Annotated in this window: 53 protein-coding genes and 3 pseudogenes (1 of these 56 cut by a window edge); 25 read left to right on the top strand and 31 right to left on the bottom strand. The window is 71.3% G+C overall.

What is annotated here, in order from left to right; all coding sequences use genetic code 11:
- A pseudogene (locus AB0I77_RS42930) lies at positions 1-231 on the bottom strand (GNAT family N-acetyltransferase); it reaches 525 nt to the left of the window's first position.
- 249 nt (positions 232-480) lie between these two features.
- Entirely contained in the window at positions 481-744 is a 264-nt protein-coding gene (locus tag AB0I77_RS42925; protein ID WP_363288298.1) for a GlsB/YeaQ/YmgE family stress response membrane protein, read from the bottom strand.
- A 198-nt stretch (positions 745-942) separates the two neighbouring features.
- On the opposite strand from AB0I77_RS42925, the gene AB0I77_RS42920 reads away from it, so the two are divergent.
- A complete protein-coding gene (locus AB0I77_RS42920) occupies positions 943-1686 on the top strand; it encodes a phosphotransferase (protein WP_363288297.1) in 744 nt (247 codons plus the stop codon).
- A gap of 199 nt (positions 1687-1885) precedes the next feature.
- On the opposite strand, the gene AB0I77_RS42915 is transcribed toward AB0I77_RS42920, so the two are convergent.
- Positions 1886-2326 carry an SPW repeat protein gene (locus AB0I77_RS42915; protein WP_363288296.1) on the bottom strand — a complete coding sequence of 147 codons (441 nt, stop codon included), beginning with the start codon at positions 2324-2326 and terminating at the stop codon, positions 1886-1888.
- Positions 2327-2607: 281 nt separating this feature from the next.
- Between AB0I77_RS42915 and AB0I77_RS42910 the strand changes: the two genes are divergently transcribed.
- The 6 genes and pseudogenes from AB0I77_RS42910 (at position 2608) to AB0I77_RS42885 (ending at position 6766) form a co-directional block, all read left to right on the top strand.
- Positions 2608-2775, top strand: coding sequence for a hypothetical protein (locus AB0I77_RS42910; protein ID WP_363288295.1), 168 nt, complete (start codon positions 2608-2610; stop codon positions 2773-2775).
- A 209-nt stretch (positions 2776-2984) separates the two neighbouring features.
- Entirely contained in the window at positions 2985-4340 is a 1356-nt protein-coding gene (locus AB0I77_RS42905; protein ID WP_363288343.1) for an FAD-dependent monooxygenase, read from the top strand.
- A 157-nt stretch (positions 4341-4497) separates the two neighbouring features.
- Entirely contained in the window at positions 4498-4581 is an 84-nt protein-coding gene (locus tag AB0I77_RS42900; protein ID WP_363288342.1) for a putative leader peptide, read from the top strand.
- 249 nt (positions 4582-4830) lie between these two features.
- Positions 4831-5385, top strand: coding sequence for an NADPH-dependent FMN reductase (gene ssuE / locus AB0I77_RS42895; protein WP_363288294.1), 555 nt, complete (start codon positions 4831-4833; stop codon positions 5383-5385).
- Positions 5386-5417: 32 nt separating this feature from the next.
- Positions 5418-5591, top strand: a pseudogene (locus AB0I77_RS42890) (SfnB family sulfur acquisition oxidoreductase); the annotation flags it as partial.
- 29 nt (positions 5592-5620) lie between these two features.
- Entirely contained in the window at positions 5621-6766 is a 1146-nt protein-coding gene (locus AB0I77_RS42885; RefSeq protein WP_363288293.1) for an LLM class flavin-dependent oxidoreductase, read from the top strand.
- A gap of 107 nt (positions 6767-6873) precedes the next feature.
- Here the strand turns inward: AB0I77_RS42885 and AB0I77_RS42880 are convergent.
- Positions 6874-7901 (bottom strand): annotated as a pseudogene (locus tag AB0I77_RS42880) (acyl-CoA dehydrogenase family protein).
- 137 nt (positions 7902-8038) lie between these two features.
- Between AB0I77_RS42880 and AB0I77_RS42875 the strand changes: the two are divergent.
- The 3 genes from AB0I77_RS42875 (at position 8039) to AB0I77_RS42865 (ending at position 11566) form a co-directional block, all read left to right on the top strand.
- Positions 8039-9361 (top strand): aldehyde dehydrogenase family protein, encoded by a 1323-nt coding sequence (locus tag AB0I77_RS42875; RefSeq protein WP_363288292.1) that lies wholly within the window; start codon positions 8039-8041, stop codon positions 9359-9361.
- 498 nt (positions 9362-9859) lie between these two features.
- Positions 9860-10597 (top strand): chitinase, encoded by a 738-nt coding sequence (locus AB0I77_RS42870; RefSeq protein WP_363288291.1) that lies wholly within the window; start codon positions 9860-9862, stop codon positions 10595-10597.
- 63 nt (positions 10598-10660) lie between these two features.
- The gene (locus tag AB0I77_RS42865; protein ID WP_363288290.1) at positions 10661-11566 is read left to right on the top strand and encodes an oxidoreductase; all 906 of its coding nucleotides are present in this window, start codon (positions 10661-10663) and stop codon (positions 11564-11566) included.
- Between the two features lie 15 nt (positions 11567-11581).
- On the opposite strand, the gene AB0I77_RS42860 is transcribed toward AB0I77_RS42865, so the two are convergent.
- Complete coding sequence (locus AB0I77_RS42860) at positions 11582-12043, bottom strand: pyridoxamine 5'-phosphate oxidase family protein (protein ID WP_363288289.1); 462 nt, start codon at positions 12041-12043, stop codon at positions 11582-11584.
- A 175-nt stretch (positions 12044-12218) separates the two neighbouring features.
- Between AB0I77_RS42860 and AB0I77_RS42855 the strand changes: the two genes are divergently transcribed.
- Positions 12219-12866 (top strand): 1,4-alpha-glucan branching protein, encoded by a 648-nt coding sequence (locus AB0I77_RS42855; protein ID WP_363288288.1) that lies wholly within the window; start codon positions 12219-12221, stop codon positions 12864-12866.
- 8 nt (positions 12867-12874) lie between these two features.
- Here the strand turns inward: AB0I77_RS42855 and AB0I77_RS42850 are convergent, their stop codons facing one another.
- Entirely contained in the window at positions 12875-13582 is a 708-nt protein-coding gene (locus AB0I77_RS42850) for a dienelactone hydrolase family protein (RefSeq protein WP_363288287.1), read from the bottom strand.
- A 187-nt stretch (positions 13583-13769) separates the two neighbouring features.
- Here AB0I77_RS42850 and AB0I77_RS42845 point away from each other — a divergent pair, with 187 nt between their 5' ends.
- Positions 13770-14165: a VOC family protein gene (locus AB0I77_RS42845; RefSeq protein WP_363288286.1), complete on the top strand. Its 396-nt coding sequence runs from the start codon at positions 13770-13772 to the stop codon at positions 14163-14165.
- A gap of 26 nt (positions 14166-14191) precedes the next feature.
- A complete protein-coding gene (locus AB0I77_RS42840) occupies positions 14192-15280 on the top strand; it encodes an adenosine deaminase (RefSeq protein ID WP_363288285.1) in 1089 nt (362 codons plus the stop codon).
- On the opposite strand, the gene AB0I77_RS42835 is transcribed toward AB0I77_RS42840, so the two are convergent.
- Both AB0I77_RS42835 and AB0I77_RS42830 read right to left on the bottom strand, forming a co-directional pair.
- On the bottom strand, positions 15244-15759 hold the full coding sequence (locus tag AB0I77_RS42835) for a DUF664 domain-containing protein (protein ID WP_363288284.1): 516 nt from the start codon (positions 15757-15759) through the stop codon (positions 15244-15246). The two genes, AB0I77_RS42840 and AB0I77_RS42835, sit on opposite strands and share 37 nt — an antisense overlap.
- 28 nt (positions 15760-15787) lie before the next feature.
- Positions 15788-16672 carry a LysR substrate-binding domain-containing protein gene (locus tag AB0I77_RS42830; RefSeq protein WP_363288283.1) on the bottom strand — a complete coding sequence of 295 codons (885 nt, stop codon included), beginning with the start codon at positions 16670-16672 and terminating at the stop codon, positions 15788-15790.
- Positions 16673-16798: 126 nt separating this feature from the next.
- Between AB0I77_RS42830 and mgrA the strand changes: the two genes are divergently transcribed.
- On the top strand, positions 16799-17794 hold the full coding sequence (gene mgrA, locus AB0I77_RS42825; protein ID WP_363288282.1) for an L-glyceraldehyde 3-phosphate reductase: 996 nt from the start codon (positions 16799-16801) through the stop codon (positions 17792-17794).
- Here the strand turns inward: mgrA and AB0I77_RS42820 are convergent.
- Positions 17784-18071 (bottom strand): DUF1905 domain-containing protein, encoded by a 288-nt coding sequence (locus tag AB0I77_RS42820; protein ID WP_363288281.1) that lies wholly within the window; start codon positions 18069-18071, stop codon positions 17784-17786. The two genes, mgrA and AB0I77_RS42820, sit on opposite strands and share 11 nt — an antisense overlap.
- A 314-nt stretch (positions 18072-18385) precedes the next feature.
- Between AB0I77_RS42820 and AB0I77_RS42815 the strand changes: the two genes are divergently transcribed.
- The gene (locus AB0I77_RS42815) at positions 18386-18796 is read left to right on the top strand and encodes a hypothetical protein (RefSeq protein ID WP_363288280.1); all 411 of its coding nucleotides are present in this window, start codon (positions 18386-18388) and stop codon (positions 18794-18796) included.
- A gap of 11 nt (positions 18797-18807) precedes the next feature.
- Here the strand turns inward: AB0I77_RS42815 and AB0I77_RS42810 are convergent, their stop codons facing one another.
- The 3 genes from AB0I77_RS42810 to AB0I77_RS42800 all read right to left on the bottom strand — a co-directional run bounded on the left by AB0I77_RS42810 (position 18808) and on the right by AB0I77_RS42800 (position 22185).
- Complete coding sequence (locus AB0I77_RS42810) at positions 18808-19221, bottom strand: nuclear transport factor 2 family protein (protein WP_363288279.1); 414 nt, start codon at positions 19219-19221, stop codon at positions 18808-18810.
- Positions 19222-19273: 52 nt separating this feature from the next.
- Positions 19274-20560: a streptophobe family protein gene (locus AB0I77_RS42805; RefSeq protein ID WP_363288278.1), complete on the bottom strand. Its 1287-nt coding sequence runs from the start codon at positions 20558-20560 to the stop codon at positions 19274-19276.
- Positions 20561-20829: 269 nt separating this feature from the next.
- Entirely contained in the window at positions 20830-22185 is a 1356-nt protein-coding gene (locus tag AB0I77_RS42800) for a lysine N(6)-hydroxylase/L-ornithine N(5)-oxygenase family protein (RefSeq protein WP_363288277.1), read from the bottom strand.
- Positions 22186-22434: 249 nt separating this feature from the next.
- Here AB0I77_RS42800 and AB0I77_RS42795 point away from each other — a divergent pair, with 249 nt between their 5' ends.
- Positions 22435-23382: a methionyl-tRNA formyltransferase gene (locus AB0I77_RS42795; protein WP_363288276.1), complete on the top strand. Its 948-nt coding sequence runs from the start codon at positions 22435-22437 to the stop codon at positions 23380-23382.
- Between the two features lie 22 nt (positions 23383-23404).
- Here AB0I77_RS42795 and AB0I77_RS42790 read toward each other — a convergent pair whose 3' ends face one another.
- Genes AB0I77_RS42790 through AB0I77_RS42780 form a run of 3 tightly spaced genes read right to left on the bottom strand, consistent with a single transcriptional unit; the run spans position 23405 to position 26087 of the window.
- Positions 23405-24235 carry a methyltransferase domain-containing protein gene (locus AB0I77_RS42790; protein ID WP_363288275.1) on the bottom strand — a complete coding sequence of 277 codons (831 nt, stop codon included), beginning with the start codon at positions 24233-24235 and terminating at the stop codon, positions 23405-23407.
- Positions 24236-24288: 53 nt separating this feature from the next.
- Positions 24289-24978, bottom strand: coding sequence for a response regulator transcription factor (locus tag AB0I77_RS42785; protein WP_363288274.1), 690 nt, complete (start codon positions 24976-24978; stop codon positions 24289-24291).
- The gene (locus AB0I77_RS42780; RefSeq protein WP_363288273.1) at positions 24975-26087 is read right to left on the bottom strand and encodes a sensor histidine kinase; all 1113 of its coding nucleotides are present in this window, start codon (positions 26085-26087) and stop codon (positions 24975-24977) included. Before AB0I77_RS42780 ends, AB0I77_RS42785 begins: the two co-directional genes overlap by 4 nt.
- A gap of 166 nt (positions 26088-26253) precedes the next feature.
- Here AB0I77_RS42780 and AB0I77_RS42775 point away from each other — a divergent pair, with 166 nt between their 5' ends.
- From AB0I77_RS42775 to AB0I77_RS42765, 3 genes are all read left to right on the top strand, one after another.
- The gene (locus AB0I77_RS42775) at positions 26254-27258 is read left to right on the top strand and encodes a carboxymuconolactone decarboxylase family protein (protein WP_363288272.1); all 1005 of its coding nucleotides are present in this window, start codon (positions 26254-26256) and stop codon (positions 27256-27258) included.
- A complete protein-coding gene (locus tag AB0I77_RS42770) occupies positions 27255-28094 on the top strand; it encodes a class I SAM-dependent methyltransferase (RefSeq protein WP_363288271.1) in 840 nt (279 codons plus the stop codon). The genes AB0I77_RS42775 and AB0I77_RS42770 overlap by 4 nt, the downstream gene beginning before the upstream one ends.
- A gap of 111 nt (positions 28095-28205) precedes the next feature.
- On the top strand, positions 28206-28880 hold the full coding sequence (locus tag AB0I77_RS42765; RefSeq protein ID WP_363288270.1) for a hypothetical protein: 675 nt from the start codon (positions 28206-28208) through the stop codon (positions 28878-28880).
- A 39-nt stretch (positions 28881-28919) separates the two neighbouring features.
- Here AB0I77_RS42765 and AB0I77_RS42760 read toward each other — a convergent pair whose 3' ends face one another.
- From AB0I77_RS42760 to AB0I77_RS42720, 9 genes are all read right to left on the bottom strand, one after another.
- Positions 28920-30446: an NCS1 family nucleobase:cation symporter-1 gene (locus AB0I77_RS42760; RefSeq protein WP_363288269.1), complete on the bottom strand. Its 1527-nt coding sequence runs from the start codon at positions 30444-30446 to the stop codon at positions 28920-28922.
- A 120-nt stretch (positions 30447-30566) separates the two neighbouring features.
- The gene (locus AB0I77_RS42755; RefSeq protein ID WP_363288268.1) at positions 30567-31586 is read right to left on the bottom strand and encodes a TIGR03842 family LLM class F420-dependent oxidoreductase; all 1020 of its coding nucleotides are present in this window, start codon (positions 31584-31586) and stop codon (positions 30567-30569) included.
- A gap of 11 nt (positions 31587-31597) precedes the next feature.
- Complete coding sequence (hydA, locus tag AB0I77_RS42750) at positions 31598-33001, bottom strand: dihydropyrimidinase (RefSeq protein WP_363288267.1); 1404 nt, start codon at positions 32999-33001, stop codon at positions 31598-31600.
- Positions 33002-33098: 97 nt separating this feature from the next.
- Positions 33099-33941: a nitrilase-related carbon-nitrogen hydrolase gene (locus AB0I77_RS42745; protein ID WP_363288266.1), complete on the bottom strand. Its 843-nt coding sequence runs from the start codon at positions 33939-33941 to the stop codon at positions 33099-33101.
- A gap of 179 nt (positions 33942-34120) precedes the next feature.
- Positions 34121-35695 carry a PucR family transcriptional regulator gene (locus AB0I77_RS42740; RefSeq protein ID WP_363288265.1) on the bottom strand — a complete coding sequence of 525 codons (1575 nt, stop codon included), beginning with the start codon at positions 35693-35695 and terminating at the stop codon, positions 34121-34123.
- A gap of 28 nt (positions 35696-35723) precedes the next feature.
- Positions 35724-37010: an aspartate aminotransferase family protein gene (locus AB0I77_RS42735; protein ID WP_363288264.1), complete on the bottom strand. Its 1287-nt coding sequence runs from the start codon at positions 37008-37010 to the stop codon at positions 35724-35726.
- A complete protein-coding gene (locus tag AB0I77_RS42730; protein WP_363288263.1) occupies positions 37007-37849 on the bottom strand; it encodes a nitrilase-related carbon-nitrogen hydrolase in 843 nt (280 codons plus the stop codon). Before AB0I77_RS42730 ends, AB0I77_RS42735 begins: the two co-directional genes overlap by 4 nt.
- 205 nt (positions 37850-38054) lie before the next feature.
- Positions 38055-40235, bottom strand: coding sequence for a hypothetical protein (locus AB0I77_RS42725; protein WP_363288262.1), 2181 nt, complete (start codon positions 40233-40235; stop codon positions 38055-38057).
- Positions 40236-40368: 133 nt separating this feature from the next.
- Entirely contained in the window at positions 40369-40620 is a 252-nt protein-coding gene (locus AB0I77_RS42720) for a helix-turn-helix transcriptional regulator (protein WP_363288261.1), read from the bottom strand.
- Between the two features lie 32 nt (positions 40621-40652).
- Between AB0I77_RS42720 and map the strand changes: the two genes are divergently transcribed.
- Positions 40653-41420: a type I methionyl aminopeptidase gene (gene map / locus AB0I77_RS42715; protein ID WP_363288260.1), complete on the top strand. Its 768-nt coding sequence runs from the start codon at positions 40653-40655 to the stop codon at positions 41418-41420.
- 278 nt (positions 41421-41698) lie between these two features.
- Positions 41699-44242: an ATP-dependent Clp protease ATP-binding subunit gene (locus AB0I77_RS42710; protein WP_363288259.1), complete on the top strand. Its 2544-nt coding sequence runs from the start codon at positions 41699-41701 to the stop codon at positions 44240-44242.
- A 3-nt stretch (positions 44243-44245) separates the two neighbouring features.
- On the opposite strand, the gene ggt is transcribed toward AB0I77_RS42710, so the two are convergent.
- Positions 44246-46054, bottom strand: a complete 1809-nt coding sequence (ggt, locus tag AB0I77_RS42705; RefSeq protein WP_363288258.1) for a gamma-glutamyltransferase — start codon at positions 46052-46054, stop codon at positions 44246-44248.
- 189 nt (positions 46055-46243) lie between these two features.
- Between ggt and AB0I77_RS42700 the strand changes: the two genes are divergently transcribed.
- Together AB0I77_RS42700 and AB0I77_RS42695 are read left to right on the top strand one after the other, a co-directional pair.
- Complete coding sequence (locus AB0I77_RS42700) at positions 46244-47002, top strand: hypothetical protein (protein ID WP_363288257.1); 759 nt, start codon at positions 46244-46246, stop codon at positions 47000-47002.
- A 141-nt stretch (positions 47003-47143) separates the two neighbouring features.
- Positions 47144-48709, top strand: coding sequence for a CocE/NonD family hydrolase (locus tag AB0I77_RS42695; RefSeq protein ID WP_363288256.1), 1566 nt, complete (start codon positions 47144-47146; stop codon positions 48707-48709).
- A gap of 47 nt (positions 48710-48756) precedes the next feature.
- Here AB0I77_RS42695 and AB0I77_RS42690 read toward each other — a convergent pair whose 3' ends face one another.
- The gene (locus AB0I77_RS42690) at positions 48757-48885 is read right to left on the bottom strand and encodes a hypothetical protein (RefSeq protein ID WP_363288255.1); all 129 of its coding nucleotides are present in this window, start codon (positions 48883-48885) and stop codon (positions 48757-48759) included.
- Between the two features lie 163 nt (positions 48886-49048).
- Complete coding sequence (locus AB0I77_RS42685) at positions 49049-49456, bottom strand: DUF6278 family protein (protein ID WP_363288254.1); 408 nt, start codon at positions 49454-49456, stop codon at positions 49049-49051.
- Between the two features lie 192 nt (positions 49457-49648).
- Between AB0I77_RS42685 and AB0I77_RS42680 the strand changes: the two genes are divergently transcribed.
- The gene (locus AB0I77_RS42680) at positions 49649-51394 is read left to right on the top strand and encodes an SGNH/GDSL hydrolase family protein (protein WP_363288341.1); all 1746 of its coding nucleotides are present in this window, start codon (positions 49649-49651) and stop codon (positions 51392-51394) included.
- 40 nt (positions 51395-51434) lie between these two features.
- Here the strand turns inward: AB0I77_RS42680 and AB0I77_RS42675 are convergent, their stop codons facing one another.
- From AB0I77_RS42675 to AB0I77_RS42660, 4 genes are all read right to left on the bottom strand, one after another.
- Positions 51435-52214 carry an exodeoxyribonuclease III gene (locus AB0I77_RS42675; RefSeq protein ID WP_363288253.1) on the bottom strand — a complete coding sequence of 260 codons (780 nt, stop codon included), beginning with the start codon at positions 52212-52214 and terminating at the stop codon, positions 51435-51437.
- Positions 52215-52597: 383 nt separating this feature from the next.
- On the bottom strand, positions 52598-53233 hold the full coding sequence (locus AB0I77_RS42670; RefSeq protein ID WP_363288252.1) for an MBL fold metallo-hydrolase: 636 nt from the start codon (positions 53231-53233) through the stop codon (positions 52598-52600).
- A gap of 34 nt (positions 53234-53267) precedes the next feature.
- Positions 53268-54566 carry a 4-carboxymuconolactone decarboxylase gene (gene pcaC, locus AB0I77_RS42665; RefSeq protein ID WP_363288251.1) on the bottom strand — a complete coding sequence of 433 codons (1299 nt, stop codon included), beginning with the start codon at positions 54564-54566 and terminating at the stop codon, positions 53268-53270.
- A 49-nt stretch (positions 54567-54615) separates the two neighbouring features.
- Entirely contained in the window at positions 54616-54858 is a 243-nt protein-coding gene (locus AB0I77_RS42660; protein ID WP_363288250.1) for an HNH endonuclease, read from the bottom strand.
- 62 nt (positions 54859-54920) lie between these two features.
- Here AB0I77_RS42660 and AB0I77_RS42655 point away from each other — a divergent pair.
- On the top strand, positions 54921-55159 hold a 239-nt coding region (locus AB0I77_RS42655), incomplete at its 3' end, for a methylmalonyl-CoA mutase family protein (protein ID WP_363288249.1).

The following is a 55159-nucleotide window of genomic DNA, read 5'->3' as shown; positions in this document are numbered from 1 at the left end:
GCGCGCCGTGGCCACGGCGGCGTCCAGCAGCCGCGGGCCGACCCCCTGCCGCCGCTCCGCGCCGTGCACCGCGATCTCCAGTTCGGCGAGATGCTCCTGCTCCTGCCTCGTGAACAGCCGCAGGGAGGCGGACTCGAGCAGAACCCCGTCGGCTCCGGAGGCCAGCCAGGCCAGGCGGCGGCTGGCGGCACCGGCCCCAGGATCGGCGAGCGGGGTGATCTGCGGCGACAACGGGTCTCCGTCACGGCAGAGTGCCGAGTGGGGTGGGCGAGCCCGCCGAAGCTTGCCGCCGTGTCGTGCCGTGCGCAACGGAATTCGCGGACGCCGCCTCGCACATACTCAGCACAGGCCACTCCTGCCGTAAGCGCACGGCGCGCCGGGTGTCGCCGACGCGCCGTCTCCGCAGTCGTACGCCGCCTTCCTCGTGTTCGGGTACCTCCGCCGTACGGCGTCTTCCGTATGTACTGCCGTCTCACGCCGTCAGCGGCGTGCCTTCGAGCGGTCCAGTGCGGTCACGCCGAGTGCGGCGAGGCCGATCTGGATGAGCCACTCGACCCAGTCCACGCCCTCGGTGTCGGCCACGTCGAACGCGCCGGCGACCGCCGAGCCGATCAGCGCGGCCACGATGCCGACGACGATCGTCCACAGGATCCCGATGCGCTGCCGTCCCGGGACCACGAGCCGGCCCAGGACACCGATGACGATGCCGATCACGATGGCACTGATGATGCCGTCGATCTCCATCTCGCCCCTTTTCGTAAGACCACCCCCGCACCCATCCGAATGCCCCCTGGAACCGCGGACAGTCCGCTCTGCTTCAACCACTGGCCGAAGCGGGGTCAATATCTGTCAGACCGGCGGACCAGGCAGGTCGACGGCCGCGCCGGGCGACCGGATTTCCTCGCGTACTCTTTCGAGCCGCGACGGCGAGGGAGAGGCGGGATGCGCGTGGAGGAGTCGGTGCTCGGTGGGGGTGCGGTCAACGAGGTCGTGCGGGTCGGCGCGACCGTGCGGCGTACGCCGTCGCGACGGACGGGCTATGTACGGGACGTGCTGGCGCTGTTCGAACGGAGCGGGTGGCGGGGAGCCCCGCGCTTCCTGGGGACGGACGAGCGCGGTCGGGAGACCTTCGACTACATCGAGGGGCGGGCGGCCCTGACCCCGCGGGAGCGGGCCGCCGCGCGCCCCGACGCCAGCCTCGTGCGGGTGGCCCGGCTCGTGCGCGCGTTCCACGACCTGACGCACGGCACGCCGCTCGCCGGCGACCGGGATGTCGTATGCCACAACGACCTCGCCCCGAAGAACACGGTGTATGCCGTGGAGGGCGACGAGTGGCGGCCGCTGGCCTTCGTCGACTGGGACATCGCCGCTCCGGGGGAGCGCGTCCACGATGTCGCCCATGTGTGCTGGCAGTACCTGGATCTGGGGCCGGGAGTGGCCGACGTGCCTCAGGCGGCGTTCCGGATCCGTCTTGTCTGCGACGCGTACGGCCTCGACGGGCGGGATGGGCTGATCGACACGATCCTGTGGTGGCAGGACAGGTGCTGGCGCGGCATCGAGGCGGGCGCGGCCCGTGGCGAACCCGCCATGGTCGGTCTGCGCGAGGCGGGGGCCGTCGACGAGGTGCGCGACGCCTGGGAATGGGTCGCCGGCCGGCGTCGCGTGCTGGAGTCCCTGCTGCGCTGACGCCCCGGGTGCGCTCGATGTCGTTGTTCTCGTGCAGCCGGTCCAGCAGCCGTCCGCGCGATCCCGGGCATGACACCGTCACCGAGGACGACTTGGCCGACGAGGCCATGCCGGGCGACGTGTCCACCGGCCGGACCGCGGAGAGGGCCGGTCCGCGCTGCGCGGACCGGCCTGCGTGTCTGTCCTTCCTCGCGGGTCCCTACGGCTTGCGGGCGCTCCTCGCCGCCGTTGCGATGCACATCAGCCCCAGGATCACGGCGAGGGCACCGATGATGACGTTGTTCCAGATGACTCCGGCGTCCGGGCTGTCGCCGACGATCCACGGCGAGACGATCATCCACACGCCCAGCGCGCTGACGGCCCAGCTCAGGCCGTACATGCGCTCCGGAGTGTTGGTGAACCCGAGGGCCACCAGGCCGATCGCGATCCCCACGATCAGGTTGTGGGTCACGAGCGGGGGCTGGCTCGTCGTGTAGTGGAGTATCCAGGGGGATACGGCGCAGTACAGACCGAGCAGGAACACCGGTCCGTCCACTAGCGCCACATCGCGACCGCCGAGCACACGGGCATAGCGTGCCCGCATTTCCGAAGCATCAGGGTGGCTGGTGATGTCACCTCTGGTGGGCGAGACATTGGCCATGACTCGTCTCCTTTGACTTGCAGGCCTGACCGCGTCTGGTGCGGTATGCGGTAAGCGCCGCTTACATACATACTGCCCTTATTTCTCCTTTATGTGTAGAGGTCGGGGTTGTCCGACGGTGCGGCTGGGGCGGTCGGGACGGCCGGGGCGGCCGGGCGGTGGGTCGCGCGATCTTCCGCCCGAAGGGCCCGTGCATGACATGTTCTGATCGATCGCGGGCAGGCGGATGACACGAGCCCTGCCGGTTCGGATCGACGGTCGACGCTGGAGGTGTCTCCGCTATGGGGGCGAAGGTGCTGGAGAGGTTTCCCGCGGGAGCTCCGCGCGGATCATGGCCCGCGGAGGAGTACGCGGCGGCCCTTCGCGCCGCGGGCAAACGCGCGACGGTCGTCATGGACCTGAAGTCGGACGCGTTCCTCGTCGTGGTCCCGGCGCACGACGACGACTGACCGGCGGGAAGCGGTAGGCCGGAGGACGATCCGGGGCGGCTGTGTTCGGGCCGCGCAGAACGGCCGAAACACGGTCAACTGGCCCTGCGGAGCGGGATACTGGTGCCTTCTCGCGACGTGGCGACCAGGGGAGCGGATCGGTGAACTCTGTCGGAGAAACGGGCCGTTGGGGCGTGGGCGGCGGCCGGGGCGGGCGGCATGCGGTCGTCGTGGGCGGGAGCCTCGCGGGGCTGCTCGCGGCGCACGCCCTGGCCGGGCACGCCGACCGGGTGACCGTCGTCGAGCGCGACCGGTTCCCGGACGGCACGAAGCCGCGGCCCGGTGTACCGCAGGGCCGGCATCCACATGTCCTGCTGGAGGGCGGGCAGGTGGCCCTGGAGTCGCTGCTGCCGGGCTTCCTGGCGGAGCTGCGGGCGGCGGGGGCGCCGCGGGTGGGCATGCCGTCGGACCTGGTGCTGTGGCAGAGCGGGCGCTGGTTGCGGCGGCTGCCCGCGACGACGCACATCTACACCGGTTCCCGCGGGCAGCTCGAGGAGCTCATGCGGCGGTGGGTTCTCGCCAATCCGGTGATCAGCGCGGTGGAGGGGACCGAAGTCGTCGGGCTCCTCGGTGACGCTTCGCGTGTGCGGGGCGTGCTGTTGCGGGACCGCTCCGGCGACGCCCGCGGAGAGCAGCGGGCCATCGAGGCCGATCTGGTCGTCGACGCCTCCGGCAGCGGCACGAAGGCCCCGCAGTGGTTCACGGCGATCGGGGCCGACGCCCCGCACGAGGAGACCATCGACACGGGGCTCGCCTACGCCTCGCGTGTCTACCGAGGCAGGAGCGGCGTCCTCGACGGCGACACCGTCGGCTACTTCGTCTACCCCGGCCCCGAGCAGATCCACGGCGGCGGTGCGCTGCCGCTGGAGGACGGTACCCATCTGGTCATCGTCTCGGGGCTGCGCGGCGACGAACCGCCCACGGACGACGACGAGTTCGTGACGTACACCAAGAGGCTGCCGCATCCGCTCCTGCACCGGTGGCTGGAGGATGCCGAACCGCTCTCGCCGGCGTTCGGCTACCGGCGGGCCGCGAACATCCGACGCCGCTACGATCTGCCCGGCCGCAGCCCGGCCGGATTCCTCGCCACCGGCGACGCCCTGTGCACCTTCAACCCGATCTACGGGCAGGGCATGGCCGTCGCCGCGATGAGCGCGGTCGCCCTGCGCGACGCACTGGCCGATCCGCGCCGGACCCCCACGACACGGAACGTGCAGCGGGCACTCCTCGCGGCGTCCCGGCAGGCGTGGGACATCTCCGCCGGGGCGGACCGCAAGATGCCTGGCGCGGTCGGCAACGCGGTCGCCGGCGGGCCCGCGGACGGTGTCGCCGACTGGTATCTGCGGCGCGTCCAGGAGCGCTACGGCGGCGACCCCGTCGTGGCACGCGCCTTCCGCTCCGTGCTGACTCTCTCCGCGCCCGTCACCGCCCTGTTCGCCCCGCCCGTGGCCCGGGCCGTCCTCTTCCGCCCGCCCGCGCCGACGCCCACCGAGCCGCAGGAGACACCGGAGGAACCGGGGGCCTGAGCGAGGTGTTCGGTCCGCGCCGCGGCCGAATGCGGGTGATTTCACGGCCCGTTCGAGGAATTCCCTGGGGCACGGTCGTGAAATTCAATGGTCCGGGATACGAGACCGTTCGGGTATTCCTTGACGGCCGTCGCCGCCCACTGTCACCATCGACGGCATGATGATGCGACTGGACCTCACGCGGCGACGCCACGTCGACCTCGCGCGCGTCTCCAGCGCCTCCTGTTGCTCCGCGGCCTGATTCTCCCGATCCGCCGCCGCTCTTCCACGCCCGCCCCGTCCACGGACACCGGTGCGCCGCGTATCCACTTCACGGCCTGAATCCCGCGATAATGCGCGCCCATTCGATTCGGCGTCACCCAAATCCCCGAGCATTCCGCAACAGGAGCTTTGGCATGCCCGCAGCGCCGCTGAAATTCGCCTACTCCTGACCGCTCTCCCGGGTCGCCCGCCACGCGTGAGCGCCCCCGGGCTCCCCGAAAGAGGACCCATGGCCACCGTCCTGTCCGTCTCCGGCAGCCCCTCCGTCTCCTCCCGCACCGCCAGGCTGCTGCGCCACCTCGACGGCCGTCTCGCCGCCCAGGGTCACGAGGTCATCCCGCTCGACGTCCGCACCATCCCGGCCGAGGCCCTGCTCGGCGCCGACTTCCGGCACCCCGCGATCGTCGAGGCCACCGAGTTGTTCGAGCGCGCCGACGGTGTCGTCATCGGCACCCCCGTCTACAAGGCGGCCTACTCCGGCGTCCTCAAGGCGCTCCTCGATCTGCTCCCGCAGTACGCCCTGGCCGGCAAGACCGTCCTCCCGCTGGCCACGGGCGGCACGACCGCCCACGTCCTGGCCATCGACTACGCCCTGCGCCCCGTGCTGAGCTCCATGGGCGCGGCGCACATCGTGCAGGGCTGGTTCACTCTCGACAAGGACATCACCGCCCACGAGGACGGCTCCCTCACCATCGCCCCGACCGCGATCGAGGCCCTCACCCAGGTGCTCGACCAGTTCTCGACGGCCCTGGGCCGCACGCCCCTGCTGGCCGCGGCGGGCTGACCCCGTGACCGGGAGTCGAGCGGGGCCCGGGTGCCGGCGCCCGGTTCGATGTGGCCGGAACCCGCTTTCCCCTCAACTCGCCGAATCCACACCGGCATTGGCGTAGGGCCCACACCCATACCCGGCACGACCCGGCCCGCTGGAAGATCCAGCACATCGGCAGATACGTCCTCGACGGGACCGAGCCACCCCGCCACGGCCTCCTGTGGCAGACCTTCCAGAACGGAGAACCCCCGTGTCCCTCGCCTTCCACTGGTTCCTCCCCACCAACGGCGACAGCCGCCATGTCGTCGGCGGCGGCCACGGCACCCCGGCCACCGCCTCCGGACGGGACCGGCCGCCGACGGTCGCCTACCTGAGCCAGATCGCCCGCGCCGCCGAGGACCTGGGGTTCGTGGGCGCGCTCACCCCCACCGGCGCCTGGTGCGAGGACGCGTGGCTGACCACCGCGATGGTCGCCCAGCACAGCGAGCGCCTGAAGTTCCTCGTCGCCTTCCGCCCCGGCTTCGTCTCGCCGACGCTCGCCGCGCAGATGGCCTCCACCTTCCAGCGGCAGACCGGCGGACGGCTCCTGCTCAACGTCGTCACCGGCGGCGAGAGTCACGAGCAGCGCGCCTACGGCGACTTCCTCGACAAGGACGCCCGCTATCGCCGTACCGGTGAATTCCTGGAGATCGTACGGGAGTTGTGGGAGGGCAAGACCGTCGATCTGCACGGCGAACACCTCCAGGTCGAGGACGCCAAGCTGGCCCGGGTGCCCGACCCGGTCCCCGAGGTGTACTTCGGGGGCTCCTCACCCCTCGCCGGGGAGGTCGCCGCCCGGCACGCCGACGTGTACCTCACGTGGGGCGAACCGCCCGCCCAGGTCGCCGAGAAGATCGCCTGGGTCCAGGGACTCGCGGCGCGGCAGGGCCGCACGCTCCGCTTCGGCATACGGCTGCACGTCATCACCCGCGACACTTCCGAGGAGGCGTGGGCCGAGGCGGACCGACTGCTGTCGGGCTTCGACCCCGACACGGTGAAGTCCGTCCAGGCCGGCCTCGCCCGCAGCGAGTCCGAGGGACAGCAGCGGATGCTCGCCCTGCACGGAGGCGGCAGCCGGGACGGTCTGGAGATCCACCCCAACCTGTGGGCCGGGATCGGGCTGGTGCGCGGGGGCGCGGGTACGGCGCTGGTCGGCAGCCACGAGGAGGTCGCCGAGCGGATCAAGGAGTATCACGCGCTGGGGATAGAGGAGTTCATCTTCTCCGGGTATCCGCATCTGGAGGAGGCGTACTGGTTCGGGGAGGGGGTGCTGCCGCGGCTCGCGGCGGAGGGGGTTTGGCGACACCCTGACGGCAAGCAGGCCTCGCCCTCCGCGCAGGTACCGTTCGCGAGTTGAGCGGGGGTCGTTTCTGTTGTGTGGCGGCTGCGGGTTGCCCGTGGCTGGTCGCGCCCGCGCGGCGGAGCCGCATATTGATACAGCCTCGCGCCTCTGAGGGGGGGGGCTCAGCCGGCCAGCGCTTTCAAGTGGGCCTTGCGTGACTCCGCCGTCTGGCCCTGGACCAGGAGGAACAGGGCCTCGCGGGCCAGGCGTTGGGCTTTGCTGGTCAAGGTCATCGAGCGGCCGCCTCCGGCCACCACCGCCGCGGTGGTGGCCGCCCGCATCACCTCGTACGCCTGGGTGCGCAGGGTCAGCCGTTCGTCCAGGTGCTCGTGCGGTGCGGGGTGGTCGGCCAGGGCGTAGGACCGGTCGCGGAGGTCGGTGAGGCGGGTGCGGAGCGGTTCGGCCGTGTCGTGGTCCAGCAGGGCGAGTGCCGCCTCGGCGATACCGAACACCGCCGGGGAGGCGTTCACCGTTTTCGTCCGGTCCGTCGCCGCCCACTCCTCGTACGGTCGCCGCAGGACCACGTCCTCCTCGGGCAGCCACAGGCCCGACAGCTCCAGTGACACCGTGCGCGACGCGGTGAGCGCCGCGAGCCGCATCGGGGGCGACGCGCGCAGGCCCGGCTGCTCGCGTGCGTCGGCGAAGGCGAAGAGCACTTCGCCGGCTTCGGTGATGCCCGCGAGCAGCATCAGGTCGTTGAGTCCCCACCCGGTGTACCAGGGCACCGTCCCGTCGAACCGCCGGCCACCGCGTTCGCGCGTGACCCGCACCGGGGTCCGCGGGTAGGCCCGCAGGTGGGCGTACGCCACCCCGGCCAGCAGTTCGCCGCGCGCCAGTGGACCGAGCAGCCGCTCCCGTACGGGCCTTCGCTCTTGGCCAGCGTCAGCACGGGCGTGTGGTGCTGCGTCTGCACGAACCACGTCGAGCAGCATGCCCCGGCCAGGATCTCGGCCGTGTCCCGCGCGACTGCCGAGGGTGCTCCGCCGTACTCCGCGGGCGCGCTCACTGCGAGCAGCCCGGACCGTTTCACCGCGTCGATGTGGCTCGCGGGCACGCCCTCCTGGTCGACCTTTTCGGCCTGCGGGGCGAGCAGCTCGTCCGCGAGCCGCCGGGCGCGGAGGACGAGAGGGTGGGGTGCGGTGGTGGTCATGAGGGGAAATGTAGGAGGTCACGGAAACAGCTCCAAGTTGGCCGGAATTTATTGAGGCACATGAAAGGTTGGCATATACATCTGACTGTCGAGACCGCACCCGCCGGCCGAAGGCCGACACACTCCAGCGAGGCACCGTGAACCACCCCCGCCCCGAGCAGCCCGCCGACGTCGTGGCACGACTGCGCGCCACCTTCCGTACCGGCCGCACCAAGCCCGTCGCATGGCGCACGACCCAGCTGCGCCGTCTGCGCGAGCTGCTCACCGAGAACGGCCCCGACCTGGCCGCAGCCCTCCACGCCGACCTGGGCAAGAGCTCCGCCGAGGCACACCGCACCGAGATCGACTTCACGGTCCGCGAGATCGACCACACCCTCGACCACCTCACCGACTGGCTGGCGCCCGAGCCGGCCCCGGTCCCGGCGCGCCTCGGCGACGACGCCGGGGCCTGGACGCGCTACGACCCCCTCGGTGTCGTCCTCGTCATCGCCCCCTGGAACTACCCGGTCCAACTGCTGCTCGCCCCCGTGGTCGGCGCCCTGGCCGCGGGCAACGCGGTCGTCGCCAAACCGAGCGAAATGGCCCCCGCCACCTCCGCCGCCCTGGCCCGGCTCCTGCCCGCCTACCTCGACACCGACGCGGTCGCCGTCGTCGAGGGCGGCATCCCCGAAACCACGGCCCTGCTGGCCGAGCGCTTCGACCATGTCTTCTACACCGGCAACGGCACGGTCGGCCGCATCGTGATGCGCGCCGCCGCCGAGCACCTCACCCCGGTCACCCTCGAACTGGGCGGCAAATCACCGGCGTTCGTCGACCGAGACACCGACCTCGACGTCGTCGCGGACCGGCTGGCCCGCGGCAAGTTCCTCAACGCCGGCCAGACCTGCGTGGCCCCCGACTACGTCCTGACCGACCCGGACACCGCCGCCGCCCTGGAACCCGCACTCGCCCGCGCGGTCGAGGCGCTGTACGGCACCGACCCGTCGGCCTCGGGTGAGTACGGCCGCATCGTCAACGAACGGCACTTCGACCGGCTGACCGGCCTGCTGGACTCCGGCCGCGTGGTCGCGGGCGGGAGCGGCGACCGTACGACGAAGTACCTCGCGCCCACCGTCCTCGCCGACGTCGACCCCGCCTCGCCCGTCATGCGGGAGGAGATCTTCGGCCCGATCCTGCCGATCGTCACGGTGCCCGGCCTCGACGAGGCGATCGACTTCATCGCCGACCGCGACAAGCCCCTCGCGCTGTACGTCTTCACGGAGTCCGACGTGACCCGGCGACGGATCGCCGAGGAGACCTCTTCGGGCGGCCTCGGCTACGGCCTCCCGCTCGCCCATCTCACCGTCTCGGACCTGCCGTTCGGCGGAGTCGGACAGAGCGGTATGGGCAACTACCACGGCCGCTACTCGATCGAGACGTTCAGCCACCGCAAGGCGGTGCTGGAGAAGCCGCTGAGCTGAGGCCGTTGAGAAGTTGGGCCGGTCCGGCTTGCGTCAGGATCCGGCCACGGCCGGTCCGCGACCCCGGACGGCCTGTGACAGCGAAGGCCGCTGCGGCGCCGGCTCCGCCTCCCGCCGCGCCGGCTCGGCGCCGGTCCGCCTCCCGGCGCCGCAGCACCCCACGCGCGACTTGTGGCGACGCTGCCGCCGTCGACCCGGACCCGGTCGCGGCAGATACCGCGCGGGGGCCGGGCCCTGGCCCGCCAGGAACGGCCCCCACATGCTGCAGCCGACGCTCAGCCACCGCAACGCGAGTACGCGACTGCGATTCCTCTGCCCGGAGCCGAGTTGACTGGTCTACACCCTTGACTGGTACAGACCAAAGCGATTGAGTGTGCCTCCACACCCCCCACCACGGCCGCGCCCACGCCGTGTCCGGTCCACCGGCACGTGCGCACAAGGCCCGGCTTCGCCCTGCCTCTTCTGGGTGCGGCCGTGCTCCGCAAAGGAGTTGATCCCGTGTCGAGACGTCGTGTCTCAGCCGTCATCACCGCGCTCCTTCTCGCCGGCACCGTGCCGGTACTGCTGCCGGCCTCGAACGCGTCCGCCGCCGGCAGCCGCGCCGAGGCACCCGCCGCGAGCTTCGTCGTCACCGAGGCGCAGTTCAACCAGATGTTCCCGAACCGGAATTCCTTCTACACCTACAGCGGCCTCACCGCCGCGCTCGGCGCCTACCCCGGCTTCGCCAACACCGGCAGCGACACGGTGAAGAAGCAGGAGGCCGCCGCCTTCCTCGCCAACGTCAGCCACGAGACCGGCGGCCTGGTGTACGTCGTCGAGCAGAACACCGCCAACTACCCCCACTACTGCGACTGGAGCCGGCCGTACGGCTGCCCCGCCGGTCAGGCGGCCTACTACGGGCGCGGTCCGATCCAGCTCAGCTGGAACTTCAACTACAAGGCCGCGGGCGACGCACTCGGCATCGATCTCCTGAACAACCCGTGGCGCGTGCAGAACGACGCGGCCGTCGCCTGGAAGACGGGCCTGTGGTACTGGAACACCCAGACCGGCCCCGGCACGATGACCCCGCACAACGCCATGGTGAACGGCGCCGGCTTCGGCCAGACGATCCGCAGCATCAACGGCTCCCTGGAGTGCGACGGCAAGAATCCCGCACAGGTGCAGAGCCGCGTGAACGCCTATCAGCGCTTCACGCAGATCCTCGGGACGACCCCGGGGGCCAACCTGTACTGCTGAGTGCCGTACACGAGTTCGCAAAGTGCTCGCGGTGCCGTGTCGGACATGTGGCAGACTCCGCCGATGAGCTCCGAAACGATCACCGCGGACGCCGCGGGCACCTGGAAACTCGGCGACCTGTCCGTCAACCGCGTCGGCTTCGGCGCGATGCGGCTGACGGGCAGCGCAGCCTTCCACCTCGGGTCGCCGAGCGACCGGGAGCGGTCGATCGCCGTGCTGCGCAAGGCGGTCGAACTCGGCGTGAACCACATCGACACGGCCGCCTTCTACTTCTCCTCGCTGCGCTCGGCCAACGAACTCATCAACAGCGCGCTGTCGCCGTACGCCGACGACCTGGTCGTCGTCACCAAGGTCGGCCCCTTCCGCAACTACTCGGGGGATTGGGGCACTTCGGCCCGGCCCGACGACCTGCGCGGCCACGTCGAGGAGAACCTGCGCCAGCTCGGCCGCGACCACCTCGACGTCGTCAACCTCCGCCGTATGCGGCAGGACTCGATCGCCGAGCACTTCGGCGCCCTGGCCGAACTGCGGGAGGAGGGCCTGATCCGGCACCTCGGCCTCTCCGCCGTCGAGCCCCGCCACCTCGCCGAGGCGCAGGCCATCGCGCCCGTGGTGTGCGTACAGAACCGGTACGGGCTCGACTCGTACGACCCCGCCACCGACGACGTCCGGCGGCTCTGCGGCGAACAGGGCATCGCCTTCGTGCCGTTCTTCGCCGTCGCCGGCGATGGCGGCTCCCAGGGCGCCACCACCACCCACGACGACGAGCTGCTCGCCATCGCGCGGGCCCACGAGGCGAGCCCCGCCCAGGTCCGGATCGCCTGGACCCTGCAACAGGGCCCGCACGTCCTGGCCATCCCGGGCACCGGCAACCCCGACCACCTGGTCGAGAACGTGGCCGCGGGCGCGCTCCGCCTCACCGACCAGGAGCTGGACACGCTCAACGCGCTGCACCAGAAGGCCGGTTGAGAAGAACGGCCGGCCTCAGACGGCCCACACCCCATCCCGCATCAGATGCCGCCCGCCCAGTTCGTGCGTCCCGTGCCAGGCCTGCACGGCATGCGGGCGTACCCGGAAGAACGCGTACGTCGCGCTGTCCGCGCGCGGATTCCAGCCGGTCTTCGCCGTGAACGCGTCGGCCGCCGCGTCCGGCACGTTCCGCTCCTCGAACGTGCGCACGTCCCCGTCGACGAGCACGACGTCCTGGGTGCTGCCGAACGCCAGCCGGGTCCGCCCGCCGTCGCGCAGATTGCGGCCCGTGGGATTGGTGAGCCGCGTGCACACCCAGACGGCCTCCCCGTCCCAGACGAACCACAGCGCGACCAGACACGGCAGCCCGTCGGCGTCGGCCGAGGCGACCCAGACGTCCGACTCCCGCTCCAGCCGGGCCAGTACATCGCGCTTGCGCTGCTCGGCGGTGCGGACCGGCGGCTCGGTGATCTTCACGACCTGGACGCTACCCGGTCCTACCGCCCGGCGCCTCGGGCCAGGGTCCTAGGCCAGTCCTAGGACCTGTGTCCTCGATCCTTTCGGTCCGAACCACCCTGCCGAAGAGACACCGGTGAGAAAGTGTGAAGTCCCGCATCGCTCGACATCACTCGACGGAAAGAGAACCTTCGGCATGGCCGTCATCCACCGCACCACCCTCAAGCCGACCAAGCTGGAACTGCTCACCGCCTGGCTCCCCTCCCGCCCCTGGTACACCGGCGCGGGCGAACCGGAGCCGGCCAAGGCGGGCGGGTTCCGGCTGGACGATCCGCAGGGCGAGGTCGGCATGGAGTTCATGGCGATCGGCGACACCTCCGGCGCCCATCCGGTCACCTACCTGGTGCCGCTCACCTATCGGGGCGCTCCGCTCGACGGTGCGGAGCACGCCCTCGTCGGCACCATGGAGCACGGGGTGCTGGGGCGCCGCTGGGCCTACGACGGCTGCCACGACCCGGTGCTTCTCGCGCAGTTGCTCGCGCTGATCGAGGGCCGGGTCCAGGCCCAGGCCCAGAGCGTCAGCGACACCCCGGACCGGGACGTCACGCGTTCCTTCGCCGGTGCGGGCCCCGTCCCGTCCGGCGTCCTCAGCGCCACCGACGACGAAGAAGGCACCGAACTCTCACTCCCCGAGGGCGGCACACTCCGCCTCCAGCGGGTCCTGCGTCCCGCCCCGGACGGCGCGCCCCTCCTTCCGCCGGGAGCGACCGGCCACGTAGCCGGCTCCTGGGACACACCGGACGGCGCCCGCGCGAGCGGGTTGTTCGTCGTCCTGCGTTCTTAGGAGCCGGCTCACCCCAGCTGTTCGTGCAGGAAGGGCACGGTGCGCTGCCAGGCGAGGGCGGCCGACTCGGCGTGGTAGACCGGGCGCCCGTCGTTGAAGAACGCGTGGTCGGCCGGGTAGCGGCGGAAGTCCGGGGCGACCCCCGACTGCTGCCGGATGGCGTCCGCCAGATCGTCGACGGTCTGCGACGGGATGGCCTGGTCGAGTTCGCCGAAGTGCCCGAGGATCTGTGCCTTCAGGCCCGAGAAGTCGGGCAGTTCGCCCTGGACGACGCCGTAGAACGGCACCGCGGCGCTCACCCGCTGATCGGCTGCGGCCAGGTACAGCACGAAGCCGCCGCCCATGCAGAAGCCCACCGCGCCGACCGTGTCCGAGGTGACCTCGGGCAGCGCCAGCAGGTGGTCGACGGCGCCGGAGAGCAGTTCGACACCGCGCGACACTGGGAGGTCCCGCATCATCCGCAGGGCCTCCTGGCTCTCGTGCGCCACGTTGCCGCCGTAGAGGTCGGGGGCGAGGGCGACGAAACCCTCCCGTGCGAGCCGGTCGGCGACGTCCGCGATGTGGTCGGTCAGGCCCCACCACTCCTGGATGACGATGACGCCCGGCCCGCGCCCGGACGGCGGGAGCGCCAGATAGCCGTGCGCGGTGGACCCGCCACTGGGGAACGTGGCGTTCTGACGGGCGGGTGCGCCGGTCGGCTTCGGCAGTTCGGTCATGGCACTCGACTCCTGTGCGGCAGAGCGTGGCGGGGGGACGCCGGGGTCGTGATCCCGACGTGATCTCCAGCCTGTCACGCCCGGAACGGCCTCCCTCACGCACCCCCGGGTCTGACTGGCGCACACGCAGTTTTACGTATAACCTCTCGCGTCGATCACCGTTCCGACACCGCTGCGAAAGGTCCCGATGAGACGCATCGCCCTGGTCACCCTCGTCGTCGACGACTACGACGAGGCGATCCGCTTCTACACCGAGGCCCTCGGATTCCGGCTCGTCGAGGACACCCCGCGCCCCGACGGCTCCCGCTGGGTCGTCGTGCGGGCCGGCACCCGCGAGGACGGCACCGATCTGCTGCTGGCCCGCGCCAAGGACGAGGCCCAGCGCGGTCGCGTCGGGGACCAGACCGGCGGTCGCGTCGGCTTCTTCCTGCACACCGACGACTTCGGCCGCGACCACGCCCGCATGCTCGCCGCGGGCGTGACCTTCCTGGAGGAACCGCGGCAGGAGCCGTACGGCTCGGTCGCCGTCTTCCAGGACCTGTACGGAAACCGCTGGGACCTGCTCCAGCCCACCGCCGACTGAGCCAGAACGAGAAAGAGATGAGGTACATGACAGCGCCCCGCATCGACACCGCCACCCTCCGCCGGCTGCCCAAGGCCGTGCTGCACGACCACCTCGACGGCAGCCTGCGCCCCGCCACCGTGGTGGAGCTCGCGGACGCGGTCGGCCACACCCTGCCGACCACCGACCCGGACGCCCTCACCGCCTGGTACTCCGAGGCCGCCGACTCGGGTGACCTGGTCCGCTACATAGCCACTTTCGAGCACACCCTCGCCGTGATGCAGACCCGCGAGGGACTGCTGCGCACCGCCGAGGAGTACGTTCTCGACCTCGCCGGGGACGGGGTCGTCTACGGCGAGGTGCGCTACGCCCCCGAGCTGATGCTGAAGGGCGGGCTGCCGCTGCCCGAGGTGGTCGAGACCGTCCAGGAAGGGCTGGCGGCGGGTATGGCCAAGGCGGCGGCCGCCGGGACCCCGGTGCGGGTCGGCACCCTGCTGTGCGGGATGCGGATGTTCGACCGCACCCGGGAGACCGCCGACCTGGCCGTCGCCTTCCGGGACGCGGGTGTCGTCGGCTTCGACATCTCCGGCGCCGAGAACGGCTTTCCGCCCGCCGACCACCTGGCCGCCTTCGAGCACCTGCGCCGCGAGAACGTGCCGTTCACCATCCACGCCGGCGAGGCGTACGGCCTGCCCAGCATCCACCAGGCCCTCCAGGTCTGCGGAGCCCAGCGCATCGGCCACGGCGTGCGCATCACCGAGGACATCGTGGACGGCAGGCTCGGCCGTCTCGCTGCCTGGGTGCGCGACCGCCGTATCGCCTTGGAGATGTGCCCGACCTCCAACCTCCAGACGGGCGTGGCGACCTCGATCGCCGAGCACCCCATCACGGCCCTGAAGGACCTGGGTTTCCGCGTCACCCTCAACACGGACGCCCGTCTGGTCTCGGGCACGACGATGACCCGTGAGATGTCCCTGCTGGTGGAGCAGGCGGGCTGGACGCTCGAGGACCTGCGCACGGTCACGGTGAACGCCCTCAAGAGCGCGTTCCTCCCGTTCGACGAGCGCGAGGCGCTCATCGAGGACGCCGTCCTGCCGGGCTACGAAGCCGCGCTCCGCAACAGCCCTCGCACATAGGCGGCCTGTCCGACGTGCTGGAGATCGTCGGACAGGACACTGGCCAGCCGTACGCCCAGGCTGACCGGCGGATCCCAGCGCTCGTCCACGATGTGCTCGAAGTCCTTGGCGGCCAGCCCGCGCAGGAATCCGAGGGTCTGCACGTGCACGGCGTCGTAGTACCCGGTCAGCAGGTCACCGGAGTCGACCCGGACCTTGGCGACCTGCGTGGAGCTGTGCCCGTAGCCCGTGTCCCGGCGCGGCAGATCGAGCCCGAAGCGCTTCTCCCAGCCCTGGGACAGCCAGACCTGGTCGAACCCGGAGGCGTCGGCCAGGTGGTCGTCCTGGACCCGGGTGAGGTGCCAGATCAGCCAGGAGACGGAGTTGGCGTCCACGGCGGGACGGGCGTTGAGCTCGTCCGGGCCGAGGCCGTCCACGGTGGCGTGGACTTCTTCCTGGATGCGGTTGTACGCCTCGATGAGGATGTCCTTGGCATGCATACGCTCCACCATCGCGCATCTCGCGCCGTCATGCTTCCTCGGTCTCCAGAAGCGTCATCAGCGCCCGGGCCGCGGGGCTGGCGGCCTGCGGCGGCGGCAGCAGCGCCACCGTCTCGTACGTCGCCTCGCCCGTGCCCTTCAGCGGCAGGGCGGTGAGTGTCTCGCGTTTGTGCCGGAAGTGCCGCGGTACGACGGCGATGCCCAGGTTCTCGTCCACCAGGTCGAGCAGGCTGTGCACGTCGTTCACCTCCAGCGCGACCGTCCGCCGCACGCCCGCCGCGGCGAAGGCGGCGTCGGTGATCCGGCGCGGCCCCCAGTCCGGATGGAAGTCGACGAAGATCTCGTCGCCGATCTCGTCGGGAGTCACCGCCGCGCCGGCGCTCGCGAGCGGGTGGCTGGGGTGGCACAGGACGGTCATCGGCTCGCTGGTCAGCGGTACGGAGCGCAGCTGGTCGGTGTCCGCGTGGCTGCGGACCGCGAAGGCCAGGTCGAGGCGTCCGGCGGCGACCTCCTCGGCGAGCGCGCCCGCCCCCGCCTGCCGCAGCCGGATCTCCACGTCCGGGTGGAGCCGCCTGAACGCGGCCAGCAGCCTCGCCACGTGCACGCCCGCGATGCACTGCTCGGTGCCCAGCGCGAGCGTGCCGCGCAGCACGCCCTGCACGGCGGCCACGGCCTCGTGCGCGGACCGCACCTGCGCCAGGATCCGCTCGGCCTCGCCCAGCAGCGCCCGCCCGGCCTCGGTGAGGGTCACCCGGCGGGTCGTCCGCACGAACAGCGGGGTCTGGAGCTCTCGCTCCAGCGCCCGGATGGAGGCGGACAGGCCCGACTGGGACACCATCAGCCGTTCGGCCGCCCGGGTGAAGTGCTGGTCCTCGGCGACGGCGACGAAGTGCTGGAGATGGCGCAGTTCCATGATTGAGAAGCGTACGCGCTGAATTCCATCGGATTCTCCTGTTGGACCACTGCCCCCAGGTCACGACAGAGTGGACACCGGTTCTCAGGGAACCTGGTTCCGCCATGCCAACCTTCTGGAGTCGCGTTGTACACCGCACACCCCGACCGCTACGCGGACATGCCCTACCGGCGCACCGGACGCAGCGGCCTGAAGCTCCCCGCGCTGTCGCTCGGTCTGTGGCACAACTTCGGCCCCGCCGACCGGACCGTCGAGACGCAGCGCGCCATCCTGCGCCGCGCCTTCGACCTCGGCGTCACCCACTTCGACCTGGCCAACAACTACGGCCCGCCGCCCGGCGCCGCCGAGTCCGCCTTCGGCGAGGCACTCAAGGCCGACTTCGCGTCCTACCGCGACGAGCTGGTCATCTCCACCAAGGCCGGCTACCTGATGTGGTCCGGCCCCTACGGCGAATGGGGTTCGCGCAAGTACCTGCTGTCCTCGCTGGACCAGAGCCTGAAGCGGATGGGCCTGGACTACGTCGACATCTTCTACTCGCACCGCCCCGACCCGGAGACTCCCATGGAGGAGACGATGGGCGCCCTGCACTCCGCGGTCCAGCAGGGCAAGGCGCTGTACGTCGGCATCTCCAACTACTCGGCGGAGCAGACCCGCGAGGCCGCCCGCATCCTCGGCGAGCTGGGCACCCCGCTGCTGATCCACCAGCCCCGCTACTCGATGCTGGACCGCCGCCCCGAGGACGAGGGTCTCCTGGACGCGCTGGACGAGCTCCAGGTCGGCTCCATCGTCTTCTCCCCGCTGGAGCAGGGCCTGCTCACCGGCCGCTACCTCGACGGCATCCCGGAGGACTCGCGCGCCGCGAGCGACAGCCCCTTCCTCAACTCGGACGCGGTCACCGAGGACCTGGTGGGCCGGCTGCGCGCCCTCGACGACATCGCCAAGACCCGCGGCCAGACCCTGGCCCAGCTGGCGCTGGCCTGGGTGCTGCGCGGCGGCCGGGTGACCTCCGCCCTCGTCGGCGCGAGCAGCCCGCAGCAGCTGGAGGACAGCGTCGGCGCCCTGGGCAATCTGGACTTCGACGCGGCCGAGCTGGCCCGGATCGACGGGGTGATCAAGCCGTAATCCGCTCCTCCAGCCGCACGGTCACGGTGTCGCCCTCCTCCTTCCCGATCGCCCTGCGCACCTCGGCCTTCACGGGCAGTTTGTGGGTGCCGTCGCCCAGGGCCATGAAGGAGCTGCGGAAGGGGTGCCCGTCGATCGTGCCGCGCACCTTGACCAGTCCGCGGGTGCCGAAGAACGCGACGGAGTCGGGCCAGACGAGATAGGTCCAGCCGCCCTCCTGCGGGCTCTTGCGCAGCACGGCGGTGAATTCCGCGTTCAGCTGTCCGGTCGTAGCCATGATGTCCTCCGCTCCCGGTGGTGCTTCTTTTGAAGAGACCACCGGGAGCGCGAGAACTCATCGCGGACCGGACAGCCGGAGACCTGGAAAGCCCGTGAGCCGCAGCCCAGGCGAAGGCCTGTCATGTTTCGGCCAAAAAGGGACCCGAATATGCCAGGAGACTGGCCGGAAAGTTGTGGTGACAGTGTTTCAGTAGTGAACATACTCGACTGCTAGGGCCTTCACATCCAGCGAAGAACCCGTCACGCACAGCACTGAGCCGCACCGAAGGAGAGGCCCGGCCCACAGGCTAGCGAAGCAGCGGGGGAGTGATCGTGCACGATGAATTCCTGTGCCATGTCACGGGGTACGGCACCGTCGGTGGCCGGCGTATCGGCGTACCCCTGGGAACCTACCGGGCCCCTACCCTCGCCCTCGCCCTGTGGTGGATGCGCGACCGCGCCTCCTGGATCGCCGACCGATTGGACCCACAGCCGGAAGCCGGACTCTTTCCGCCCGGCGCGCTCGTCCCGGTCTCCTGGACCGTCCTCGACGTGCCGGCCGTGCTGCGCGCCTGGTGCGGCGACCTGACCCAACAGGAGCTGGTGGCCGACAAGTTGGCCGCGGGGCAGCTGGTGCGGATCGCCGCGAGCGACGACACCACCGAGTACGAACTGCTGGCGGAGTCGGTGGACGCCCTGCGTATGCAGCGGACCGCCGCGGCGCTGTTCACGCCCGTCGCCTGACCGGGAGGCGATCAGTCCTGGCCCAGTCCGTTCAGCGGCACGCGCCGCGCCAGCATCCTGCGGTGGGAGATGCGCCAGCCGTCGGCGATCCGCACCACGGTGTCCTCGTACGTCACGGAGCCGCACGAGCCGTCCGCCTTGACGCCCAGCCCCTTGGAGCGGGCACGCACCCGGTCGCCGGCCACCTCCTCGATCACCACGTTGGTGACGTGGTGCGCGACGGGATTGGCCGAGCCGAGGGCCAGGGCAGCCTCCTTGAGCGCGGCGAGTCCGGTGACCTGCCCCTGGCCGAAGTCGGAGAGGTCGTAGACGACGTCGGAAGTGAAGACCTCCGCCATGCGGTCCAGTTCACCTTCGTCGACCACGTGCCCGTGCAACGCGATCAACTCGGTGACGGCCAAGCGGTCTTCGAGAGCCAACGTCATGTGCTGCCCTTTCCTCGACTCAACGCACACTCCCATGCCTTGCGTCATCCTCTCAAGATCCTCTCCCGCCTTTCCTGATCGCGCCCCGCCGCCGTACCGGTCCCGCCAGCAGTCCGCCGAGGAAACCGGTGACCAGTCCCCAGAGCGCGGCGAGGCCGACCGCCGTCCACGGTTCGGGCCTCAGGAACAGCTCTCCCGACAGGTCGCCGCCCAGGTCGCCGATGCCGAGCAGGGACAGGCCGTAGTGCGCGGAGATCCGGCCGACGAGGCAGATCGTGAGCACCGTCAGCGCGAGGGCGGCCATCAGGTGCACGGCGTGCTGCCAGGGGCGTGTCCGGGCCGGTGAGAGTGCCGCCATGACGACGGCGGCGGCCAGCAGCAGCACCGCGTCCACGACCACGAGCCACCACACCCTGCCGTCGTGGTCGGCGATCGAGGCCAGGTTGAGCGCCGCGACGTCCCGGCCGCGCAGCACCTCGTCGAGCACATGGGGCATGGGCAGTGCGAACGGCCCTTCCACGCGGCCGTTCCAGGTGGCGCCGAGGCCGATCGTGAGCGTGAGCCAGACCAGGTTCGGCATGCCGAGCAGGATCAACGCGAACGTCTGCGCCGCCTGGCCGCGCGTCGCCGCGACGACGAGGGCGATGACGATCCCGAGGACGACGCAGGCGAGCAACAGCACGACCATCGCGTAGGCCGCCGGCCGCACCGCCTCCTGGAAGCGCGCCGGCTTGCCCGGCAGCGGGGACGCGCGCGAGACCAGCAGGGCCAGCACCAGAACGCCGGCCAGCCACAGCAGACCCAAGGCGAGGGTCAGCGGCACGTCCGTCGTGAAGCCCACCGTCGGCGACACACCGAACAGGTCCCCGATGTCACCGAGCGTGCCCTCCCCCAGGGAGACCGCGAAGGTCTGGCGGGCCGCGAGGGCCAGGCCGAGCAGCCCGAGCAGCCACAGCACGGCGATCCGGGCGGCCCAGCCGGCCAGTTCCGCGGCACCGGCGACCGCCCGGTGCCGCAGCGGACGCAGGAAGCGCGCGGCGAGCACCAGGGCCCCCACGAGGGTGACCGAAAGCGGGATCACGGTGAGCCCCGCCCGGGAGTCGGCCAGTGCTCCGGCGTTCCCCGACAGCTCGATCGTGCCGCCGACCGCCGTGACGACGGTCGCCGCGACCACCCGGGGGAACGCGTTGTCCGGAAGGTCCGCCGCACCGGCCGCCCACAGCCCCAGCGCGGCGACCACCACCATCGCGAGCAGCGCGCCCAACACCGTGGCCGCGGCCTGCACCCAGCCGTGACGGGCGACGGCCACTGCCTGGCCGGAGGGGGTTCGGACACTCACGTTGCCACGCTAGGGCCTGTCCGGCGGATCATGCCGCAGACGCGGGGTCTGGCACGCCCATCTGCCGCGTTGTCGTCACTCGCCGACTCCCCCACTCTCGGCTTCGCTCGAGCGGGGGGACCCCCATCGCGTCGACTCCCTCCTCCGCCTTGCAGCTGGACGCTCCCCCACGCTCGAACAACCTCGCGCGGGGGCACCCCCATCGCCCCCGCTCACCGGCGCTGATGAGGCGCCGCCGATTTCCTGCGACCTGCTCCGCCGGACAGCCCCTAGCGGGCGGTGCTGCCGATTCCGTCGGCGACCGGCCGGGCCTCGTCGGAAGCGGATTTGACGCCCCGGTCGAGGAGCGAGTCCAGGATCTCGCCGACCCTCATCGCGGTGTTGGACAGCAGAGCCGACGTGATGCCGTGCGTGTGCTCCGTGCCGCCCTGCATGTAGATGCCGCAACGCAGGTCGGGGTCGGTCGCGATGCGGTAGTCGCGCTCGACGCGGACGCGGCCCTCGTCATCGCGCAGGCACTGCTCCGCGACCTCGCCGAGGAGGCCGAGAGGGTCGGCGGGGCTGTAGCCGGTGGCGAAGACCACGACGTCCGCGTCCAAGGGCGTCTCCTCGCCGGTGACCAAGGACTTCACGGTGGCGCGGACCTGGGCCCGCGTCTCCTCGACGGCGGTGAGCCGGGACACGTTGAGGAAGCGCAGCCGCTCGGTGCCGAGGACCTTCTCCCGGTACATCTGCCCGTACAGGTCGTCGATCAGGTCGATGTCCACCACGGAGTAGTTGGTGTTGCCGTGGTAGTCCATCAGCCGGCGCTTGACGTCCTCGGGCGCGGCGAAGTACTCGTCGACCGCCGAGGGGTCGAAGATCCGGTTGGCGAAGCTGCTGTCGTCGGCGGGGCTGTAGCCGTAGCGGGAGAAGACCGCGCAGACCTCGGCCTCAGGGAAGCGGCGGTGCAGGTAGGCGACGTTCTCGGCGGCGCTCTGGCCGGCGCCCACGACGATGAACCGAGAGGGCGAGGCGCCCTCCAACTCGTCGACCTTCGTCAGCAGTTCGGAGTTGTGCCAGACGCGGTCGCCGCGCTCCACACCCTGAGGCATGAGGGGACGCAACCCGGTGCCGATGACGAGGTTGCGGGCCCGGTGCACCGCGAGGCCCTCCCCCGACCGGACCGTGACATCCAGGTACTCCACGGCTCCGTCACGGACGACGGGCGCGACGCCCACGACCTCGTGGCCGTAGGAGACCATGTCGTCGACCTGGGCGGCGGCCCACTCGAAGTAGTCGTGGAACTCCACCCGCAGCGGGAAGAGGTTCTTGTGGTTGATGAAGTCGATCAGCCGTCCCTTGCTCTTCAGGTAGCAGAGGAAGCTGAACTCGCTGGCCGGGTTCCGGAGCGTCACCAGGTCCTTGAGGAAGGACACCTGCATGGTCGCGTCGTCGATCAGCATGCCGCGGTGCCAGCCGAAGCGCGGCTGCTGCTCGAAGAATCGAGCGGTGATCGCCTCCTGCCCGTCGACGCGTGCGTTGTGCTCGCTTACTGCGATGGCCATGGCCACATTAGACGGTCCGAAGCCGATGCCAATGAGGTCGTGGACCGGTGTTGCGTCATCAGGAAGAACCTGCGACATGTCACTCCCATCGTGCGGGGCAGTCGCCTGCCAGGCGTGGGGAAAGCACGAAAGTGGGCACGCCGACGGAGCGACCTGCCAAGAACTTAGGTGAGCCTAAGCTAAACTAGCGAAGGTGTCGATAGGGCGGAACGGACAACCGGGCGTCCACGGCACCCGCCAACTGAGCAAGTCTGCACACCCGTTGAAACATAAGGTAAGGCTTGCTTTACTTGCCCCTGATCAATCCCTGCTCTGAGGAGGAACCCCATGCGGGTCGCCATGCTCGGTTACCAGACCTGGGGGCATCGCACCCTGCAAGCCCTCCTGGACTCCGAACACGACGTGGTACTGGTCGTGACGCACCCCAAGAGCGAGCACGCGTACGAGAAGATCTGGAGCGACTCCGTCGCCGACCTCGCCGAAGAGCACGGCGTGCCGGTGCTGATCCGCAACCGCCCCGACGACGACGAGCTGTTCGAGCGCCTCAAGGAGGCCGACCCGGACATCATCGTGGCGAACAACTGGCGGACCTGGATCCCTCCGCGCATCTTCGACCTGCCGCGCCACGGCACGCTGAACGTGCACGACTCGCTGCTGCCGAAGTACGCCGGCTTCTCCCCGCTGATCTGGGCCCTGATCAACGGCGAGCCCGAAGTGGGCGTCACCGCGCACATGATGAACGACGAGCTCGACGCCGGCGACATCGTCCGGCAGGAGGCGGTTCCGGTCGGGCCGACGGACACCGCCACCGACCTCTTCCACAAGACCGTGGACCTCATCGCCCCCGTCACCATCGGCGCACTCGACCTCATCGCCGCAGGTCAAACGGAGTTCACCAAGCAGGACCGGTCCCAGGCCAGCTTCTTCCACAAGCGGTCCATCGAGGACAGCCGCATCGACTGGACCTGGCCGGCGCAGGACCTCGAACGCCTGGTCCGCGCCCAGTCCGAGCCGTACCCCAGCACTTACACCTTCCACAAGGGCAAGCGGCTCGAGGTCCTCGCCGCCGTGGTGTCCCAGGGCCACTACGGCGGTACGCCCGGCCGGATCTTCTATCGCGAGGGCGACGGCGTGGTGATCGTCGCCGGCGCCGACGCCCGCACGGGCCGCAACAAGGGCCTGGCCATCACGCGCGTACGGACCGAGGACGGCCGGGAGTTGGCCGCGACGGAGTACTTCACCTCCATGGGCGGCTACCTGACCAGCCAGCGCTGACGCGCCGGCCCCACCGCGGCTCCTACGGAAGCCTCCTGCCCACGGTGAGCAGATGCCCGCTGGCCCCCAGCAGCGTCGGCTCGGACTCGGTGCGCCGGGTCGCCGCCAGGACGGCCTCGCGGTGTTCGGGATCGTCCAGCCAGTCCTCGACGCCGCCCATCAGCCAGGCGACGCCCTCGACGCCGTACTGGCCCTCGACGGTGAGCCCGGCGTCGGCGAGTTCCGCGGGCGGCTCGTCGGGCCTGGCGAAGTAGGCGACGGTGAACAGGCCGTCCTCGGGGTCGTAGCGGTGTCGGCCGTCCACGGCGACGGCATCGGCGCGTTCGCGGTACAGCGGGGTGAAGTAGCGCTCCTCACGCAGCAGGTCGTGCAGCTGCGCGAACCGGTTGATGGTGGCCGCCACCACCAGCCCGCCGGGCCGGACCACGCGGTGCGCCTCTGCCAACGCCCTTACCCGGTCGGGGCGTTCGGGCAGGTGGTACAGCGGTCCGAGGAGCAGGACCACGTCGTACGAAGCGTCGGCGGCGGGCAGTGCGCGGGCGTCCCCGGGGCGGGCGGTGACGCCGGGCAGCCGGGCGGCCTGCTCCAGGTGGAGCGGCACCGGGTCGACGAGGTCCACCTCGTACCCGTCCCGCGCGAGCCACTGAGCGTGCACCCCGCTGCCGCCGCCGACGTCGAGGACCCGGGCGGGGGCGTCGGGCAGGAGGCGCCGAAGGACGTCCTGGGTGCGCCAGAACTCCAGTCGTCCGGTGCCCTGCCGCAGCCGGGCGTCCTCCTTGCCCTCGGCGTAGTAGGCCAGGATCTCCGCACGGACGGCGGGCTGTTGCTCGGGGGTTTTCGTCTCGTTCGTCATCACCTCAGGTTGCTGATCGCGGCCCTCGGCTCGCAACGCAATATGTTCCGCGGTCAGCTGCCGCGTGCCGTCACCAGCCCCGACTCGTACGCGAACACCACCAACTGCGCCCTGTCCCGCGCCCCCAGCTTGGTCATCGCGCGGCTGATGTGCGTCTTGGCGGTGAACGGGCTGATGACCATGTGGCCGGCGATCTCCTCATTGCTGAGGCCGCGGGCCGCCAGCGCGGTGACCTCGCGTTCGCGGCGGGTGAGGCATTCCAGGCCGGGGGCGGTGGCCCGGTCCGGCGGCCGGGAGACGAACTCGCCGATCAGGGTGCGGGTGATCGACGGGGACAGCAGGGCCTCGCCGCCCGCCACCACCTCGATGGCCTGGAGCAGGTCGGCGGGTTCGGTGTCCTTCAGCAGGAAGCCGCTCGCGCCCGCCCGCAGTGCGTCGAACACGTACTCGTCGAGGCCGTAGTTCGTGAGGATCACGACGCGCACGCCGGACAGCGCCGGGTCGGCGGCGATGTGCCGGGTCGCCTCGATGCCCGTCATCACCGGCATCTGTACGTCGATCAGCGCGATGTCGGGCAGGCCGGCGCGCACCAGCGCCAGGCCCTGCTCCCCGTCCGCGGCCTCGCCGACCACCTCGATGCCGTCCTCGGCGTCGAGGAGGGCGCGGAAACCGGCGCGCATCAGCGCCTGGTCATCGACGAGCGCGACACGGATCACCTGCTGGTTCGCGGTCGCGTCCGTCATCCCGCCTCCCCCACCGGCAGCCGTGCTCGCACCGAGAAGCCGCCCTCCGCGCGCGGGGCGGTGTGCAGCGTGCCGCCGAGCGCCGTGACGCGTTCACGCATGCCGGTGAGGCCGATGCCGGGCAGCGGCGGGCGGGCCGGGTCGGCGTGTCCGTCGTCGTCCACGCATATCGTCAACTCCTCCTCGCCGTAGTCGAGTCGGACCTGCACCTTGGCCGGTCCCGCGTGCCGGGCGGCGTTCGTGAGGGACTCCTGGACGATGCGGTACACGGCCCGGTCGACCGTCGCGGTCAGCGCCCGCTCCTTCCCGCTCACCGTCAGCTCGACCGCGAGGCCCGCCGTCCGCGCGCGCTCCACGAGCACCGCGGGCGAGCCGGTCGCCTCGTCCGTGCGCAGCACCTCCAGCGTGGCGCGCAGTTCGCGCATCGCCTCGCCGCCCGCCTCCTGGATGGCGAGCAGCGCGGGCGGCACCTCCTCGCCGCGCTTGCGGGCCAGGTGCACCGCCACGCCCGCCTGGAGCTTGACGATCGAGATGCTGTGGGTGAGCGAGTCGTGCAACTCGCGGGCTATCCGCAGGCGTTCCTCGCCCGCCCGGCGCAGCGCCGCCTCCTCGCGGGTGCGTTCGGCCTCCAGGGCGCGCTGTTCGGTCTGGCGCAGATACGCCTGCCAGTTGCGGTCGGCGAGCCCCGTCACCAGCGCGCACAGGAACCAGCCCGCGAGCAGCGTGGCCTTCTCGACCACCTCCTGGGTCGTCGCTCCCGTCACCAGGTACGCCGCCAGGAACACCCCGCTCGCCGCGGCCCCCCACGCCCGGTGCCCCGCACGGGACGCCGTGTGCACGGCGCCGAGGAGCGGGAGCGCGGCGAGCGACCCCGGGTGGGCGTGCAGGACGTAGGCCGTGCAGGTCGCGGTGGCCGCCGCCAGCACCGCCCGCGGAGCGGCGCGGTAGAACGCCAGGGCGGCCGAACCCAGCACGACGAGCGCGTAGTCGACGGCCGTCGCATCGCCGTCGAAAGCGGCCGTGGTCACGACGAAGGCGCCGATCACGACCGCGAGGGCCGCGTCGGCGAGACGCCTGCGTGCGACCGGGCCGGCCACGTGTCCGCTCATGCCCGCACAGTAGACCGCCGCACCGACACCGGCGTCAGACCTGTGGACAACTCCCGGACTACTCCCGGCGCAGTAGTGAGCGGGTCCGCCCCGCCCGTCCGGCGCAGCGCCGACTGCCTTCGGCCGTACGACGACCGCGGGCACCCCCGAGGCGCAGGCTGCTGCCATGTCCAAAGCCTTCCGCCACACCGAACCCCTGCCGCCCAAGGCCGCCACCGGCCGCGCCGCCGAGGTCTACGAGCAGATCGCCCGCGACTTCGGCATCGCCGAACCGCCCACCTTCGTGGTCCTGTCCTCGGCGCCCGAACTCCTCGCCCCTGTCTGGGCGTTGATGCGCGAGTCGCTCATCGCCGGCCCCGGCAGCCGCACCGGCAAGGAGCTGGCGGCGTACGGGGTGTCACGCGCCAACCAGTGCCCGTTCTGCGTGGACGCGCACACCGTGCTGCTGCACGCCACGGGCGACCACGCCCTCGCCGAGCGCCTGGCCCGCGGGGAGCGACCGGAGAACGAGGACCATGCGCGCGTGCTCGACTGGGGAGAGCACACGCGCGTGCCGGGCGGTGTCTGCCTGGAGCCGTATCCGTTCCCGCGCGAGCACACCGCCGGCTACCTGGGCACCGCTCTCTCCTTCCACTTCATCAACCGGATGGTGTCGGCCCTGCTGACGGAGAAGCTGCTGCCGTGCAATGCCCAGCGGTTCCGGGCGGTACGGAGCGTGGCGGGCCGCACCCTCGCCCCGGCGGTACGCCGCGAGGTCCGCCCCGGCGCCTCCCTCCCCCTCCTCGACGACCCCGGCCCGGGACCGGCCTGGGCCGCCGGAACTGCTGTCGGTCCCGCGTACGCCGCCCTGCGCACGGCGGCCACAGCGGGCGCGGGCCTCCTCGACGCCGACGACCAGGCCCTCGTACGGCAGACCCTGCGGGACTGGGACGGAGCGCATCCGCCGCTCGCCCTGGGCGGGTTCCCGGACCGCCGGGAGCGTCCCGGGGCGCGTCTGGCGCTGCTGGCCGCCCTCGCGCCGTACCGGATCACCGGCGAGGACGTGGCGGCCTGGCGGCGGCCGGAGCACACCGACCACTGCCTGGTGCACCTCGTCGCGTACGGCGCCTTCGCCGCCGTGGACCGCATCGAAGGCTCACTCGCCGCTCGTATCTCCCAGGAGGCGTCATGACGACGATCGCCAACTCCCGGCAGGCGCAGGCCTGGAACGGCGCCGTCGGCACCCACTGGGCCGATCACCAGGCGCGTTACGACGCGATGCTGGCGGCGGTGAACGAGCCGCTGTTCGACGGCGCCGCCCTCACGGCCGGCGACCGCGTGCTGGACGTCGGCTGCGGCGCGGGCGCCACCACGCGGCTCGCGGCCCGGCGCGCGTACCCCGGGCAGGTCGTCGGCGTCGACATCTCGGCACCGCTGCTGGAGCGCGCGCAGGCGAGCAGCGAGGACGAGGGCATCACGAACGTCGCGTACGAACTCGCCGACGCGCAGGTGCATCCGTTCCCGCCGGCCGCCCACGACGTCGTCATCAGCCGGGGCGGCGTGATGTTCTTCGCCGACCACACGGCCGCCTTCCGCAATCTCGCGCGGGCCCTGCGACCGGGCGGGCGCCTCGCGTTCGTCTGTCCGCAGCCGCCCGGGCCGCACTCGGAGGAGGGACGGGCACTCGGCCTGTTCGCCCGGCCGGCCGACGAGCCGGACGCGGAGACGACCGCCGCGCACACCGCCATGGCCTCGCTCTCCGACCCGGCCCGCATCCGCGACGTCCTGGACGGATTCGAGCAGGTGACCGTGGCTCCCGTCACCGTCAGGACCACCTGGGGCCGCGACGTCCCGGACGCCGTCGACTTCCTGCTGTCACGCGCGCCCGGCCGCACGGTGTCCGCCGAACAGCGCGCGGCCCTGGAGGATGCCCTGCGCCCCTACGAGACGGAGGACGGCGTCCGGATGCGGGCCGGGGTGTGGCTGGTGACCGCCGTACGGCCGTGCGGGCCCGGTCAGCCGCAGTGACCGCACATGCACGGAGCGAGTTGGCACTTCCGCCCCACCGGGACTCGTGTGAAACTGGCGTCCCGTCCGCCGTGCGGGCCCCCTCCGCACCGTCCCCCACGAAAAGGCGCCGTGCGTTCCAGTTCTCTTCCCTTGCCGCTCGCCCTCACCGCGCGGCTGTCTCCCGTCGTCGTGCTCGCCGTGGCGGGCTGGTCGCTGTCGTCCGGTCCGTTCGCCACGGCACCGGCCGCTGAGCACAAGGAGGAGCAGAAGACCGGGACCGAGTCCGCCTCGGCCCCGTCGTCATCGGTCGCGTCCAAGACGTACTCCGCCGCGCCCTCGCCGTGCGGCAGTCTGGCCAAGAAGACGATCACCTCGCTCGTGCCGGGCGCGAAGACGGCCGGCAAGGAGATCCCCTCGACGGACTCGAAGCTGCGCCGCACCTGCTCCTGGAACGCGCTCAAGGGGTACGACTACCGCTGGCTCGACGTCTCCTTCGAGGTCGCGGACTCCGACGAGAAGGCGCGGGAGTCCTACAAGGACAACCTCACGGAGAAGAGCGGCGGCGGGGACGTACCCGGTCTCGGCGACTCGGCGTACTCCGTCGTGAACCTCACCACCGAGGACAAGCAGCAGACGCGCGAGGGCGTCGTGGTGGTCCGCGCGTCCAACGCGCTGGTGGTCATCACGTACAACGGCAGCGACTTCGAGTCGAAGAAGGCGCCCAGTACGGACGAGATCAACAAGGGCGCCATCAAGGCCGCCAGGGAAGCGGTCGCCGCGCTGGAGGACGGCCAGAAGAGCTGACCGTCCTCCCACGACAGCCGACGACAGACAGCCGGCGGCTCAGGCCTCCAGGCGGTCCCTTCCGCGCGCCAGCATCAGCACCACGTACAGCACCATCGAGGTGCCCAGGCCCACGGCCCAGCCGTAGTCGGCCAGCGACTCCAGTGCCGGGATGGGCCGCCCGTCGATCAGCGGCTTGAAGCTGGCACCGCCGATGGCGAGGACACCGCCGACCACGAAGGCGACGACGGCCCGCCAGTTCCAGCCGCCGGAGTACCAGTAGCGCCCGCCCGTGCGGTACAGGTCGGTCAGGTCGAGCTTGCCGCGGCGCAGGATCCAGTAGTCGGCGATGAGGATGCCGGCGACCGTGCCGAGCAGTCCGCCGACCAGGCCGAGCCAGGTGAAGATGTAGCCCTGCGGGTCGGAGTACAGCTTCCACGGGAAGATCAGCACGGCGAGCACGCTGGTGACGAGCGCACCGGCCCGGAAGCTGATCTTCCGGGGCGCGATGTTGGAGAAGTCGAAGGCCGGCGAGACCAGATTCGCCGCGATGTTCACGGACAGGGTCGCCACCAGCACGGTGACCAGCGCGTACAGCAGGCCCACGGTGTTGTCCGTCTTGGCGGCGAGCTGTACCGGGTCCCAGATCGCCTCGCCGTACACCGCCTGCGAACCGGAGGTGACCATCACCGACAGCAGCGCGAAGAGCGTCATGGTGGTGGGCAGGCCGAGGGCCTGGCCCCATGTCTGGGCCTTCTGGCTCTTGCCGTACCGGGTGAAGTCCGGGATGTTCAATGACAAAGTGGACCAAAAACCTATCATTCCCATGAGGGACGGCCAGAACAGCTTCCAGAAGTCGGCGCCCCAGCCCAGCTTGGAGGGCTGATCGAACAGCGGGCCGAAGCCGCCGGCCTTCTCGCTCATCCACCACAGCATCACGAAGGCGCCGACGAGCACGAAGGGCGCCGCCCAGTTCTCGAAGCGGCGGATCGTCTCCATGCCCCGGTAGATGATCGCGACCTGGATCGCCCAGAAGATCGCGAACGACAGCCACATGGTCCAGGCGTAGCCGCCGATCTCGCCGACGTCGGTCCAGCCGTTGCCGATGAGCTTCCCGGCGAGGAAGTAGATCGCCTCGCCGCCGATCCAGGTCTGGATGCCGAACCAGCCGCAGGCCACCAACGCCCGTACGACGGCGGGCAGGTTGGCGCCGCGGATGCCGAAGGAGGCGCGGGCGAAGACCGGGAAGGGGATGCCGTACTTCGGTCCCGCGTGCCCGGTGAGCAGCATCGGGACCAGCACGATCACATTGGCCAGGGCGATGGTGAGCACCGCCTGCTTCCAGTCCATGCCGACGGCGATCAGACCGGAGGCCAGGGTCCAGGAGGCCGTGTTGTGGGCCATGCCGACCCACAGGGCGGAGAAGTTGTACGTGGTCCAGGTGCGCTTCTCCACCGGGACCGGCAGCAGGTCCTCGTTGGCGTAGCGGCCGCTCGGGGCGGGGCTGCCCGGGGCGAGCTCCACCCGGCCGTCGGCGAGGGTGACTTGAGGGGACGGCGGTATGGCCGTGGGAGCGGTGTCGGTCATGGGCAGGCCAATCAAACGAGGGGCGGATCCGGAAAGGCCGTGCGGGCTCCGGCTCCCTCCCCGGGGGACGGGGAGGGGAGAACAGGAGTGGGGGGATGGGGAGGTGAGCGGAGTTACGGGTCAGGCGTTGACGGCCGGGATCACCTTCGTGCCGTAGGCGTCGATGGTGGCTTCCTGCGCGTCGTGCATGTCGTAGACGGCGAACTGGTCGACGCCCAGCTCACGCAGCGCGTTCAGCTTCTCGATGTGCTTCTCGACCGGCCCGATCAGGCAGAACCGGTCGACGATCTCGTCCGGCACGAACTGGGTGTCGGGGTTGCCGCTGCGCCCGTGGTGGGAGTAGTCGTAGCCCTCGCGCGCCTTGATGTAGTCGGTGAGGTCGTCGGGTACGGCGGCGGAGTGCTCACCGTACTTGGACACCAGGTCGGCCACGTGGTTGCCCACCATCCCGCCGAACCAGCGGCACTGCTCGCGCGCGTGGGCGAGCGCCTCGGGCGAGTCGTCCTCGGTGACGTAGGCCGGGGCGGCGACGCAGATCTTCACCTCGGAGGGGTCACGACCGGCGGCCACCGCCGCGTCCTTCACGGCCTTGACCATGTACTCGGTCAGGTAGAGGTCGGCGAGCTGGAGGATGAACCCGTCGGCCTCCTCGCCGGTCATCTTCAGGGCCTTGGGTCCGTACGCCGCCATCCATACGGGGAGTTCGGCGCCCGGCTTGATCCACGGGAACCTGATCACCGTACCGCCGAGGTCGGCCTCGTCACCGCGGCCCAGCGCCCGGATGACCTTCATGGCCTCGCTGATGCGGGCCAGCGTGTTGGGCTTGCGGCCCGCGACCCGCATCGCGGAGTCGCCGCGGCCGATGCCGCAGACGGTGCGGTTGCCGAACATGTCGTTGAGCGTGGCGAAGGTGGAGGCGGTGACCTCCCAGGTGCGGGTGCCCGGGTTGGTGACCATCGGGCCGACCTTCAGCTTGGTCGTGTTCGACAGGATCTGGCTGTAGATCACGAACGGCTCCTGCCACAGCACGGCGGAGTCGAAGGTCCAGCCGTAGGTGAAGCCGTTGCGCTCGGCCCGCTTCATCAGGCTGATGACCTTCGAAGCCGGCGGGTCGGTCTGCAGGACGAGTCCGAAGTCCATGGGCGCCACTCCTAGTTGAGGTACTGACAGGTGGAGCGGGGGATGTACGCGCCGTGTCCGGCGTGCCCGGTGTACTCCCGCTCGGTGATGACGAGTTCGCCGCGCGAGAGGACGGTCTCGACACGGCCGGTGAGGCGCTTGCCCTCGTACGCCGAGTAGTCGACGTTCATGTGGTGCGTCTCGGCGGAGACGGTCTGTTCGGCCCGCGGGTCGTAGATGACGACGTCCGCGTCGGCGCCGGGGGCGATCGTGCCCTTCTTCGGGTACATGCCGAACATCCGGGCCGGGGTCGCGCAGGCGATCTCGATCCAGCGGCGGCGCGAGATGTGACCGTCGACGACGGCCTGGTGGAGCAGGTCCATACGGTTCTCGACGCCCGGCAGACCGTTGGGGATCTTGGAGAAGTCGCCCCGGCCGAGCTCCTTCTGGCCCACGAAGCAGAAGGGGCAGTGGTCGGTGGAGACGACCTGGAGGTCGTTGGTGCGCAGGCCCTTCCAGAGGTGGGCCTGGTGCTCCTTGGGGCGGAGCGGCGTCGAGCACACGTACTTCGAACCCTCGAAGTCCGGCTCGGCGAGGTTGTCCGTCGACAGGAACAGGTACTGCGGGCAGGTCTCGCCGAAGACGTTCAGGCCCTCGTCGCGTGCCTTTGCCAGCTCGGCGAGTGCCTCCATCGCCGAGACGTGCACGACGTACAGGGGAGCCCCGGCGACCTGCGCGAGCTTGATGGCGCGGTGGGTGGCCTCGGCCTCCAGGAGGGCCTTGCGCACCTCGCCGTGATAGCGCGGGTCGCTCTCGCCACGCGCCAGCGCCTGCTCGACCAGCACGTCGATCGCGATGCCGTTCTCGGCGTGCATCATGATCAGGCCGCCGTTCTCGGCGGAGCGCTGCATGGCGCGCAGGATCTGGCCGTCGTCGCTGTAGAAGACGCCCGGGTAGGCCATGAACTGCTTGAAAGAGGTCACGCCCTCTTCCACCAGCAGGTCCATCTCCTTGAGCGTCCTCGGGTTCACATCGGAGACGATCATGTGGAAGCCGTAGTCGATCGCGCAGTTTCCCTCGGCCTTGGCATGCCAGGCGTCCAGGCCGTGGCGCAGGGTCTGTCCGACGCTCTGCACGGCGAAGTCGACGATGGTCGTCGTGCCGCCCCAGGCGGCGGCCCGGGTGCCGGTCTCGAAGGTGTCGGAGGCGAAGGTGCCGCCGAACGGCAGCTCCATGTGGGTGTGGGCGTCGACGCCGCCCGGGATGACGTACTTCCCGGTGGCGTCTATGGTCCGCTCGGCCGTCCAGGCCTCGGCGGCCGGGGTGCCGGACGAGGCGAGGGCGGCGATGCGGCCGTCCTCGATCAGGACGTCGGCGTGGATCTCGTCGGACGCGGTGACGACGAGGCCACCACGGATGACAGTACGGCTGCTCATACTCCCTCTCCTACCGTGGTCAACACTGGTGTGGTGCGGGTGCCGGTCGGTGCCGCCGGTCCGGACCCCCGTGCCGGACCGGCGGACATCCGGTCGGCTACGGAGCGGTCAGCGGGCCGTACGCCTCGGGACGGCGGTCCCGGTAGAACTGCCAGCGGTCGCGGACTTCCCGCAGCTTGGCGAGGTCCAGGTCGCGGACGACCAGTTCGGTCTCCTTGTCGCTGGCGACCTCGCCCACGAACTGGGCCTCCGGGTCGACGAAGTACGACGTCCCGTAGAAGTCGTTGTCGCCCAGCTCCTCGACGCCCACCCGGTTGATCGCGCCGACGAAGTACTCGTTGGCGACGGCCGCGGCCGGCTGCTCCAGCTGCCAGAGGTAGCCGGACAGGCCGCGCGAGGTGGCCGACGGGTTGAAGACGATCTCGGCGCCCTCCAGGCCCAGTGCGCGCCAGCCCTCGGGGAAGTGGCGGTCGTAGCAGATGTAGACGCCGATCTTCCCGACGGCCGTCTCGAAGATCGGCCAGCCGAGATTGCCCGGGCGGAAGTAGAACTTCTCCCAGAAGCCGGGCACCTGCGGGATGTGGTGCTTGCGGTACTTGCCGAGGTACGAGCCGTCCGCGTCGATCACGGCGGCCGTGTTGTAGAGGACGCCGGGCTGCTCCTCCTCGTACATCGGCAGGATCAAAACGAGGCCCAGTTCCTTGGCCAGCGCCTGGAAACGCTTGACGATCGGGCCGTCCGGGACCTGCTCGGCGTACTCGTAGAACGCCTTGTCCTGCACCTGGCAGAAGTACGGTCCGTAGAACAGCTCCTGGAAGCACAGGACTTGAGCACCCTGCGCGGCCGCGTCTCGGGCCGCCTGCTCGTGCACCTGGATCATCGACTCCTTGTCGCCGGTCCAGGCGGTCTGGAAGAGGGCGGCACGGATCACTCTGCTCATCGGGACCTCCGGTCGCTCGGTGTGCGGCGAGCCTAGGAAGTCTCGAGAGCCGGTTTGAGTTGCACGGTGTCACGTCTGCGGGCCTGCGGCGTGCCACCGTGTCACCCTGCCTCGGGCCCATGTTTCACCACCGTTTTCCCAGGTCGTCCTGCGTTTCCCTGCTGTTTCGCGACGCCGTTTCAGCCCTGTTGCGCGTCATGCGCGAGGAGCGCGATGTGCACCGAGGCGGCCTGCTCGAAGTCGTCGAGGTCGACTCCGAGCCGCGTCTGTATGGCCTCCAGCCGCCGGTAGAGCGCGGGCCGGGAGACGTGGTGGAGCTGGGCGGTGCGGGACTTGTTGCGGCCGCTGGCGAGATAGGTGCGCAGCACGGCGAGCAGGTCCTCGCCGGCCTCGCACAGCAGCCCGTCCAGCTCCCGCTCCGCGAAGGACTGCACATGGGGATCGTCGCGCAGCAGCCGGATCAGGCCGCGCAGATGTACGTCCCTGAGGCGGACGACGGCCGGGAGGTCGAGCACGGCCGAGGAGTCGGCCACGGCGTCCGCTACGTGCCGGGCCTCGCGCAGGCCGGCCGGCACGTCGTCCCAGGCGATCCTCGGGTCGGCGGCGGCCACCACGGCCTTCAGGGCCCCGGACTCCGACCGCAGCCGGGCCGCGAAGTGCGCGGTGAGCGCCTCGGCGTCCTGGTCGCGGGCGAGGCTGAGCAGGACGGCGACGGCTCCTTCCGCCAGCTCGGCGACGAGTCCGGGCAGGCCCAGCATCCGCAGGACCCGGTCGAGCCCGGCCGCGTCGCCGTCGCGTACGACGAGCGGGACGAAGGTGCGCCGGTTGACCGGCAGTCCGGCCGCGCGCGCCCGCGGCAGCAGTTGCCGGGCCGCCACGACCCCGCTGACGAGGTCCGTCAGCAGGCTCTGCGCGGACTGCTCCTCCCAGGTGTGCGCGGAGGTGCCGCCGAGCATGCGGTGCAGGACGAGCGCCTCGGCGGCGCGGTCGGCGAGCAGGCGGCCGGTGGCGGTGTCGCCGCGGTGGCCGCAGAGCACGATCCGGCCCCACCGCTCTCCACGGCCGCCCAGTTCGGCGCGGATCCAGCCGTCGCCCTCGCTGCCGCCGGCCTGCCGGGCGATGCGCTCCCAGTCGCGCAGCACGTCGTCCACGGCCGGCCGCTCCCCCGCCGTGGCGAGGACGCGGTGGGCGAGGTTGGTGACGACGACGGGGCAGGCGCTGTGCTGGGCGACCTCGTCGAGCAGGCGTTGCAGCGGGGCGCCCGCGGTGATGAGTCCGGTCAGCGCGGTCCGTACGGACTCCGACAGGCTGATGGCCGCGAACTTCCGCCGTACGAGCCGGGCTTGGACCTCCTCGGTCAACTGGGCGAAGGGGAAGGGCCGGTGCAGGACGACCATGGGCAGCCCGCACCGCTCGGCCGCCCGGCGCATCACGTCCGGCGGGGCCGGGAAGGCGCGGCCGAGTCCGAGGACGACGGCCGCCGCCTCCGCGCGGTGCAGCGACTGGATGTACTCGGCCTGCGCGCCCTCGTCGCCGGCGAGCAGCACCCCGGTGGTGAGCACCATCTCGCCGCCGCTGAGCATCACGCCGACATCGGCGGCCTCGGCGACATGAACCCAGCGCACGGCCCGGTCGAGCTGGCTCGCGCCGGCCACCACCTCGGGCTCCCCGGCGAGCACCCGCTCCAGCGTGAGGACCTGCCGCACGGACAGGGTCGGCTCCAGGGAATCCCAGGTCTCCAAGGTGGTGCTCATCGCGGTGTTTCCCTTGCTCAGGACGGTGCTACTGGATGCTCCTCAGAGCGTGTTCGAGGATCGCGGCGCCCTCCTCGGCCTCCGCGACGCTCAGGGACAGGGGCGGGGCGACGCGCAGGGCGCTGGTGTTGTGACCGCCGCCCTTGCCGATCAGCAGCCCGCCCTCGCGGGCCGCTTCGAGCACGGCGGACGCGGCGACGGGGTCGGCCTCGTCCGTGCCGGGTTTGACCAGCTCGATGCCGATCATCAGGCCCCGGCCGCGCACCTCCCGTACGCCCGGAACGTGCGCCCCGACGGCCCGCAACCGCTCGATGAGCAGTCCGCCGACGCGCCGGGCGTTGCCCTGGAGGTCGTGCTCCAGCAGATAGGTGAGGTTGGCGTTGCCCGCCGCCATGGTGAGCTGGGTGCCGCCGAACGTCGAGATGCTGTTGGCGTCCAGGCAGTTCATGATCTCGCCGCGGGCGACGACCCCGCCGATGGACATGCCGTTGCCGATGCCCTTGGCGAAGGTGACGATGTCGGGAGGTCCTGAGGCGCCGTGTGCCTGCCAGCCCCAGAAGTGGTCGCCGGTGCGGCCCCAGCCGGTCTGCACCTCGTCGGCGATCCACAGGATGCCGTGCTCCTGGAGCACCTCGCGGAAGGCCGCGAACAGGCCGTCCGGCGGTGACGTGAAGCCGCCGACGCCCTGGACGGGTTCGGCGATCAGGGCGGCGGGCGCCCGGGTGTGGCCGAGCAGGTCCTTGAGGTCGTCGACGCAGGCGTTGATGAACTCGGTGTCGCTCAGCTCCGCGAAGGGGCCCCTCGTGCGCACACCCCCGTGGACGTACAGCGTCTGGAGCGGGGACAGGGAGGTCGGGGACCAGCCGCGGTTTCCGGTGATGCCGACCGTGCTGAAGGAGCGGCCGTGGTAGCTGTTGCGCATGGCCAGGATCTGGTTGCTGCGCCGGTACGTCGTCGCCAGCAGCAGGGCCGTGTCGTTGGCCTCGGTGCCGGAGGTGGTGAAGAAGACGCGGGCGTCCGGGATGCCGCTCAACTGGGCGATGCGCTCGGCCAGTTCGACCATGGGCCGGTTGAGGTAGAGGGTCGAGGAGTGGACGATCCGCCCGGCCTGCTCGCTCACCGCCTTGGTGACCTCGGGCAGGGCGTGGGCGGTCATCGTCGTCAGGATGCCGCCGAAGAAGTCGAGGTACTTGTTGCCCGCGGCGTCCCAGACGTACCGGCCCTCGCCGTGGGTGATCTCCAGCGGGTCCTCGTAGTAGAGGGCGAGCCAGTCGGGCAGGACACTCCGGTGGCGTCCCAGCAGGTCCTTGGTCACGGCTGCACCAGCCCTTCGTAGGCGTCGGGCCGGCGGTCGCGGTAGAAGGCCCACTGTTGCCGTACGTCTTCAATGAGGTCGAAGTCGAGGTCGCGGACGACGAGTTCCTCCGTCTTGTCGCTGGCGGTCTCCCCCACGAACTGCCCGCGCGGGTCGACGAAGTACGACGTCCCGTAGAAGTCGTTGTCCCCGTACTCCTCGACGCCTACCCGGTTGATCGCGGCGACGAAGTACTCGTTGGCGACGGCGGCGGCCGGCTGCTCCAGGCGCCAGAGGTGGGAGGAGAGTCCCCGGTGGGTGGCGGAGGGGTTGTAGACCAACTGGGCGCCGTTCAGGCCGAGTTGCCGCCAGCCCTCGGGGAAGTGGCGGTCGTAGCAGATGTAGACGCCGACCTTGCCCACGGCGGTGTCGAAGACGGGCCAGCCGACGTTGCCCGGTTTGAAGTAGTACTTCTCCCAGAATCCCTTGACTTGCGGGATGTGGTGTTTGCGGTACTTTCCGAGGACGGTGCCGTCGGCGTCGATCACGGCCGCGGTGTTGTAGTAGAAGCCCGACTGCTCGACCTCGAAGACCGGGACGACGATCACCATGCCCGTCTCGCGCGCCAGCGCTTGCATACGACGCGTCGTCGGCCCGTCCGGTACCGGCTCGGCCCAGCGGTAGTGCTCCGGTTCCTGGACCTGACAGAAATAGGGGGCGTTGAAGACTTCCTGGAAGCCGATGATCTTGGCACCCTGGCGGGCCGCCTCGCGGGCGTACTCCTCGTGTTTCGCCACCATGGACTCGGTGTCGCCGGTCCAGGTGGCCTGGACCAGAGCGGCACGTACGACGTTGGCCATGAGCTGCTCCTTCGACGGGACGTCAGAGCCTCTACGCCCGTAGACACGACCATAGAGGCACGAACGTAAGCCTCCCCGGCAGCCTTGCCAAGACCATCGTCGTTAACCCGCTGAGTCGATCACGTTTCACACTCCGGTGGGCGAGCGACGGGGTGAGCGACGGGGCCGGTCAGGGGGACTGTCAGGCGGGCTGTCAGGCAGCCTGTCAAGCGCTGAAGCCAGCTACCCGGAGCGCGTGGACCAGATCCCAGTGCCGCTCGTCCGAGACGCTCTGGGCGGCCTCCAGCAGGAGGGGTACCAGCGTCTGCGGGTCGGGCTCGGCGCTGCGGGCGGCCTCCTCGGGGGTGCGGACGCTGACGTAGGCGTCGAGGAGTGCGCGGACCTCGCGACGACGGCCCTCGGCGGCCAGCCCGAGCACGGCCTCCCCGATCTCGGCGGCGGGCCGCGCCACACCCTGCCGCAGGACCTGCTCGGCGTCGGTGCCTCGCCCCGCGGCGACGAGCGCGTCGGCGGCGGCGACGAGCCGGTCGGCGGGCAGTGAGGCGGCCTCCCACAGCAGGGTCGCCCAGTCGGCACCGAGCCCGCCCCGCTGCAGTTCGGCGGCGAGCAGCGGGTAGCGGGCGGCGGGCCAGTACGCGATCTCGGCGAGCAGGGCGTGCGCCTCACCGCTACGGCCCTCGCCGCGCAGCCGTACCAGCCGCTCGACGGTCTCGACGGTCTCCCGCCGGGCGGCCTCGTCCAGCGCCTCGCGCCGGGGCTCCGCCTTCGCGCCCGCCTTCGCGACCCCGGCGAACCGGGCCCCGCGCGGGGTGCGGCCCGTGGCGACGGGCGCCGCGGGCAGATCCGGTACGACGGCCGGCGGTACGGCGACGGGTGCGACGGCATCCTCCGCGGCTATCCCGGCGAAACGGGCACTGCCTCGGCGACGCTTGCGCTGCTTGGGGATGGGGGTCGGCTCTTGCTGGGCGGGGGCCGGCTGCTGCGGCGCGGTGGGCGCCGGGTCGTCGTACTCGGGGTGGCCGGCCTCGGCGGCGGCGTTCGCGGTGCGGGCGTCCCGCTGCTGCGGCAGGTCGGGGAAGGCGGTGTCGTAGGTGTCGTAGGTGTCGTACGGGTCATGGGTGTCGTGGGTGTCGTGGGCGTCTGATCGCGCGCCGTACGCGTCTTGGCTGCCTGCGCGCGTGCCGTACGACGCGTCCCGACCGTCTGCGCGCGTGCGGTACGACGCGTCCCGACCGTCCGGTCGCGCGCCGTATGCTTCGCGACCGTCCGCTCGCGTCCCGCGGGTATCACCTGCGCCGGAGTGCGGGCCGCCGTAGGTCTCGCTGCCGTCCGACCGCGAGCCGTACGCGTCACGCCCGTCCGACCGCGAGCCGTGGGTATCACGTGCGCCTGATCGCGCGCCGCCGTAGACCTCGCCGCCGTCCGAACCCGAGCCGTACGCATCACGCCCGTCCGACCGCGAGCCGTATCCCTCACGCCCGTCCGACCGCGCCCCGCGCGTATCACCGGCGCCGGAGTCCGCGCCGGCGTAGACCCCGCCGCCGTCCGAACCCGAGCCATACGCATCACGCCCGTCCGACCGCGCCCCGCGCGTATCACCGGCGCCGGAGTCCGCGCCGCCGTCCGAACGCGCACCGTATCCGTCACGCCCATCAGACCGCGCCCCGCGCGTACCACCCGCGCCGGAATGCGCACCGCCGTAGACCTCGCCGCCGCCCGACCGCGAGCCGTACCCGTCACGCCCGTCCGACCGCGAACCGTACCCATCACGCCCATCCGACCGCGCCCCGCGCGAATCACCCACCCCGTCCCGCATGCGGAACACCGCACCGGCCTCGCTCTGTCCGCGACGGATCGGCTGGACCTGGCCATCTACCGTGCGGTGATCCATCTCCGCCATTCGTGCCCGGAGTTCGGCGCAGCGGCGGGTCGCGCGTTCATGGTCGTCGCGGGCCCAGGCGAGGTCGAGGCGGAGGGCGTCGGCCTCCTGCTGGGTGGTGGCGGTGGCGAGCAACCGGCCCAGTTCCGCCTGCCGTTCGGCGGCATACCGCTGCTCGCGGAGCATCACGTCGAACCGGTCCCCGAGGGCGTCCCGGCCACCGGGCCGGGCGTCGTACGCGACGAGCGCGGCGGCGTGCAGGGCCCGGGCGCGTTCCGCCTCCGCACGGGCGGCATCCGGACCGTACCCCGCCGCGAGGTCCTGAAGGAGCGCCTCCACGACGTCCCACGGCGGCATCTCACGCCCGTCGAGGCAGGCCTGCATACCGTCAGGGTCGCGCTGCCAGAACACCCCGCACCAGCCACCGCCCTGGTCAAGGCGTGCCAGCAGACCGTCCAGGTAGTTCGCGAACTCCCGCACTCGGCCGGGGAGTTGATCCAGAGTCATCGCCCAACTCCCGCCAGACCGGAACACTCCGGTCCGTAGGCAACACCAGTCGTGTTACGAGCACGCTACAGCGGGTTTTCCACGGGACGGCAGGGGCCTCATTGTGCGATCTCGACCATTGCGCGCACCCGCGTCACACCCCCGCCGGCGCACACCGCTCCGCCAGCTCGTCCATCGACAGACCGAGGGCCCGGGCCAGCGCGGCCACCGTGAAGAACGCCGGGGTCGGCGCACGGCCGGTCTCGATCTTCCGCAGGGTCTCGGCGGAGATACCGGCGCTCGCCGCGACCTCCGTCATGCTGCGGCCACCGCGGGCCGCACGCAGCAACCGCCCGAACCGCTCGCCGCGTTCGCGTTCTTCCGGAGTGAGAGGAGTGCGCACCATGCCGCCATTCTAATACCGGTATAGTAATTGGCATGGTGGAACTGAAGACAGATACCTCGATCGACGCCATGTACGAGGCCGGCCAGGTCGTCGGGCGTGCTCTCACGGCCGTACGAGAAGCCGCCGACGTGGGCGTTTCCCTGCTGGAGCTGGACGAGACGGCGCGCGCTGTGCTGCGCGACGCGGGCGCGGGCTCGCCCTTCCTCGGCTACCGGCCCTCGTTCGCGCCCACGCCCTTCCCGGCTGTCCTCTGCGTCTCCGTGAACGACGCGATCGTGCACGGCATCCCCACCGGCTACCGGCTGCGCGACGGCGATCTGGTCTCCGCCGACTTCGGCGCCGAACTGGGCGGCTGGGCGGGCGACTCGGCGATCAGCTTCGTGGTGGGCAGGGCGCGCCCGGCCGACCTACGGCTGATCGAGACCGCCGAGCGGGCGCTGGCGGCGGGCATCGAGGCGGCGGTCGTGGGAAACCGCATCGGCGACATCGCGCACGCGATCGGCTCGGTGTGCCGGGCCGCGGGCTACGGCATCCCGGACGGCTTCGGCGGCCACGGCATCGGCCGCCGCATGCACGAGGACCCGGGAGTCCCGAACGAGGGCCGTCCCGGCCGCGGCCTCCCGCTGCGGCACGGCATGGTCCTCGCCATCGAGCCCATGCTCATCGGCGGCGGCACGGACGGGTACCACGAGGCGCCGGACGGCTGGACCCTGCGGACGAACGACGGCTCGCGTGCGGCCCACGCGGAGCACACCGTGGCGATCATGGATTCGGGGCCGCGGATCCTGACGGCACGCTGAGCGGGGACCCCGACGATCCCGACGATCCCGACGGCACGATGGGCCGGGGGCGCTTCCCGAGGTTCTCTGGAGGTGCCTCCGGGTTCTCTGGAGGTGCCTTCCGGGCGCACTGAAGGTGCCCTGCGGATGCTCTGAAGGTGCCCCCCGTCACCGATCGTGCGAAGGTGTTCTACGAACGCGCGCCCAGGTGTAACCGGCTCCCGCCCGGGTTACCCGACCCCGGCACGTCGATCAGCGAGGGCGTCCCGGGCCCCGCAGGGACGCCGGATGGGAACGCCATGACCAGCGGCTTCACCGGACCGGAGGGCTACGACGCCTTCGGCGAATTCCTCGCCCGCTTCTTCGGCGGACCGCGTCCCGGTCCCCGCCAGATCGACATCGGGCGGCTGCTGAGTCAGCCCGCCCGGGAACTCGTGCGGGGCGCCGCTCAGTACGCCGCCGAGCACGGCAGTCGCGACCTCGACACCCAGCACCTGCTGCGGGCCGCCCTGTCCGCCGAACCGACCAGGACCCTGCTCAGCCGGGCCGGCGCGGACCCCGACTCACTGGCCACGGAGATCGACGAGCGCTCCGGCCCGGCGCAGCACCAGCCCGGCGAGGCGCCGCCGCCGACCTCGCTGTCCCTGACCCCGGCCGCCAAGCGCGCGCTGCTGGACGCGCACGAGCTGGCCCGGGCCCGCGGTGCCGGTTACATCGGCCCGGAGCACGTGCTCACCGCACTGGCCTCGAACCCCGACTCGGCCGCCGGGCACATCCTCAACTCGGCCCATTTCGCGCCGTCCGGCCTGCCGCCCGAGGCGACCCCGGACGCCGCGCAGGCGCGCACCGAGCGTCCGCGCCCCGCCGAGACGCCCACGCTGGACAAGTACTCCCGCGATCTGACGGACCTGGCCCGGCAGGGCCGGATCGACCCGGTGATCGGGCGGGACGAGGAGATCGAGCAGACCATCGAGGTGCTCTCCCGGCGCGGCAAGAACAACCCGGTGCTCATCGGCGACGCGGGCGTCGGCAAGACCGCCATCGTGGAGGGGCTCGCCCAGCGCATCTCCGAGGGTGACGTGCCCGACGTGCTCATCGGGCGCCGGGTGGTCGCCCTGGACCTGACCGGCGTCGTCGCGGGCACCCGCTACCGGGGCGACTTCGAGGAGCGGCTGAACAACATCGTCGGCGAGATCCGCGCCCATTCCGACCAACTGATCGTCTTCATCGACGAGTTGCACACCGTCGTCGGCGCCGGCGGGGGCGGCGAGAGCGGATCCATGGACGCCGGCAACATCCTCAAGCCGGCCCTGGCCCGCGGCGAGCTGCACATCGTGGGCGCGACCACGCTGGAGGAGTACCGGCGGATCGAGAAGGACGCGGCGCTGGCCCGCCGCTTCCAGCCGATCCTGGTGCCGGAGCCCACCGTCGCGGACGCGATCGAGATCCTGCGCGGGCTGCGGGACCGCTACGAGGCCCACCACCAGGTGCGTTACACCGACGAGGCCCTGGTGGCCGCCGTCGAGCTGTCCGACCGCTATCTCACCGACCGCCACCTGCCGGACAAGGCGATCGATCTGATCGACCAGGCCGGCGCGCGGGTGCGGCTGCGCGCGCGGACCAAGGGCACGGACGTACGGGCCCTGGAGCGCGACGTCGAGCAGCTGACCCGGGACAAGGACCAGGCGGTCGCAGCCGAGCAGTACGAGCAGGCCACACAACTGCGCGACCGCATCGGCGAGTTGAAGCAGCGGATCGCCGAGGCCGGGGGTGACGGCGAGGCCGACGAGGGGCTGCACCTGGAGGTCACCGCCGAGGCCGTCGCGGAGGTCGTCTCCCGGCAGACCGGCATTCCGGTGAGCAGCCTCACCGAGGAGGAGAAGGACCGGCTGCTCGGTCTGGAGGAGCATCTGCACCAGCGGGTCGTCGGCCAGGACGAGGCGGTCCGCGTGGTCGCCGACGCGGTGCTGCGCTCCCGCGCCGGGCTCGCGAGCCCGGACCGGCCGATCGGCAGCTTCCTGTTCCTCGGCCCGACCGGCGTCGGCAAGACCGAGCTGGCGCGTGCCCTCGCCGAGTCCCTGTTCAGCAGCGAGGAGCGCATGGTCCGCCTCGACATGAGCGAGTACCAGGAGCGCCACACCGTCAGCCGCCTGGTCGGCGCCCCGCCCGGCTATGTCGGCCACGAGGAGGCCGGCCAGCTCACCGAGGTCGTACGGCGGCACCCGTACTCGCTGCTCCTCCTCGACGAGGTGGAGAAGGCGCACCCGGACGTCTTCAACATCCTGCTCCAGGTCCTCGACGACGGGCGGCTGACCGACGCGCAGGGCCGCACGGTCGACTTCACCAACACGGTCATCGTCATGACCAGCAACCTCGGCTCCGAGGCGATCACCCGGCGCGGCGCCGGCATCGGCTTCGGGCCGGGCGGCGCCGAGGCCGACGAGGAGGCACGGCGCGAGCAGATCCTGCGCCCGCTGCGCGAGCACTTCCGGCCCGAGTTCCTCAACCGCATCGACGAGGTCGTCATCTTCCGCCAGCTCACCGCGGAGCAGCTGCGCCGGATCACCAACCTGCTGCTGGAGAAGACCCGCCACCTCCTGCACGCGCAGGGCGTCTCGGTGGACTTCACCGACCCGGCCGTCGACTGGCTCTCCCAGCGCGGCTACCAGCCCGAGTACGGCGCCCGCCCGCTGCGCCGCACCATCCAGCGCGAGGTCGACAACCAGCTCTCCCGGCTGCTCCTGGACAGCCGGATCGCCGCGGGCGGACGGGTGACGGTGGACGTCGAGGACGGGCAGCTCGCGTTCCGCACGCAGGACGCGACGCCCGCCCCCGAACTGTGACCGCTACTTCACCGGTCGCACGACCATGGCCGAGCCGCCGCCCCGCCGTACCTTCTCGGCGGCGGCCAGCCACTGCCCGTTCGGCAGCCGCTGTACGCCCGTGGCCGCGCCGATCTCGGCGACGGACTTGAAGGAGTGCCCGATGGCCTCCAGCTGTTTGCGCAACTCGCTTCCGTACAGGCCGGGTTCGAGCTCGGTCTGGGCCGCGTTGCGCTGACTGGCGCGCGGCGCGGCGATCGCGTCGACCAGCGGTAGCCCTCGGTCGAGGAACTCGGTCAGGGTCTGCAGGACGGTCGTGATGATGGTCGCGCCACCGGGCGAACCCAGCGCCACCACGGGCTGGTTGTGCCGGTCGAGCACGATCGTCGGCGAGATCGACGACCGCGGACGCTTGCCCGGACCCGGCAGGTTCGGGTCGTGCACGGCCGGGTTGGCCGGGGCGAAGGAGAAGTCCGTCAGCTCGTTGTTGAGGATGAACCCGCGACCCGGGACCGTGATCGCGCTGCCGCCGGTCTGCTCGATGGTGAGCGTGTAGGAGACGACGTTCCCCCACTTGTCGGCCACCGTCAGATGCGTGGTGTTCTCACCCTCGTACGTCGTCGGCGCCGCCGTTCCCCCGGTGGCGCAGGCCGCCGGGTCGCGCGGGTCGCCGGGCGCGACCGGGCTGGTCAGCACCGCGTCGTCCTTGATGAGGCACGCCCGCGAGTCGGCGTACTTCTGCGACAGCAGGTCCTTCGTCGGTACGTCCTCGAAGGCGGGGTCGCCGACCCAGCGGCCGCGGTCCGCGAACGCGATCCGGCTCGCCTCGATGAAGTGGTGCAGGTACTGGACCTCGCTCGCCTTCGAAAGGTCCGTGTTCTCGAGGATGTTGAGGGCCTCGCCGACCGTCGTGCCACCGGAGGAGGAGGGCGCGATGGAGTAGACGCCGAGGCCGCGGTAGGAGGTCTTGGTGGGCGCCTGGAGCTTGGCGCGGTAGGCGGCGAGGTCCTTCTCCGAGAGCTCGCCGGGGCGGGCGTTCCAGCCCGAACTCGGGTCCACCGGCGGGTTGTTCACCGTATCGAGGATGTCGTCGCCGAGATCACCGTGGTAGATGGCGCCGACGCCCTTCTTGCCCAACTCCTCGTAGGTGCGGGCGAGATCGGGGTTCTTGAAGGTGGAGCCGACCACGGGGAGCTGACCGCCGGGCAGGAACAGCTCGGCGGTGTCCGGGAAGTAGCGGAACCGGGTCTCGTTGGACGCCGTCTGCGAGCGGAAGGTGTCGTCGACGGTGAAGCCGTCCCGGGCGATCCGCTCGGCGGGCTCGAGGACGCTGCCGAGCCCCTTGCTGCCCCACTGGCCGAGTGCCGTCTGCCAGGTGGCGGGCGTGCCCGGCGTGCCGACGCTGAGGCCGCTGCTGACGGCGTCGGCGAAGGCGAGCGGCTTGCCGTTCTCGACGAAGAGGTTCTGGTCGGCGGTCAGCGGCGCGGTCTCGCGGCCGTCGATCGTGTGCACCTTGCGGGACTTGGCGTCGTAGTAGACGAAGTAGCCGCCTCCGCCGATACCGGAGGAGTAGGGCTCGGTGACGCCGAGCGCGGCGGCCGTGGCCACGGCCGCGTCGACGGCGTTGCCGCCCTTCTTCAGCACCTCGATGCCGGCGGCGGAGGCGTCCGCGTCGACGCTCGCGACCGCGCCGCCGTAGCCGACGGCGACCGGGACCTTCGCGGCTGTTTCAACGGGACCGCTCTGGGCGGCGGGTGGCGCGGCCGCCCCCACCGACACCACGGCGACCGAGACCGCCAGAACCGACAGTTTGCGTGCGACAGGGCGACGCATCCGCACCTCCAGCCAGAGACCGTTCGCGCAGCTTAATCGATCGCCATGGCCCCGTCAGGAAAGGCGCGTGAGTCGGCGTCAGGGGTTGGTGTCAGGGGTCGATGTCAGGGTCGGTCAGGGTCGGTGTCAGGAAGGCGCGCGGGCCGGTCTCGAACACGGGTTTGCGTTCGCCCGCTAGCATGCGCGCCCATGAATGACGACGTACGCAACATCGTCCTCGGCGTTGTGGCCGCCGGCATCAGTGCCGCGCTCGGCTGGCTGGCCCGGACCTACCTGTGGAAGCGGAAGCTGCGGCGCAAGCAGGCGTTCTTCGGGCTGCCGGACAACTCCGAGTCGCTGCTCGTGGTGAACCGCGGAGCCGGCGGGCCCGACCTGGCGGTGATGCGCTACGACGTGTTCGCCCTCCTCGAACTCGCCGCACTGATCAAGGACTGCAACGCCCACGCCCAGATCCTCCCGCACGACGCGGCGCGCCAGGGCTTCGGCGAACGCACCGAGTTCTGCGTCGGCGGCCCGGCCTCGAATCGCCGCATGGCGGCGCACCTGACCTCACTGCTCCCCGGTGTGCGCGTGAACGTGGACGCCGAACCGAGTCCGGACCGCGGTGCCTTCCAGGTCGGCTCCGAGCGCTACCGCGTGGAGGTCGGCAGGGCCGAGTACGCGCTCCTCGCCCGCCTCACCGTCGCACAGAGCCACGGCACCCGGCCCGTCTTCCTCTTCTGCGGGCAGACCGCGATCACCAACCAGGCCACGACGCGCTACCTCGGCCGCAACCACGAACGGCTGACGCGCAAGTACGGCAGTTCCGCCTTCGTCCTGCTGCTGAAGGTGGTCAACTCGCAGGCGTACGGCCCCGATGTCGTCGAACTCGTCGCGGACGTCACCCGGGAAGCTCAGGCACCCCTGCCGACACCGGCGCCTCCGCGCAACTCCCACCGCGGCTCCTAGGTTTCAGCACATTTCAACAATCGTTACTCCCGCGTAACTTACCGACGGGTTACCTCCGGTAAAGCGCCGAGGTTACCGTCGGGTCACTTTCCCACTGACACGTGCTGACACGTGCCATGCGACACGAGTGAGGAGTGACCCGTGGGACTACACCGCAAGGCCCTGCGCACCACCGCCGTGGGTGCCGTCTCGGCGACCCTGATCGCCGGCAGCGCCCTCGGGCTCGCCCCCGCCTCCCAGGCGGCGACCGGCATCCGCTTCGTCGACATCACCGGTGACGGCGGCGCGGTCCTCAAGGCGAACGTCATCACGCCCGCCGGCGCCGACGGCACCCGCCGCTACCCGCTGCTCGTGCTGCCCACGAGCTGGGGCCTGCCCCAGGTCCAGTACCTCGCCCAGGCCCAGAAGCTCGCGAACTCGGGCTACATCGTGGTCAGTTACAACGTGCGCGGGTTCTGGCAGTCGGGCGGCACGATAGAGGTAGCGGGTCCGCCCGACGTGGCCGACGCGTCCAAGGTCATCGACTGGGCGCTCGCCAACACCCCGGCGGACGCGGGGCACGTCGGCATGGCGGGCGTGTCGTACGGCGCCGGCATCAGCCTGCTCGCCGCCGCGCACGACAAGCGCGTGAAGGCGGTCGCGGCCCTCAGCGGCTGGGCCGACCTGATCGGCTCGATCTACTCGGGCCGCACCCAGCACGTCCAGGCCGCCGGGCTGCTGGACGGCGCGAGCCTGGTCACCGGCCGCCAGAGCGCCGAACTCCGGCAGATCTTCGACGACTTCTACGGCTCCAACCTGGCCAAGGAGCCGGAGATCATCGCCTGGGGAAAGAAACGTTCCGCCGCGACCTACGTCGACCAGCTGAACGGGAACGACACCGCGGTCATGCTCGCCAACGCCTGGGGCGACACGATCTTCCCGCCCAACCAGTTCGCGGACTTCTACGAGAAGCTGACCGGCCCGAAACGGCTGGAATTCCGCCCGGGAGACCACGCGACCGCCGAGATCACCGGCCTGTTCGGGCTGCCCAACGACGTGTGGACGGACACCGAGCGCTGGTTCGACCACTACCTCATGGGCGAGGACAACGGCGTCGACCGGGAGCAGCCGGTCCGGCTCAAGTCCCGTTCCACGGGCGGCTACGAGGGCTATCCGGACTGGAAGTCGGTCGGCGCGACGCGGAAGAAGATCGCCCTGGCGGGCACGTCCACCCTCCACACCAACGTCGACTCGGGCGCCGACGGCGGGGTGGTCTTCCTGTCCAGCATCCTCGACCAGGTGGCCAAGCTGCCCCCGGTCGCCTCGATCCCGCTGCTGCCCCGCCGCTGGGCCGCCGTATGGCAGTCGGAGAAGTACCCGACCGCCCAACAGGTGCGCGGCACTCCAGAGTTGCACACCACTGTCACGCCGACCGAGGAGAGCGGCACCCTCGTCGCCTACCTCTACGACGTGGGGCCGCTCGGCCTCGGCAAGCTGGTCAGCAACGCGCCGTACACCTTCCACGGGCGGACGCCCGGGAAGCCGTTCGACGTCGACCTGGAGCTGTTCTCCACGGCCTACGACGTCCCGGCAGGGCACCGACTGGCCCTGGTGGTCGACACGGTCGACCCGCTCTACATCGAGCACAACCCGTCCGGCGCGCAGCTGACCTTCTCCTCGCCGGTGAACGACCCGTCGTACGTGTCGATCCCGCTGCGCGAGCAGTGATCTCCGGCTGCCGCCGGGCGGGTATGGGCTCTGCGAGCTGCTACCCCCTACGGTTTCGGGACCGCGGGGGGTCCCCCACCCGGCAGCGGCGTCCCTGGTCCGGCCGAGGCGACGTCCACGGCCTCGGTCATCACCACCGGGAGGAACGGCACATCGTAGTGGGTCGTACGGGACATGAGTGGCACTCCCCCGCTCAGTGCTTGACGATCCTGGAGAGGAAGTCCTGGCGCGCTCGCTGTGTCGTAGTCGCCGCAACCTATCCGGGCAAGATCGCTCCGAGAGGACGACACGCACCTTTCGGGCATTAGCCGTATTTACCGCGAACTATGGCTCATGGGTTCACGCTTCGGCGACTTCGCCGTACAGCTGCGACAGCTCGGGCACTCCGCTGGCGGCCCACTCATGGCCGGAGGCGACGACGTCGAACTCACGGCCGGAGGCGAGCCGGATCACGGGCTGCCCGTCCGGCCGCAGGTCCCAGGCGGCGCCCGGTACGGTCCGCACCACGACCGTGCCGAGGTAGAGACCGGCGTCGTTGCCGAGCCAGGGCAGGATCTCCTCGTCGTCCCGCCAGCGCGGCACCAGTTGGTCCAGCGCCTCCAACGAGGCCGCCGTGTCGTCGAGCCGGACGCCCTCCTTGGACGCCTGGGAGCGCAGCAGTTCGCACTCGGCGAGCAGTTCGGCGATGCCCTCGGGATCGAGAGCGCCGGGCTTCTCACGCCGGTTGCCCAGAAAAGGGATCTTCATACACCCAGCGTGTCACTCACACTGCCGTGCGCACTACAGGCGCGCGGGCCGTCGATTCCGGTCGACTTCACACCGAGTCCGCGCATGGCGTGTTGACGCGCCCCCGATGTCTCCTTAGCTTCGCGATGCATCTTTCGTTCCGTTTCGTCCCATTGCGAACAGAAGGAGTCGGCCGTGCGCCGATGTGCCCTCATGCCCACGGTCGCGCTGGCCCTGTTCGCCGCCCTCTTCGCCACTCTGGCGCCGGCCGGCTCGGCACGGGCCGCCGCGGCGGTCCCCCTCCCCTTGGAGTGGCTCTTCGACAACACGGGGGTGAGCGACGACGCCCGGCCGGGCGAGGCGGACTTCGACGGCTTCGGCGCCTCCCTGTCGGCGCGGGATCTCACCGCCGCGGGCTGGACGCCCGGCCGCACCCTCACCGTGCAGGGGGCGCGCCTGACGTGGCCGGTGCGGGCGACGGGCGGCCCGGACAATGTGCGGGCCGCCGGGCAGTGGGTCCACCTCCCCGGTCGCGGCGACGCGCTCGCCTTCCTGGTGGCGGGCACGGGCGGCGAGGAGGTGAGCGGCGCGGGCACGGTCTCGTACACGGACGGCACCCTCTCCTCGTACCGCCTGACCGCCCCGGACTGGCGCCGGGGACCGCTCGCCACCAAGGCGGTGGCGCTGCCGCACGTCAACACCCCCGACGGCCAACTCACCGAGCGGGCCCGGCTGTACGTCGTGACGGTGCCGCTCGCGCCGGGGCGCGAGGTCGCCTCCGTACGGCTGCCGGACGCGGCCGATCTGCATGTCTTCGCCCTGTCGGTGCGGGCCGGCGAGCCGGGCTGGACGGGGAGTTGGGCGGCCTCGACCTCCGGCTACCCGACTGTCGGGCCCTGGTCGGACCGGACGGTGCGGCTCGTGGTGCACACCTCGGCGGGCGGTCCGCTGGTGCGGCTGCGGTTCGACAACACCTTCGCGGCGGCGCCGGTGCGGATCGGGGGCGCGACGGTGGCGGTACAGGCGGCTGGTGCCGCGGCGGAGCAGGTGCCGGTGCCGCTGACCTTCCAGGGCGCGAACGGCGTCGACATCCCCGCCGGGGCACAGGAGTTCAGCGATCCGCTCGCCTTCACGGTCCCCGCGGACGCCAATCTGCTGGTGAGCTTCCAGCTGCCGGGGACGGTGGCGACGGCGCCGCTGCACCGGCTGGCGGTGCAGCGGTCGTACGTGAGCGAGGCCGGCGATCATACGGCGGACCGCTCCGCGGCGGCGTACACCTCGGTCCTGACGAGCTGGCCGCTGCTGACCGGGGTGGACGTGGGCGGCGGGCCCGGGTCCGTGGTGCTGCTCGGGGACTCGATCACCGACGGCGACAAGTCCACGCCGGACGCGAACCGGCGATGGCCCGATGTGCTGGCCACACGGCTGCTGCGGCAGAGTGTGGTCCCGCACTATGGGGTGCTCAACCAGGGGATCTCGGGCAACCGTGTGATCGCCGACCGCTATCGCGGCGACGGGGTCTCCACGATCTCGGCCGGGGTGAGCGCGCTGAGCCGCTTCGACCGCGATGTCCTCGCCCAGACGTCGGTGCGTACGGCGGTCGTGTTCGAGGGCGTCAACGACGTGCTGGGCGGCGCGACGGCCCAGCAGGTGATCGCGGGGCTGCGGGAACTCGCGGACCGCGGTCACGCGCGCGGGCTGCGGACCCTGGCGGCCACGCTCCTGCCCTGCGCGGGCCACGCGCGGTGCACGGGCGCCGTCGACGCGGAGCGGGTCGTGGTCAACGCGTGGATCCGCGGCGCCGGGGTGTTCGACGCCGTGCTGGACTTCGACGCGGCGATCCGCGACCCGGCCTCACCCGGGCGGATGCTGCCCGCGTACGACAGCGGGGACCATCTGCATCCGGGGGACGCGGGGTTGGCGGCGCTGGCGGAGTCGGTGGACCTGCGGCTGCTGTAGGGCGGCTGTAGGCGTGCTGTACGTCTACACGTCTACACGTCTACACGTCTAGGTCCACGACGACCGGGGCGTGATCCGAGGCGCCCTTGCCCTTGCGTTCCTCCCGGTCGACGTACGCGTCGGTGACCGCCTTGGCGAACGGCTCGTTGCCGTACACCAGGTCGATGCGCATGCCGCGGTTCTTGGGGAAGCAGAGCTGGCGGTAGTCCCAGTACGTGAACGGGTGCTCGTACTTCAGGGGACGCGGCACCACGTCGGACAGGCCCGCCGCGCGCAGGGAGGTCAGGGCTGCGCGCTCGGCGGGGGTGACGTGGGTGGAGCCCTCGAAGGCGGACCTGTCGTACACGTCGTCGTCCGTCGGGGCCACGTTGTAGTCGCCCAGCACCGCGAACGGGCGGCTGCCTGCCGCGTCACCGGCGACGGCAGCCCGCAAGCTCTCCAGCCACTGGAGCTTGTACGCGAAGTGCGGGTGGTCCACCTCGCGGCCGTTGGGCACGTACACCGACCAGACGCGGACCGGGCCGCAGGTCGCCGAGACGGCGCGGGGCTCCGGGGCGCCGTCGTAGCCGGGATCGCCCGGCAGGCCCTTGACCACGTCCTTCAGGCCGACGCGGGAGAGCACCGCCACGCCGTTCCACCGGCCGGTGGCGTGTACCGCCGCCTCGTAGCCCAGCTCGCGCAGCTGGTCGAGGGGGAACTGCTCCTCGGCGACCTTGGCCTCCTGGAGGCACAGCACGTCCGTGCCGCTACCCTCCAGCCAGGCCAGGAGCCTCGGCAGGCGGGCGGTGATCGAGTTCACGTTCCAGGTCGCGATGCGCATGCCTGACAACCTACCGGGCGGGTCTGACAATGCGGGGCGGCTGGGGCGGGGGGGGAGCCAGGGGCCGGGTGCCCGGGCCGGGGCCGGGTGCCCGGGCCGAGGCCGGGTGCCCGGGCCGAGGCCGGGTGCCCGGGCCGAGGCCGGGGACCGGGGGGCCGGGGGCCGAGGCCGGGGACCGGGGGGCCGCAGGCCGAGGGGGCCCGGGGCCGAGCCTGGGCCTGAGGCCCAGCCCGTGCCCGGGGTCGGAGCCGGAGCCGGGGCCGGGGCCGCAGCCAGGGCCAGGGCCGGAGCCGCAGCCAGGGCCAGGGCCGGAGCCGCAGCCAGGGCCGTGCCCGGGGCCGGAGCCGTGCCCGTGCCCGCGGCGGGGGCCGAGCCCGGGGCCGTCACACCTCCGCTGAGGCTCCCGGCGCCAGGCGCAGGTGGTCCGCGCCGCCGAGGGTGCCGATCTGGTTGTCGTAGATCGGGCGGGCGAGGTCGGTGAGCAGGGCGTCGTGGATGTCGTAGGCGCGCTGCGGCTTGACCTCGCGGACGTACTCGATGACCTCGGAGATCTTGTTCCAGGGGGCCATGACGGGGAGCATCAGGGTCTCGACCGTGCGGTCGGGGACGGTGAACGCGTCACCGGGGTGGAAGACCTTGCCGCCGTCGACGAGGTAGCCGACGTTGGTGATACGCGGGATGTCCGGGTGGATCACGGCGTGCAGTTCGCCGTGGACCTGGACGTCGAAGCCGGCGGCGGTGAAGGTGTCGCCGTGACCGACGGTGTGCACGCGGCCCGGGAAGGCGGACGAGATCTTCTCGGCGACCGAGGTGAGGGTCCAGATCTCGGCGGCCGGGTTGGCCTCCATGGCGGCCCGCAGCCGCTGCTCGTTGAAGTGGTCGGGGTGCTCGTGCGTCACGAGGATGGCGTCCGCGCCGACCGCGGCGTCCTCCTCGCTGAATCCCCCGGGGTCGAGGACGAGCGTCTGCCCGTCCTTCTCGAGGCGGACGCAGGCGTGCGACTTCTTCGTGAGTTTCATGAAGTCCATCCTCCCCCGCGGTCGGGCGCGGGGCTCACTCGGTCGGGGTCGTCTCCTCGCGGATGACCTGCTGGGCCACCTTGAACGCGCTGTTCGCCGCCGGTACGCCGCAGTAGACGGCCGCCTGCAGGAGCACCTCCTTGATCTCGGCCGGGGTGAGGCCGTTGCGCAGGGCGGCGCGGATGTGGAAGCCGAGCTCGTCCAGGTGGCCGCCCGCGACCAGGGCGGTGAGGGTGACGCAGCTGCGCGAGCGGCGGTCGAGGCCGGGCCGGTCCCAGATCTCGCCCCAGGCGTAGCGGGTGATGAACTCCTGGAAGTCCCCCGAGAACTCGTCGGCCTGCGCCAGCGCGCGGTCGACATGGGCGTCGCCGAGCACCTCGCGGCGCACCTTGAGTCCGGCGTCGTACGGGTCGGGACGTACCGCGGCCTGCGGTTCCACGGCCGCCGCGGCGATCTCGGCGACGGGCGCGGACTGCGGCGGCGCGGCGGCCAGGACCGGCTTGACCGGGGCCGCCTGGATGGCGGTCATGCCGGTGGTGGAGTCGAAGCCGGGCTGCCAGGCGGTGGAGAAATGTCTCACCAGCAGGTCGGTGACGGCGGCGGGCTGCTCGACGGGCACCAGGTGCGAGGCGCCGGGTACGACGGCGAGGCGGGCGTCCGGTATGCCCGCGACCAGGGTGCGGGCCTCGGCGGGGCCGGTGACCTGGTCGTCCGAGCCGACGAGGACCAGGGTCGGGGCGCCGACCCGGCTCAGTTCGCCCCGTACGTCGAACGAGGCGAGCGCCTCGCAGGCCGCGATGTAGCAGCCGGGGTCGGTGGTGCGCACCATCTGGACGGCCCACTCGGTGATCGCGGGCTGCGCGGCGGCGAAACCGCCGGTGAACCAGCGGTCCGGGGAGGTACGGGCGATGGGGTCGAGGCCGTTCGTCCGGACGATCACCCCGCGCTGCCGGAACTCGTCGGCCGTGCCGAAGCGGGGCGAGGCGGCGATCAGCGCCAGCGAGGCGAGGCGCTCCGGGTGGCGCAGGGCCAGCTCGATGCCGACCGCGCCGCCGAACGCACAGCCCGCGTAGCCGAAGCGGTGCACGCCGAGGCCGTCGAGCGTGGCCAGCAGGCGGTCGGTGACGTCGCCGACCGCGCCCGCCGGGTACGCGGGCGCGCCGCCGTGCCCCGGCAGGTCGAACCGGAAGACACGCCACTGCTTGGTCAGCTCGGGGACCTGCCGGTCCCACATGTGCCAGGTGGTACCCAGGGAGGGACCCAAGATCAGGACCGGAGCCTCTTCTGGCCCGTCAAAGCGGTATTGCAGGGTGTTCGGTGGTGTCTCGCTCACCCGTCAAACCCTCTCATCTCTCACGGAATCTCACATGACCGGTCCCAACCTAACGGAGGCGTGCCCTCTCCCGGTCCCGGCGCCGAAGAGCTTCCTCGCTGGTCACGGCTTCCAGGTGATGCGGGTTGCAGCATCGAGTGTGGTTGGGGCCCCGGGGCTCGGAGTGACTCACCTGAAAGCCTTCCGAGACCTCCCCAACCAGTAGCTTGAACATCACACGGTGAACGAGTTGCGTCTTCCCTCGGCAGGAGATGGTGCCGTAGCGCGGAAATTCCCGGAAACACTCTCGCATTCGCCGCTTCGATTTGGACCGCGGGAAGCCCGGCTTTAGCTGCCCGCGCCAGGCTCACACATATGAGCAACGGCGGCAGGGCGGAGTCGGAGTCCGGACTACCCATCGAGCCGGTGTACGGGCCGGAGACCCTGGAGGGCTGGGACCCCGCCGAGAAGCTCGGCGAGCCGGGCAACTATCCCTACACGCGTGGCGTCTATCCCTCCATGTACACGGGCCGTCCCTGGACGATGCGGCAGTACGCCGGTTTCGGTACGGCGACGGAGTCGAACGCCCGTTACAAGCAACTGATCGCCAACGG

This window comes from Streptomyces sp. NPDC050619 (assembly GCF_040654815.1).
Taxonomy (GTDB): Bacteria; Actinomycetota; Actinomycetes; order Streptomycetales; family Streptomycetaceae; genus Streptomyces.
This window is presented reverse-complemented; position numbering and strand designations above follow the sequence as displayed.

Bases quoted from the DNA above. Each gene is read 5' to 3' on its own strand.
- AB0I77_RS42835 (WP_363288284.1), bottom strand. From the start codon at position 15,759: ATGCATGCCAAGGACATCCTCATCGAGGCGTACAACCGCATCCAGGAA.
- AB0I77_RS42670 (WP_363288252.1), bottom strand. From the start codon at position 53,233: ATGAAACTCACGAAGAAGTCGCACGCCTGCGTCCGCCTCGAGAAGGAC.
- AB0I77_RS42675 (WP_363288253.1), bottom strand. From the start codon at position 52,214: ATGCGCATCGCGACCTGGAACGTGAACTCGATCACCGCCCGCCTGCCG.
- ssuE (WP_363288294.1), top strand. From the start codon at position 4,831: ATGGCCACCGTCCTGTCCGTCTCCGGCAGCCCCTCCGTCTCCTCCCGC.
- AB0I77_RS42720 (WP_363288261.1), bottom strand. From the start codon at position 40,620: ATGGTGCGCACTCCTCTCACTCCGGAAGAACGCGAACGCGGCGAGCGG.
- AB0I77_RS42740 (WP_363288265.1), bottom strand. From the start codon at position 35,695: ATGAGCACCACCTTGGAGACCTGGGATTCCCTGGAGCCGACCCTGTCC.
- AB0I77_RS42755 (WP_363288268.1), bottom strand. From the start codon at position 31,586: ATGGACTTCGGACTCGTCCTGCAGACCGACCCGCCGGCTTCGAAGGTC.
- AB0I77_RS42910 (WP_363288295.1), top strand. From the start codon at position 2,608: ATGGGGGCGAAGGTGCTGGAGAGGTTTCCCGCGGGAGCTCCGCGCGGA.
- AB0I77_RS42845 (WP_363288286.1), top strand. From the start codon at position 13,770: ATGAGACGCATCGCCCTGGTCACCCTCGTCGTCGACGACTACGACGAG.
- hydA (WP_363288267.1), bottom strand. From the start codon at position 33,001: ATGAGCAGCCGTACTGTCATCCGTGGTGGCCTCGTCGTCACCGCGTCC.
- AB0I77_RS42780 (WP_363288273.1), bottom strand. From the start codon at position 26,087: ATGAGCGGACACGTGGCCGGCCCGGTCGCACGCAGGCGTCTCGCCGAC.
- map (WP_363288260.1), top strand. From the start codon at position 40,653: ATGGTGGAACTGAAGACAGATACCTCGATCGACGCCATGTACGAGGCC.
- AB0I77_RS42710 (WP_363288259.1), top strand. From the start codon at position 41,699: ATGACCAGCGGCTTCACCGGACCGGAGGGCTACGACGCCTTCGGCGAA.
- AB0I77_RS42830 (WP_363288283.1), bottom strand. From the start codon at position 16,672: ATGGAACTGCGCCATCTCCAGCACTTCGTCGCCGTCGCCGAGGACCAG.
- AB0I77_RS42700 (WP_363288257.1), top strand. From the start codon at position 46,244: ATGAATGACGACGTACGCAACATCGTCCTCGGCGTTGTGGCCGCCGGC.
- AB0I77_RS42775 (WP_363288272.1), top strand. From the start codon at position 26,254: ATGTCCAAAGCCTTCCGCCACACCGAACCCCTGCCGCCCAAGGCCGCC.
- AB0I77_RS42925 (WP_363288298.1), bottom strand. From the start codon at position 744: ATGGAGATCGACGGCATCATCAGTGCCATCGTGATCGGCATCGTCATC.
- AB0I77_RS42840 (WP_363288285.1), top strand. From the start codon at position 14,192: ATGACAGCGCCCCGCATCGACACCGCCACCCTCCGCCGGCTGCCCAAG.
- AB0I77_RS42785 (WP_363288274.1), bottom strand. From the start codon at position 24,978: ATGACGGACGCGACCGCGAACCAGCAGGTGATCCGTGTCGCGCTCGTC.
- AB0I77_RS42915 (WP_363288296.1), bottom strand. From the start codon at position 2,326: ATGGCCAATGTCTCGCCCACCAGAGGTGACATCACCAGCCACCCTGAT.
- AB0I77_RS42690 (WP_363288255.1), bottom strand. From the start codon at position 48,885: ATGTCCCGTACGACCCACTACGATGTGCCGTTCCTCCCGGTGGTGATG.
- ggt (WP_363288258.1), bottom strand. From the start codon at position 46,054: ATGCGTCGCCCTGTCGCACGCAAACTGTCGGTTCTGGCGGTCTCGGTC.
- AB0I77_RS42850 (WP_363288287.1), bottom strand. From the start codon at position 13,582: ATGACCGAACTGCCGAAGCCGACCGGCGCACCCGCCCGTCAGAACGCC.
- AB0I77_RS42855 (WP_363288288.1), top strand. From the start codon at position 12,219: ATGGCCGTCATCCACCGCACCACCCTCAAGCCGACCAAGCTGGAACTG.
- AB0I77_RS42760 (WP_363288269.1), bottom strand. From the start codon at position 30,446: ATGACCGACACCGCTCCCACGGCCATACCGCCGTCCCCTCAAGTCACC.
- AB0I77_RS42660 (WP_363288250.1), bottom strand. From the start codon at position 54,858: ATGCGAGAGTGTTTCCGGGAATTTCCGCGCTACGGCACCATCTCCTGC.
- AB0I77_RS42770 (WP_363288271.1), top strand. From the start codon at position 27,255: ATGACGACGATCGCCAACTCCCGGCAGGCGCAGGCCTGGAACGGCGCC.
- AB0I77_RS42795 (WP_363288276.1), top strand. From the start codon at position 22,435: ATGCGGGTCGCCATGCTCGGTTACCAGACCTGGGGGCATCGCACCCTG.
- AB0I77_RS42865 (WP_363288290.1), top strand. From the start codon at position 10,661: ATGAGCTCCGAAACGATCACCGCGGACGCCGCGGGCACCTGGAAACTC.
- AB0I77_RS42730 (WP_363288263.1), bottom strand. From the start codon at position 37,849: ATGGCCAACGTCGTACGTGCCGCTCTGGTCCAGGCCACCTGGACCGGC.
- AB0I77_RS42820 (WP_363288281.1), bottom strand. From the start codon at position 18,071: ATGGCTACGACCGGACAGCTGAACGCGGAATTCACCGCCGTGCTGCGC.
- AB0I77_RS42800 (WP_363288277.1), bottom strand. From the start codon at position 22,185: ATGTCGCAGGTTCTTCCTGATGACGCAACACCGGTCCACGACCTCATT.
- AB0I77_RS42810 (WP_363288279.1), bottom strand. From the start codon at position 19,221: ATGACGTTGGCTCTCGAAGACCGCTTGGCCGTCACCGAGTTGATCGCG.
- AB0I77_RS42680 (WP_363288341.1), top strand. From the start codon at position 49,649: ATGCCCACGGTCGCGCTGGCCCTGTTCGCCGCCCTCTTCGCCACTCTG.
- AB0I77_RS42790 (WP_363288275.1), bottom strand. From the start codon at position 24,235: ATGACGAACGAGACGAAAACCCCCGAGCAACAGCCCGCCGTCCGTGCG.
- AB0I77_RS42900 (WP_363288342.1), top strand. From the start codon at position 4,498: ATGATGATGCGACTGGACCTCACGCGGCGACGCCACGTCGACCTCGCG.
- AB0I77_RS42725 (WP_363288262.1), bottom strand. From the start codon at position 40,235: ATGACTCTGGATCAACTCCCCGGCCGAGTGCGGGAGTTCGCGAACTAC.
- AB0I77_RS42685 (WP_363288254.1), bottom strand. From the start codon at position 49,456: ATGAAGATCCCTTTTCTGGGCAACCGGCGTGAGAAGCCCGGCGCTCTC.
- AB0I77_RS42920 (WP_363288297.1), top strand. From the start codon at position 943: ATGCGCGTGGAGGAGTCGGTGCTCGGTGGGGGTGCGGTCAACGAGGTC.
- AB0I77_RS42745 (WP_363288266.1), bottom strand. From the start codon at position 33,941: ATGAGCAGAGTGATCCGTGCCGCCCTCTTCCAGACCGCCTGGACCGGC.